The organism is Streptomyces sp. NPDC002577, assembly GCF_053594815.1.
Window position 1 is genome coordinate 1 of record NZ_JBSFWK010000058.1, and the last position, 53,580, is coordinate 53,580.

45 protein-coding genes and 5 tRNA genes are annotated in these 53,580 nt (G+C 70.4%); 17 read left to right on the forward strand and 33 right to left on the reverse strand.

From position 1 onward, the window contains the following. Positions 1-120: 120 nt before the first annotated feature. The 3 genes from ACWD4J_RS39280 to ACWD4J_RS39290 all read right to left on the reverse strand — a co-directional run bounded on the left by ACWD4J_RS39280 (position 121) and on the right by ACWD4J_RS39290 (position 3,303). Positions 121-1,293, reverse strand: coding sequence for a D-alanine--D-alanine ligase family protein (locus ACWD4J_RS39280; RefSeq protein WP_451400349.1), 1,173 nt, complete (start codon positions 1,291-1,293; stop codon positions 121-123). A gap of 160 nt (positions 1,294-1,453) precedes the next feature. Continuing rightward, complete coding sequence (locus tag ACWD4J_RS39285) at positions 1,454-2,464, reverse strand: NAD(P)H-dependent glycerol-3-phosphate dehydrogenase (RefSeq protein ID WP_451400350.1); 1,011 nt, start codon at positions 2,462-2,464, stop codon at positions 1,454-1,456. Continuing rightward, positions 2,461-3,303: a lysophospholipid acyltransferase family protein gene (locus ACWD4J_RS39290; RefSeq protein WP_451400351.1), complete on the reverse strand. Its 843-nt coding sequence runs from the start codon at positions 3,301-3,303 to the stop codon at positions 2,461-2,463. The genes ACWD4J_RS39285 and ACWD4J_RS39290 overlap by 4 nt, the downstream gene beginning before the upstream one ends. Before the next feature lie 300 nt (positions 3,304-3,603). Between ACWD4J_RS39290 and cofC the strand changes: the two genes are divergently transcribed. Both cofC and ACWD4J_RS39300 read left to right on the forward strand, forming a co-directional pair. Then, positions 3,604-4,239: a 2-phospho-L-lactate guanylyltransferase gene (gene cofC, locus ACWD4J_RS39295; protein WP_451400352.1), complete on the forward strand. Its 636-nt coding sequence runs from the start codon at positions 3,604-3,606 to the stop codon at positions 4,237-4,239. 44 nt (positions 4,240-4,283) lie between these two features. Continuing rightward, a complete protein-coding gene (locus ACWD4J_RS39300) occupies positions 4,284-4,487 on the forward strand; it encodes a hypothetical protein (protein ID WP_451400353.1) in 204 nt (67 codons plus the stop codon). A 73-nt stretch (positions 4,488-4,560) separates the two neighbouring features. On the opposite strand, the gene ACWD4J_RS39305 is transcribed toward ACWD4J_RS39300, so the two are convergent. The 4 genes from ACWD4J_RS39305 to leuC form a co-directional block, all read right to left on the reverse strand. Continuing rightward, the gene (locus ACWD4J_RS39305; RefSeq protein ID WP_451400354.1) at positions 4,561-5,190 is read right to left on the reverse strand and encodes an HU family DNA-binding protein; all 630 of its coding nucleotides are present in this window, start codon (positions 5,188-5,190) and stop codon (positions 4,561-4,563) included. Between the two features lie 146 nt (positions 5,191-5,336). Beyond that, positions 5,337-5,564 carry an SCO5555 family protein gene (locus ACWD4J_RS39310; RefSeq protein ID WP_451400355.1) on the reverse strand — a complete coding sequence of 76 codons (228 nt, stop codon included), beginning with the start codon at positions 5,562-5,564 and terminating at the stop codon, positions 5,337-5,339. A 317-nt stretch (positions 5,565-5,881) separates the two neighbouring features. After that, positions 5,882-6,475, reverse strand: a complete 594-nt coding sequence (gene leuD / locus ACWD4J_RS39315) for a 3-isopropylmalate dehydratase small subunit (RefSeq protein ID WP_451400356.1) — start codon at positions 6,473-6,475, stop codon at positions 5,882-5,884. Between the two features lie 6 nt (positions 6,476-6,481). After that, positions 6,482-7,906 (reverse strand): 3-isopropylmalate dehydratase large subunit, encoded by a 1,425-nt coding sequence (gene leuC / locus ACWD4J_RS39320; RefSeq protein WP_451400357.1) that lies wholly within the window; start codon positions 7,904-7,906, stop codon positions 6,482-6,484. A 183-nt stretch (positions 7,907-8,089) separates the two neighbouring features. Here leuC and ndgR point away from each other — a divergent pair, with 183 nt between their 5' ends. Then, on the forward strand, positions 8,090-8,806 hold the full coding sequence (gene ndgR / locus ACWD4J_RS39325) for an IclR family transcriptional regulator NdgR (protein WP_451400358.1): 717 nt from the start codon (positions 8,090-8,092) through the stop codon (positions 8,804-8,806). A 215-nt stretch (positions 8,807-9,021) separates the two neighbouring features. On the opposite strand, the gene ACWD4J_RS39330 is transcribed toward ndgR, so the two are convergent. The 13 genes from ACWD4J_RS39330 to ACWD4J_RS39390 form a co-directional block, all read right to left on the reverse strand. Continuing rightward, positions 9,022-9,094: transfer RNA gene (locus ACWD4J_RS39330), tRNA-Glu, on the reverse strand. A 28-nt stretch (positions 9,095-9,122) separates the two neighbouring features. Further along, positions 9,123-9,194: transfer RNA gene (locus ACWD4J_RS39335), tRNA-Gln, on the reverse strand. 20 nt (positions 9,195-9,214) lie between these two features. Next, positions 9,215-9,287 (reverse strand) — tRNA-Glu (locus ACWD4J_RS39340). Between the two features lie 86 nt (positions 9,288-9,373). Then, positions 9,374-9,446 (reverse strand) — tRNA-Glu (locus ACWD4J_RS39345). 46 nt (positions 9,447-9,492) lie between these two features. Then, positions 9,493-9,564: transfer RNA gene (locus ACWD4J_RS39350), tRNA-Gln, on the reverse strand. Between the two features lie 87 nt (positions 9,565-9,651). Beyond that, positions 9,652-10,395, reverse strand: a complete 744-nt coding sequence (locus ACWD4J_RS39355; protein ID WP_451400359.1) for an HAD family hydrolase — start codon at positions 10,393-10,395, stop codon at positions 9,652-9,654. 30 nt (positions 10,396-10,425) lie between these two features. After that, the gene (locus ACWD4J_RS39360; RefSeq protein WP_451400360.1) at positions 10,426-11,712 is read right to left on the reverse strand and encodes a sugar ABC transporter permease; all 1,287 of its coding nucleotides are present in this window, start codon (positions 11,710-11,712) and stop codon (positions 10,426-10,428) included. Then, entirely contained in the window at positions 11,712-12,500 is a 789-nt protein-coding gene (locus ACWD4J_RS39365; protein WP_451400361.1) for an ATP-binding cassette domain-containing protein, read from the reverse strand. The genes ACWD4J_RS39360 and ACWD4J_RS39365 overlap by 1 nt, the downstream gene beginning before the upstream one ends. A gap of 36 nt (positions 12,501-12,536) precedes the next feature. Further along, on the reverse strand, positions 12,537-13,631 hold the full coding sequence (locus ACWD4J_RS39370; RefSeq protein WP_451400362.1) for a sugar ABC transporter substrate-binding protein: 1,095 nt from the start codon (positions 13,629-13,631) through the stop codon (positions 12,537-12,539). 52 nt (positions 13,632-13,683) lie between these two features. Next, a complete protein-coding gene (locus ACWD4J_RS39375; RefSeq protein ID WP_451400363.1) occupies positions 13,684-16,455 on the reverse strand; it encodes a SpoIIE family protein phosphatase in 2,772 nt (923 codons plus the stop codon). Between the two features lie 250 nt (positions 16,456-16,705). Beyond that, on the reverse strand, positions 16,706-18,178 hold the full coding sequence (gene gltX, locus ACWD4J_RS39380) for a glutamate--tRNA ligase (protein WP_451400364.1): 1,473 nt from the start codon (positions 18,176-18,178) through the stop codon (positions 16,706-16,708). Further along, positions 18,171-18,959, reverse strand: coding sequence for a fumarylacetoacetate hydrolase family protein (locus ACWD4J_RS39385; RefSeq protein ID WP_451400365.1), 789 nt, complete (start codon positions 18,957-18,959; stop codon positions 18,171-18,173). The genes gltX and ACWD4J_RS39385 overlap by 8 nt, the downstream gene beginning before the upstream one ends. A 232-nt stretch (positions 18,960-19,191) precedes the next feature. Then, complete coding sequence (locus ACWD4J_RS39390) at positions 19,192-19,380, reverse strand: hypothetical protein (protein ID WP_451400366.1); 189 nt, start codon at positions 19,378-19,380, stop codon at positions 19,192-19,194. A gap of 568 nt (positions 19,381-19,948) precedes the next feature. Between ACWD4J_RS39390 and ACWD4J_RS39395 the strand changes: the two genes are divergently transcribed. The 8 genes from ACWD4J_RS39395 (at position 19,949) to ACWD4J_RS39430 (ending at position 30,464) form a co-directional block, all read left to right on the forward strand. Next, a complete protein-coding gene (locus ACWD4J_RS39395; protein ID WP_451400367.1) occupies positions 19,949-23,668 on the forward strand; it encodes a nitrate- and nitrite sensing domain-containing protein in 3,720 nt (1,239 codons plus the stop codon). Between the two features lie 9 nt (positions 23,669-23,677). Then, the gene (locus tag ACWD4J_RS39400; protein ID WP_067284344.1) at positions 23,678-24,091 is read left to right on the forward strand and encodes a roadblock/LC7 domain-containing protein; all 414 of its coding nucleotides are present in this window, start codon (positions 23,678-23,680) and stop codon (positions 24,089-24,091) included. A gap of 168 nt (positions 24,092-24,259) precedes the next feature. After that, positions 24,260-24,667: a DUF742 domain-containing protein gene (locus ACWD4J_RS39405; RefSeq protein WP_451400368.1), complete on the forward strand. Its 408-nt coding sequence runs from the start codon at positions 24,260-24,262 to the stop codon at positions 24,665-24,667. After that, complete coding sequence (locus tag ACWD4J_RS39410) at positions 24,648-25,223, forward strand: GTP-binding protein (protein WP_451400369.1); 576 nt, start codon at positions 24,648-24,650, stop codon at positions 25,221-25,223. The genes ACWD4J_RS39405 and ACWD4J_RS39410 overlap by 20 nt, the downstream gene beginning before the upstream one ends. Before the next feature lie 351 nt (positions 25,224-25,574). Next, positions 25,575-28,784 carry a nitrate- and nitrite sensing domain-containing protein gene (locus ACWD4J_RS39415; protein WP_451400370.1) on the forward strand — a complete coding sequence of 1,070 codons (3,210 nt, stop codon included), beginning with the start codon at positions 25,575-25,577 and terminating at the stop codon, positions 28,782-28,784. Positions 28,785-28,794: 10 nt separating this feature from the next. After that, entirely contained in the window at positions 28,795-29,208 is a 414-nt protein-coding gene (locus ACWD4J_RS39420; protein WP_190151225.1) for a roadblock/LC7 domain-containing protein, read from the forward strand. 94 nt (positions 29,209-29,302) lie between these two features. Further along, positions 29,303-29,902, forward strand: a complete 600-nt coding sequence (locus ACWD4J_RS39425) for a DUF742 domain-containing protein (RefSeq protein WP_451400371.1) — start codon at positions 29,303-29,305, stop codon at positions 29,900-29,902. Further along, positions 29,883-30,464: a GTP-binding protein gene (locus ACWD4J_RS39430; RefSeq protein WP_181655657.1), complete on the forward strand. Its 582-nt coding sequence runs from the start codon at positions 29,883-29,885 to the stop codon at positions 30,462-30,464. The genes ACWD4J_RS39425 and ACWD4J_RS39430 overlap by 20 nt, the downstream gene beginning before the upstream one ends. Before the next feature lie 253 nt (positions 30,465-30,717). On the opposite strand, the gene ACWD4J_RS39435 is transcribed toward ACWD4J_RS39430, so the two are convergent. From ACWD4J_RS39435 to ACWD4J_RS39445, 3 genes are all read right to left on the reverse strand, one after another. Then, the gene (locus ACWD4J_RS39435; RefSeq protein WP_451400372.1) at positions 30,718-30,936 is read right to left on the reverse strand and encodes an acyl-CoA carboxylase subunit epsilon; all 219 of its coding nucleotides are present in this window, start codon (positions 30,934-30,936) and stop codon (positions 30,718-30,720) included. Positions 30,937-30,992: 56 nt separating this feature from the next. Then, positions 30,993-32,633 (reverse strand): acyl-CoA carboxylase subunit beta, encoded by a 1,641-nt coding sequence (locus tag ACWD4J_RS39440; protein WP_451400373.1) that lies wholly within the window; start codon positions 32,631-32,633, stop codon positions 30,993-30,995. 287 nt (positions 32,634-32,920) lie between these two features. Continuing rightward, positions 32,921-33,430 (reverse strand): hypothetical protein, encoded by a 510-nt coding sequence (locus ACWD4J_RS39445; RefSeq protein ID WP_451400374.1) that lies wholly within the window; start codon positions 33,428-33,430, stop codon positions 32,921-32,923. A gap of 321 nt (positions 33,431-33,751) precedes the next feature. On the opposite strand from ACWD4J_RS39445, the gene ACWD4J_RS39450 reads away from it, so the two are divergent. Then, the gene (locus ACWD4J_RS39450; protein ID WP_451400375.1) at positions 33,752-34,366 is read left to right on the forward strand and encodes a YceI family protein; all 615 of its coding nucleotides are present in this window, start codon (positions 33,752-33,754) and stop codon (positions 34,364-34,366) included. Between the two features lie 52 nt (positions 34,367-34,418). On the opposite strand, the gene ACWD4J_RS39455 is transcribed toward ACWD4J_RS39450, so the two are convergent. Both ACWD4J_RS39455 and ACWD4J_RS39460 read right to left on the reverse strand, forming a co-directional pair. Further along, complete coding sequence (locus tag ACWD4J_RS39455; RefSeq protein WP_451400376.1) at positions 34,419-34,925, reverse strand: MarR family winged helix-turn-helix transcriptional regulator; 507 nt, start codon at positions 34,923-34,925, stop codon at positions 34,419-34,421. A 125-nt stretch (positions 34,926-35,050) separates the two neighbouring features. Further along, complete coding sequence (locus ACWD4J_RS39460; RefSeq protein WP_451400377.1) at positions 35,051-36,736, reverse strand: FUSC family protein; 1,686 nt, start codon at positions 36,734-36,736, stop codon at positions 35,051-35,053. Between the two features lie 213 nt (positions 36,737-36,949). Between ACWD4J_RS39460 and sigJ the strand changes: the two genes are divergently transcribed. Next, entirely contained in the window at positions 36,950-37,996 is a 1,047-nt protein-coding gene (gene sigJ, locus ACWD4J_RS39465; protein ID WP_451400378.1) for an RNA polymerase sigma factor SigJ, read from the forward strand. 17 nt (positions 37,997-38,013) lie between these two features. Here the strand turns inward: sigJ and ACWD4J_RS39470 are convergent, their stop codons facing one another. Both ACWD4J_RS39470 and cimA read right to left on the reverse strand, forming a co-directional pair. After that, on the reverse strand, positions 38,014-39,363 hold the full coding sequence (locus ACWD4J_RS39470) for a hypothetical protein (protein WP_451400379.1): 1,350 nt from the start codon (positions 39,361-39,363) through the stop codon (positions 38,014-38,016). A 117-nt stretch (positions 39,364-39,480) separates the two neighbouring features. Beyond that, the gene (gene cimA / locus ACWD4J_RS39475) at positions 39,481-41,190 is read right to left on the reverse strand and encodes a citramalate synthase (RefSeq protein WP_451400380.1); all 1,710 of its coding nucleotides are present in this window, start codon (positions 41,188-41,190) and stop codon (positions 39,481-39,483) included. A 440-nt stretch (positions 41,191-41,630) separates the two neighbouring features. Here cimA and ACWD4J_RS39480 point away from each other — a divergent pair, with 440 nt between their 5' ends. After that, complete coding sequence (locus tag ACWD4J_RS39480) at positions 41,631-42,452, forward strand: sensor domain-containing protein (protein ID WP_451400381.1); 822 nt, start codon at positions 41,631-41,633, stop codon at positions 42,450-42,452. A 97-nt stretch (positions 42,453-42,549) separates the two neighbouring features. Here ACWD4J_RS39480 and ACWD4J_RS39485 read toward each other — a convergent pair whose 3' ends face one another. Then, positions 42,550-43,638 carry a branched-chain amino acid aminotransferase gene (locus tag ACWD4J_RS39485; RefSeq protein WP_451400382.1) on the reverse strand — a complete coding sequence of 363 codons (1,089 nt, stop codon included), beginning with the start codon at positions 43,636-43,638 and terminating at the stop codon, positions 42,550-42,552. Between the two features lie 250 nt (positions 43,639-43,888). Next, a complete protein-coding gene (locus ACWD4J_RS39490) occupies positions 43,889-44,929 on the reverse strand; it encodes a 3-isopropylmalate dehydrogenase (RefSeq protein ID WP_451400383.1) in 1,041 nt (346 codons plus the stop codon). 194 nt (positions 44,930-45,123) lie between these two features. Here ACWD4J_RS39490 and ACWD4J_RS39495 point away from each other — a divergent pair, with 194 nt between their 5' ends. Further along, complete coding sequence (locus tag ACWD4J_RS39495) at positions 45,124-46,716, forward strand: purple acid phosphatase family protein (protein WP_451400384.1); 1,593 nt, start codon at positions 45,124-45,126, stop codon at positions 46,714-46,716. A 9-nt stretch (positions 46,717-46,725) separates the two neighbouring features. Here ACWD4J_RS39495 and ACWD4J_RS39500 read toward each other — a convergent pair whose 3' ends face one another. The 3 genes from ACWD4J_RS39500 to ACWD4J_RS39510 form a co-directional block, all read right to left on the reverse strand. Beyond that, complete coding sequence (locus ACWD4J_RS39500) at positions 46,726-46,857, reverse strand: hypothetical protein (RefSeq protein ID WP_451400385.1); 132 nt, start codon at positions 46,855-46,857, stop codon at positions 46,726-46,728. Positions 46,858-47,197: 340 nt separating this feature from the next. After that, a complete protein-coding gene (gene pruA / locus ACWD4J_RS39505) occupies positions 47,198-48,829 on the reverse strand; it encodes an L-glutamate gamma-semialdehyde dehydrogenase (RefSeq protein ID WP_451400386.1) in 1,632 nt (543 codons plus the stop codon). Positions 48,830-48,874: 45 nt separating this feature from the next. Continuing rightward, positions 48,875-49,855: a proline dehydrogenase family protein gene (locus ACWD4J_RS39510; protein ID WP_451400387.1), complete on the reverse strand. Its 981-nt coding sequence runs from the start codon at positions 49,853-49,855 to the stop codon at positions 48,875-48,877. Between the two features lie 187 nt (positions 49,856-50,042). Here ACWD4J_RS39510 and ACWD4J_RS39515 point away from each other — a divergent pair, with 187 nt between their 5' ends. Then, positions 50,043-51,224 (forward strand): PucR family transcriptional regulator, encoded by a 1,182-nt coding sequence (locus ACWD4J_RS39515; protein WP_451400388.1) that lies wholly within the window; start codon positions 50,043-50,045, stop codon positions 51,222-51,224. Positions 51,225-51,272: 48 nt separating this feature from the next. Here ACWD4J_RS39515 and ACWD4J_RS39520 read toward each other — a convergent pair whose 3' ends face one another. Next, entirely contained in the window at positions 51,273-51,866 is a 594-nt protein-coding gene (locus ACWD4J_RS39520; RefSeq protein ID WP_451400389.1) for a TetR/AcrR family transcriptional regulator, read from the reverse strand. A 97-nt stretch (positions 51,867-51,963) separates the two neighbouring features. Between ACWD4J_RS39520 and ACWD4J_RS39525 the strand changes: the two genes are divergently transcribed. Then, on the forward strand, positions 51,964-53,568 hold the full coding sequence (locus tag ACWD4J_RS39525; RefSeq protein WP_451400390.1) for an MFS transporter: 1,605 nt from the start codon (positions 51,964-51,966) through the stop codon (positions 53,566-53,568). Positions 53,569-53,580: the final 12 nt, after the last annotated feature.

Below are 53,580 nucleotides of genomic sequence, written 5' to 3' on the forward strand. Positions count from 1 at the left end.
CCCTCGTGGCGGAGCCACGTGGGCGTTTCGGCAACGCGGCGAGCGTGCGTGCCAGGCGCCGCGAGGCAGGCGGGAATTTGACGACAGGGCCTAGGGGCTCCCGCGGGAGCGCGCGGCTTGTCAGCGCAGTCCGGTGGACCGCCGCAGCGCCGCCTGCACCAGCCGGTCCACGAGCTCCGGGTAGCTGATGCCGCTGGCCTGCCACATCTGCGGGTACATCGAGATGGGCGTGAAGCCGGGCATGGTGTTGATCTCGTTGATGACGAACTCCCCGTCCTCGGCGAGGAAGAAGTCCGCGCGGACGAGCCCCTCGCAGGAGGCCGCCTCGAACGCCTCGACCGCGAGCCGCTGCACCGTGGCGGTCTCCTCGGGCGTCAGCGGGGCGGGCACGATGCCGGGCGTGGAGTCGATGTACTTCGCCTCGAAGTCGTAGTACGCGTGCGCGTCGGGCGGCGGGATCTCGGCGGGGACGGAGGCCCGCGGGCCGTCCTCGAACTCCAGCACCCCGCACTCGATCTCGCGGCCGCGCACGGCGGCCTCCACGAGGATCTTCGGGTCGTGTCGCTGGGCCTCCGCGATCGCGTCGCCGAGGCCTGAGATGTCGTCGACCTTGGTGATGCCGATCGACGAGCCCGCGCGCGCGGGCTTCACGAACAGCGGCCATCCGTGCTCGCCGGCGAAGTCGACGATCTTCTTGCGGGCCGCGGACTCGTCGCGCTCCCACTCGCGCGGCCGGATCACCACGTACGGACCGACCTTGAGCCCGAACGAGGCGAACACCCGCTTCATGTACTCCTTGTCCTGGCCGACGGCCGAGGCGAGCACGCCCGAACCCACGTACGGGACGCCGGAGAGCTCGAGGAGGCCCTGGAGTGTGCCGTCCTCGCCGTACGGGCCGTGCAGCACCGGGAAGACGACATCGACCTCGCCGAGCGCCTTGGGTACCGAACCGGGCTCGCTGTAGACCACTTCGCGGTTCGAGGGGTCGACGGGGAGCACCACGCCGCCCTCGTGCGACTCGGCGAGCTCCTCGACGCTGGGCGTACGGCGGTCGGTGATCGCCATGCGCTCCGGTTCGTCGGCGGTGAGCGCCCAGCGGCCGTCCTGCGTGATGCCGATGGGCAGGACGTCGTACTTCGCACGGTCGATGGCGCGCAGTACGGCACCCGCGGTGACGACCGAGATGCCGTGTTCGGAGCTGCGGCCGCCGAACACGACGGCCACGCGCGGCTTGCGGGACTCCCCTCCGGGCGTGGAGGGAACCGGGCTCTGGGTGGAGTACTCGCTGCTCATATCGCGATGAGCGTACCTGTTGGTAGTCGGCGAGTCAGCGTCCGCCGACCGCTGTCGCTCAGCGTTGCCGCCGCCTGGCGCAGCGCTAGGTACGGCCGTCGGCGGAGCCTTGCGCTGCGCGCGGTCAGGGCGTCGCCACCGCCTCGCGCAGCACCGTGTTTCAGCGCCGCTCGGGCTTGGGGCTGCGCGACATCAGCTCCTTGACGGCCACCTTGGGCGGCTTTCCCTCGTGGACGATGCCGACCACCGTCTCCGTGATGGGCATGTCGACGCCGTGCCGGCGTGCCAGATCCAGCACGGACTCGCAGGACTTGACGCCCTCGGCGGTCTGCCTGGTGACCGCGATGGTCTCCTCCAGGGTCATGCCCTTGCCGAGGTTGGTGCCGAAGGTGTGGTTGCGGGAGAGCGGCGACGAGCAGGTCGCCACCAGGTCGCCCAGGCCCGCGAGTCCGGAGAAGGTCATGGGGTCGGCGCCCATCGCGAGGCCGAGTCGGGTGGTCTCGGCGAGTCCGCGGGTGATGAGCGAGCCCTTGGCGTTGTCGCCGAGGCCCATGCCGTCGGCGATGCCGACGGCGAGTCCGATCACGTTCTTGACGGCACCGCCGAGTTCGCAGCCGATGACGTCGGTGTTGGTGTACGGCCGGAAGTACGGCGTGTGGCAGGCGGCCTGCAGGCGCTGGGCGACCGATTCGTCGCTGCAGGCGACCACGGCGGCGGCGGGCTGGCGGGCGGCTATCTCACGGGCGAGGTTGGGCCCGGTGACGACGGCGATCCGCTCGGCGCCCACCTTCGTGACGTCCTCGACGACCTCGCTCATCCGCATCGCGGAGCCCAGTTCCACCCCCTTCATCAGGGAGACGAGGACGGTGCCGGGGGCCAGCAGGGGCGCCCATTCGGCGAGGTTCCCGCGGAGAGTCTGCGAGGGCACGGCGAGCACCGTGAAGTCGGCGCCGGCCGCGGCCTCGGCCGGGTCGGTGGTGGCCCGGAGGTTGCCGGGGAGTTCGACACCGGGCAGATAGTCCGGGTTGGTGCGTGTGGAGTTGACCGCGTCCGCGAGTTCGGGGCGCCGCCCCCACAGGGTGACGTCGCACCCGGCGTCGGCGAGCACCATGCCGAAGGCCGTGCCCCAGGAGCCGGTCCCGAAGACGGCTGCCTTGAGGGGGTTCGTCACTTGCCGTCCTCCGCATCGCCGTTGCCGCTCGCGCTCGCGGTCCTGCTCTCGCCGCCCTCGTCGGCGGATTCGCCGGTGGCCTGGCTCGGGACCTCGCCTCGTGCGGCGGCCGCGGCCCTGCGCCGCTGCTCGATCCGTACGCTGCGCGGGTCGTAGGGCGTCGCGGGGGCCTTCTCGCCGCGCAGCTCCTCGAGCTGGGCGGTGATCGCGGCCATGATGACCTCGGTGGCCTCCTTGAGGACCTCGGGGGTCATCTCCTTGTCGTAGAAGCGCGAGAGGTCGACCGGCGGTCCGGCGAGCACCTGGTGGGTCTTGCGGGGCAGCAGGTCCGGCTTCTTGGCGTACGGCGGAAGCACCAGATTGGCGCCCCACTGGGCGACGGGGACGACGGGGCACTTCGTCTTCAGGGCGACGCGGGCGGCACCGGTCTTGCCGGTCATCGGCCACAGGTCGGGGTCCCGGGTGAGGGTGCCCTCGGGGTAGAAGGCGACGCACTCGCCCCGTTCGACGGCGTCGATGGCGGCCCGGAAGGCGCTGAGCGCGTCCGTGCTCTCGCGGTAGACGGGGATCTGCCCGGTGCCGCGCATCATGGCGCCCACGAAGCCCTTTTTGAAAAGGCCGTGCTTGGCCAGGAATCGCGGAACACGACCCGTGTTGTACTGGAAATGGGCATACGCGAACGGGTCCACATGGGAATTGTGGTTCACCGCCGTGATAAATCCGCCCTCGGCCGGAATATTCTCCATTCCGCGCCAGTCCCGCTTGATCAGAACCACCAGTGGCGGTTTGCAGATTACCGCTGCCAGGCGGTACCAGAAGCCGATTCTGCGGCGGGACACTCGGACACCTTCCTCTCGGACCTGGTCGGCCGCACAAGTGTCGCTCCAGGCCGCCGGTCTGTCGAGAACACCGTACGCCCAGCATCGCCCGCGTCCGCCGGGGTATGGCATACGTCATCTCCGTGCCGCCGTCGCCTCCGTTCCGCCGCCGTCGCGCGCCGTTCCCGTCCGCCCACCCTCTCGCCGGATACCGATCCGCTGTTCTCCTCCTGCCGGACCGGTGCACCACCCTCATCCCTCGGCGCGGCCGTCACCGCGCCACAGGCCACAATGAGCCCGGAACGAAGGGACGGAACGCTGGTGCAGTGGACCCTGGTGATACCGCTGAAACCCCTGGCGCTGGCCAAGAGCAGGCTCTCGGGCGCGGCCGGCGAGGGCCTGCGGCCGTCCCTCGCCCTCGCCTTCGCCCAGGACACCGTGGCCGCGGCAGTCACCTCTCCCGCGGTGCTGGATGTGGTGGTCGTCACGGACGACGGCCTCGCCGGGCAGGAGCTCGCGGAGCTCGGCGCCCGCATCGTGCCGGACGCTCCCGGTGCAGGCCTCAACGCAGCCCTGGCACACGGAGCCGCGGCGGCGCGCGCCGCCCGCGCATGCGCCCCCGTCGCCGCTCTCAACGCGGACCTCCCCGCGCTGCGCAGCACGGAACTGACCCGGGTCCTGGCGGCCGCCGCACTGTTTCCCCGGGCTTTTCTCCCGGATGCGGCAGGCATCGGCACCACATTGCTGTCGGCACTTCCCGGCACCGAATTGCACCCCGCATTCGGCGGCGAATCCCGCGCCCGGCATGCGGCGTCCGGGGCCGTGGAACTGGGTCTCGGCGGCGTCGATTCGGTGCGCCGGGACGTGGACACCGGCGATGATCTGCGGGCCGCGCTGGCGCTCGGCGTGGGCCCGCGCACAGCCGCGGCCGCAGCCCGGCTGCTGATCGCGGACTGAGCCGGCCCGCGATCGCCCTGTCCCAAGTCGCCTACGCTTCTTTCATGCAGGCGACCTCGTACACGTACGACCCCGAAACGCGCAGCGGCAGTGTGCTGCTGGACGACGGCACCCCGGTGCCCTTCGACGCACCGGCGTTCGACGCGGGCGGCCTCCGGCTGCTGCGGCCGGGACAGCGCGTACGGATCGAGGTGGACGGAGAGGGCGAGGCCCGCCGCATCACACTGATCACACTGGCCACACTCTGACCAGAACACACCGCGGGCCGGGCTCCCTCGGGGAGCTCGGCCCGGTGCGTGGTGCGTGAATACTCAAGTCCCGTCAGCGAGCAGTCGCCTTCTTGGCGGTGGTCTTGCGCGCCGTGGACTTCTTGGCCGGCGCCTTCTTGGCAGGCGCGGTCTTCTTGGCCGCCGCCTTCTTGGCGGTGGTCTTCTTCGCGGTGGTCTTCTTCGCCGCGGCCTTGGCGGGCGCGGCCTTCTTCGCGGTGGTCTTCTTCGCCGCGGCCTTGGCCGGCGCGGCCTTCTTCGCAGGCGTGACCTTCTTCGCCGTGACCTTGCGCGCCGTCGTCTTCTTGGCGGCGGCCTTCTTGGTCGCGGCCTTCTTCGCGGCCGCTCCGACCTGGAGGCTGCCCTTGGGAGCCTTCTTGACGGCCACCTCGCCACCGCGGGGCAGCTTCTTCGTGCCGCTCACCAGGTCCTTGAACCCCTGCCCCGCACGGAAGCGCGGAACGGAGGTCTTCTTGACCCGCACCCGCTCACCGGTCTGCGGGTTGCGGGCGTACCGGGCCGGCCGGTCGACCTTCTCGAACGAGCCGAAGCCGGTGACAGAAATCCGCTCACCGCCGACGACAGCACGGACGATGGCGTCGAGTACCGCGTCGACGGCGTCGGCGGCCTGCTGACGCCCGCCGACCTTGTCGGCAATCGCTTCTACGAGCTGCGCCTTGTTCACGTCTTCCCCTTCGGAGACATCGCCGGAACGAAAGTGTTCAAGCTTTTTCGCACGTTAGGCAGATATATACCGCAAATCAAACACGAAACGGGCTAATCACCCTTGTGCCGCAACGAACTCGGCGTCGTGGAGTTGGGGCTTGATGCTCAGCCGTCTTCGGGGAATCGACCCGCGTCGAGGTCCGCCGTCAATCGCTCCAGACGCCTTGCCGCATCGGCGAGATCGTGCTTGGCCGCGGCCGTAATGACCAGCAGCTTCCGGGTCAGCGCCATCCGTACGCCCTCCGGGACTTGCAGTGCGCGCACCCTTGCGTGCGCTTCCTTCAGCCGGGTCGCGACCGCCTCGTAGAGCTCGAGTTGGCTGTCACGATCCATGCACCGATTGTGCCATCTGGGGCGAGTTGTCGCCTCCGCAGGGGGCAACTACCCTGCCGAGCCCCCTTTCCGGCACCTCCTCACAAGCACCGCCTTTCCCGTGGAAGCGGTCCCTACTCCCCCTTTCTCCACGGGAGTTGACGCCATCCGCACGGTCCCCCGCAGGCCCCGGCGGACTCCGCAGAACCCGCGAAACGCGCATACAGATGTACCCCCAACCGTGAACGGTCGGGGGTACATCGGGGGGCCTGCGGGGGGGCCGGAAGGGGTCCCGGCCGGGGGTAACCGGCCGGTACGGGCCTCGGCCCGGGTGGGTCTCAGACCTGGAGGGTCCGCGGCTTGTAAGAGGGACGCTTCGCCTCGTACGCCGCGATGTCGTCCTCGTTCTGCAGCGTGATGCTGATGTCGTCGAGGCCGTTCAGCAGCCGCCAGCGGGAATTCTCGTCCAGCTCGAAGGCGGCGGTGATGCCCTCGGCGCGCACCTCGCGGGCCTCGAGGTCGACAGTGATCTCCGCCTGCGGGTCCTGCTCGGTCAGCTCCCACAGGGCGTCCACGATCTTCTGCTCCAGAACCACCGTGAGCAGGCCGTTCTTGAGCGAATTGCCGCGGAAGATGTCGGCGAAACGCGAGGAGATGACGGCCTTGAAGCCGTAGTTCTGCAGGGCCCAGACGGCGTGCTCGCGCGAGGATCCGGTACCGAAGTCGGGGCCGGCGACCAGCACCGTGGCGCCCTGCCGCTCGGGGCGGTTCAGCACGAACTCGGAGTCCTTGCGCCAGGCCTCGAAGAGCCCGTCCTCGAACCCGTCCCGGGTGACCTTCTTCAGCCAGTGGGCGGGGATGATCTGGTCGGTGTCGACGTTGCTGCGGCGCAGCGGGACGGCCCGGCCGGTGTGCGTGGTGAAAGCTTCCATGACAGATCAGACTCCGGCGGTGGCGGGGGCGTCGGACAGGTCGGCGGGCGAGGCCAGGTGGCCGGTGACCGCGGTGGCGGCGGCGACCTGGGGCGAGACCAGGTGCGTACGCCCGCCCTTGCCCTGCCGGCCCTCGAAGTTGCGGTTGGAGGTGGACGCGGAGCGCTCACCCGGCGCGAGTTGGTCGGGGTTCATGCCCAGGCACATCGAGCAGCCCGCGTGCCGCCATTCGGCGCCGGCCTCCTTGAAGACCACGTCCAGGCCCTCGGAGACGGCCTGCAGACCGACCCGCGCGGAGCCCGGGACGACCAGCATCCGTACGCCGTCGGCGACTTTGCGGCCCCGCAGGATGTCGGCGGCCGAGCGCAGGTCCTCGATACGGCCGTTGGTGCACGAGCCTACGAAGACGGTGTCCACCTTGATGTCGCGCAGCGCCTGTCCGGCGGTCAACCCCATGTACTCCAGGGCCTTTTCGGCCGCCAGGCGCTCCGAAGCATCCTCGTACGAAGCAGGGTCGGGGACGCTCGCCGACAGGGGCGCACCCTGACCGGGATTGGTACCCCAGGTGACGAACGGCGACAGAGAGTCGGCGTCGATGAAGACCTCGGCATCGAAGACCGCGTCGTCGTCCGTCTTCAGCGTCTTCCAGTACGCCACGGCGGCGTCCCAGTCCTCGCCCTGCGGGGCGTGGACGCGGCCCTTGAGGTACTCGAAGGTGGTCTCGTCGGGCGCGATCATGCCCGCGCGGGCGCCGGCCTCGATCGACATGTTGCAGATGGTCATCCGGGCCTCCATCGAGAGCTTCTCGATGGCGGAGCCGCGGTACTCCAGGATGTAGCCCTGGCCGCCGCCCGTACCGATCTTGGCGATGATCGCCAGGATCAGGTCCTTGGCGGTCACGCCCTCGGGCAGCTCGCCCTCGACCGTGATCGCCATGGTCTTCGGGCGGGCCAGCGGCAGCGTCTGGGTGGCCAGCACGTGCTCGACCTGCGAGGTGCCGATACCGAACGCCAGACCGCCGAAGGCGCCGTGCGTCGAGGTGTGCGAGTCGCCACAGACGACGGTCATGCCGGGCTGGGTCAGACCCAGCTGCGGGCCGACCACGTGGACGACGCCCTGCTCGACGTCGCCGAGCGGGTGCAGCCGGACGCCGAACTCGGCGCAGTTCTTGCGCAGCGTCTCCAGCTGAGCGCGCGAGACCGGGTCCGCGATCGGCTTGTCGATGTCGAGGGTCGGGGTGTTGTGATCCTCGGTGGCGATGGTCAGGTCGAGCCTGCGCACCTGGCGACCGCTCTTGCGCAGGCCGTCGAAGGCCTGGGGGCTGGTCACCTCGTGCAGCAGGTGCAGATCGATGAAGAGGAGGTCGGGCTCGCCCTCGGCGCGCCGGACGACATGGTCGTCCCAGACCTTCTCCGCGAGTGTCCTACCCATCGCTTTCCCTCCGGCCGGCGTTTCTGCCCGGCCCAACTAGAGATGTGAGCGCCTCCGCCCTTACCGCTCGGGCTGACGTCGGCCATGGGGCCCGTCGGTGACCGGGCCGCTGCCCCTCCAGAGTCGCAAGTTCCTCGGAAAATTGAACTTGCGTTTCACAGAGTGAGACGCGAATATCGTTGCATGGACAACTCTAGCGGCGTCGGCGTTCTCGACAAGGCTGCTCTTGTTTTGAGCGCCCTGGAGTCCGGTCCGGCCACCCTCGCCGGGCTGGTCGCGGCGACAGGGCTCGCACGACCCACGGCCCACCGGCTGGCCGTGGCACTGGAACACCACCGGATGGTGGCGAGGGACATGCAGGGCAGGTTCATCCTCGGCCCGCGGCTGGCCGAGCTGGCCGCCGCGGCGGGCGAGGACCGCCTCCTTGCGACGGCGGGACCGGTACTGACACACCTCCGTGACGTGACGGGCGAGAGCGCGCAGCTCTACCGTCGCCAGGGCGACATGCGTATCTGCGTCGCCGCCGCGGAGCGCCTCTCGGGCCTCAGGGACACGGTCCCGGTCGGCTCGACCATGACGATGAAGGCCGGCTCGTCGGCCCAGATCCTGATGGCCTGGGAGGAGCCGGAGCGCCTGCACCGCGGCCTCCAGGGCGCCCGCTTCACGGCCACGGCCCTCTCGGGCGTACGCCGCCGGGGCTGGGCCCAGTCGATCGGCGAGCGCGAGCCGGGCGTGGCCTCGGTGTCGGCGCCCGTCCGCGGGCCGTCCAACCGCGTGGTCGCCGCCGTCTCGGTATCCGGACCGATCGAGCGCCTGACCCGCCACCCGGGCCGTATGCACGCCCAGGCGGTCATCGATGCGGCCGGTCGTCTTTCCGAGGCCCTGCGCCGCTCCGGCTGACCCTGCACCAACACCAGTAACACCCGTCTCACCCGCACAGATCGACGGGCCGCCTCAGCGCCGCGGCAGCCCGCGATCACCACGCCGGAACCCGTCACCCCTCGCCCGCCGCCACCAAGTCGCCCGGCCGCCAAGGGATGCGGGACAGTACGGGATGCCGAAGGCCGTGAACGCCGATGGGCCCTCCGCCGAAGCGGAGGGCCCATCGCCCTGTGTACCCCCGACCGGATTCGAACCGGCGCTACCGCCTTGAGAGGGCGGCGTGCTAGGCCGCTACACAACGGGGGCGTGGACTCTGCGTTTCCGCAGGCCCGAGCTGGTCTACCTGGACTCGAACCAAGACTAACTGAACCAGAATCAGTCGTGCTGCCAATTACACCATAGACCAATGTGGTTTAGACCAGTCAGTACCCCCGACCGGATTCGAACCGGCGCTACCGCCTTGAGAGGGCGGCGTGCTAGGCCGCTACACAACGGGGGCTTTTGGCGATCCCACCCGACTCCCACCGGGTGATGTCACCACTTGACCAACGGGAGCGACCCGGCTGGTCAAGCGGGATGGATCAGTACCCCCGACCGGATTCGAACCGGCGCTACTGCCTTGAGAGGGCAGCGTGCTAGGCCGCTACACAACGGGGGCTTTGCAGAAGGAATCTCAGCGAGAGTGCGGAGACGGGCTCTGCGAGCTGGGGTACCAGGACTCGAACCTAGACTAACTGAACCAGAATCAGTCGTGCTGCCAATTACACCATACCCCACCAAAATTCAACCCCCGCCCGGGGGGTTCATTCGGTGTGCGCTTCCCGGCCGGCCTCTCGGCCCGCTCGGGCGGCGCAGGAAGAACATTACCCGAAGGTGGACGGCGCTCCAAAACGGGTATCGGCCAGCAGTGCGGGGAGCTCCGCCAGGCTCGTGATCCGGTGGACTCCGGCGGGCACCGGCAGGTCGACGCCGGTCCGGTCGAGCCAGATGCCGAGCAGTCCGGCGTCGCGGGCGCCCCGGGCGTCGATCTCCGGCTGATCCCCGACATAGGCGATCTCCTCCGGCTCCAGCGCGAGTGTCGCGCACGCGGCGTGGAAGGCCTCCGCGGCCGGCTTGGAGACGCCGAGCTCCACGGCGCAGAGCAGGGCCTCGAAGCGATCGCGCACGCCGAGGACGCGGAGCTTGCGTTCCTGGTGGGCGGTGGCGGAGTTGGACAGCACGGCGTGCCGGTAGCGGCCGGCGAGGGCGTCCAGAGCGGGCAGGGTGTCGGGGAAGAGCGACCAGGCGGCCTCGTAGTGGGCCAGGTAGCGCTCGAACCAGGCGTCCGCCTCCGCGTCGTCCAGGTCCGCCTCGAAGAAGTCCCGGACGCGGTCGCGGCGCTGGGTGGGGAAGTCGACCTCGCCCGCGCCGAACCGCGCCCAGTGGCGTTCGGTGATCTGCTTCCACAGGCCGAGGGCGCGCTCCGCCGTTCCGTACCGGGCCAGCGCGCCCTCGGCAAGCAGGTGTGCGTGCATGCCGGCGGTGTCCGCGCCCGCGTAGTCGAAGATCGTGTCGTCGATGTCCCAGAGCACGGCTTTGACGGGGGTCGACCCGGCGTTGATCGGCATGAGACGACCGTACCCATGCGAGGCCCCCCGTCACGCCCGGCCGTGCGCCTCCTGAGAGCGTCGGGACAGCGAGTCGATGACCACGGCCACGAGCAGGACGCCGCCCGTGATCATGAACTGGACCGCGGCCGGGACGCCCATGAGCGCCATGGCGGAGGCGATCGACTGGATGACCAGCATGCCGAGCAGCGCGGACCAGGTCGTGCCGCGTCCGCCGAAGAGGCTGGTGCCACCGATGACGGCCGCAGCGATGGCGTTCATCAGCAGGATGCCGGAACCCGATGTCTGGCTCGCCGAGGTGATCCGGGAGGCCAGGAACAGGCCGCCGATCGCGGCCATCGTCCCCGACACCATGAACACCGAGATCCGTACGCCCACGACGCTGATGCCGGCTCGGCGGGCCGCCTCGACGCCGCCGCCGAGCGCGAACACCTGTCGCCCGTACCGCGTCCGGCGCAGGAGGTAGTCCAGACCGACGACGACGAGGAGGAAGATCAGGAGGGCGAGCGGCAGGCCCTGGAACTGGTTGAGGACGTAGGCCGCGGCGAGGGCGATCACCGCCAGGACGCCGGTGCGGAAGCCGAGCTGGCCGAGCGAGCGGGACGCCATTCCGCCGGCCCTGCGGCGCCGGTTTTCGCGGTAGGAGGCGAGGAAGAACGCGGCCGTGCCGAGCACCACCAGGCCGTATGCGACGGCCGCGTCGGCGAAGTAGAAGCTGGTCAGCTCGGCGACCAGGCCCTCGTCGTCGAGGCTGATGGTGCCGCTCTCGCCGAGGACGTAGAGCATCAGCCCGTTCCAGCCCAGCAGTCCCGCGAGGGTGACGACGAACGAGGGCACACCGATCTTGGCGAAGAAGAACCCGGCGATGGCTCCGGCCGCCGCGCCGGAGGCCACCGCGACGATGAGGGCGAGCCACTCGGGCATGCCACGGTGCACGTTGAGTACGGCGAACAGGGCCGCGGCGAGACCGCTGACCGAGCCGACCGACAGGTCGATCTCGCCGATCAGCAGCACGAACACGATGCCGACCGCGATCAGGCCGGTGCCGACGATGTCCACGCTGAGGTTGGACAGGTTGCGGGGTGAGAGGAAGTTCTCGTTCAGGCTCTGGAAGATGATCCAGATCAGTACGAGTCCGAGCACGACGGGGAGCGACCCCAGTTCTCCGTCGCGGAGCCTGCGCCTGAAGTCGCCGACGACGCGCCGGACGTCCTCTCGGCGCACGAGCGGGCGCCGGGCCCCGGCGGCGGGCTTCGGGGCCTCGGCGCCGTCGACCGCCCTGCCGGGCTCGGCGTTCCGGAATGTCTCTCTCCGCATCACAGCCATGCCTCCCCCGCGCGCCCGGGACGGACCTTCCCGGCGTTGTCCGTGGCACCGGTGATCGAGGAGATGACCTGTTCCTGGGATGTGGTGTTCACGTCGAAGAAGCCGTTGTTGCGGCCGAGGCGCAGCACCGCGACCCGGTCGGCGACGGCCTTGACGTCGCCCATGTTGTGGCTGATGAGGAGGACGCCGAGCCCGCGGTCGCGCAGCTGGTCGATGAGGTCGAGGACCTGCGATGTCTGTTCGATGCCGAGGGCGGCCGTGGGCTCGTCGAGGAGCAGGAGCTTGGGTACGCCGAGCAGCGAGCGGGAGATCGCGACGGCCTGACGCTGGCCTCCGGAGAGCGAGGCGACGGGAAGCCGGAGACTGTGGATCCTGATCGACAGGGTGTGCAGCAGCTCGCCGGCGCGGCGCTCCATCTCCACCTCGTCGAGCACTCCGACCCGGTGGATCTCGCGTCCGAGGAAGAGGTTGCCGACGACGTCGAGGTTGTCGCACAGCGCGAGGTCCTGGTACACGGTCGCGATGCCGAGTTCCTGGGCGTCGTGGGGACGCCTGACCTGGACCACCCGGCCCTGCCACTCGATGATGCCCTGGTCGGCGGGGCTGACGCCCGCGATGACCTTGACGAGCGTCGACTTGCCTGCGCCGTTGTCGCCCACCAGGGCGATGACCTCACCGCCGTGGATCTCCAGTTCGACGTCGCTGAGCGCCTGGATGGCACCGAAGCGCTTGGTGACGCCGCGCAATGCCAGCAGGGGTGGAGCCGGCACGGAAACCATCTCCTTCTTCCGGGCCCGGCACCGCGGAGGCCGGTCCTATGCGGTCAGTCCGGCCCCGTCGCAGGCGGCCTTGAACTTCGGGGTGCAGATCTGGTCGATCGTGTAGACACCGTCCTTGACCACGGTGTCCTTGATGTTGTCGACGGTCAGGGAGACCGGGGTGAGCAGGACGGCTGGAACCTCGTGCGCGCTGGGGCTGCTGACCGTGTGCCGGGCGATGCCGTCGAGACTTTCGCCACGGGCCAGCGCGACAGCCATCTCGGCACCGGCGGCGGCCTCGGGCCCGAACGGCTTGTAGACGCTCATGTACTGGTCTCCGACGACGATGCGCTGCACGCCCCCGAGTTCCGCGTCCTGACCGGTCACCGGCGGCTGGGGGCTGATCTTGTCGGCCTTCAGGGCGGAGACGACGCCGGCGGCGAGGCCGTCGTTGGCGGCGTAGACGCCGTCGATGTTGCCGGCACCGAGGCTGGCAATGGCCCCGGCCATGTTGGTGTTGGCGTCCTCGGACCGCCAACCGGGAGTGTCGTACATCTTGGCGATCTCCACCCGGCCCTGGAGCACGGACATCGCGCCCTTCTTGAACGCGGCCGCGTTGGGGTCGGTCGGGTCGCCGTTCATCATGACGATCCGGCCGCCGTTCGCCTTGTCGCCCATCGCGTCGAGGAGTGCGCGGCCCTGGAGCCTGCCGACCTCGGCGCCGTCGAAGGAGACGTATCCCGAGATCGGGCCCTCGGCGAGGCGGTCGTAGGCGACGACCTTGACGTGCGCGGCGTCCGCCTTCTGCACGGCGGGGTGCAGCGCCTTGGCGTCGACGGCGGCGAGGACCAGCACGTCGACATCCTTGATGATCATGGAGTCGACCTGCTGCTGCTGGGTGGCCACATCGCCCTTGGCGTTGGCGTGCTCCACCGTGCACTCGGCGCAGAGTTCCCTGATCTTCTTCTCCAGCAGCGGTCTGTCGTCCGTCTCCCAGCGGGCGGTCGTGGCGTCCGGCAGCAGCAGGCCGATCTTCGGGGCCCGGTGCGACCCGTCGGCGGAACCGCCGTCGCCGTCTCCGCAGGCGGCAAGGGCCACGGCCATCGACAGGCAGGCGATGGCGGCGGCGGCTTCCCGCACGTAGGTCTTCATGAAAGAGACCTCCTTGTCCTCCGGGAGACGGCTCCTCCGGTAGACGGCGCGCTCAGGGTCCTCGGGACGGCCGCAGGCCGAGGGGTTCCCCAGCCGGTCCGTCGTCCGCGCACGGGTCCGCGCCCGGCGCCAGAACGATCTCGCTCCACACCTGCTTGCCGCCGCTGACCGGCACCGACCCCCAGCACGCGGACATCGCCTCGACGAGGAGCAGTCCGCGACCGCCGGTCGCCTCCCAGTCCACGATCACCGGCTTGGCCGGCGCGCGCGGGGACGTGTCGCTGACGGCGACCCGCAGCCGGTCCCCGGCGAGCGTGAGGTCGAGACGCACCGCGCCGTGGGTGTGCACCAGCGCGTTGGTGACCAGTTCGGAGACGACCAGCAGCACTACGTCGGCCTCCTCGGCGAGGTGCCAGGAGCGCATGGTGCGGGCGGTGAACCGCCGTGCGTGCATGACGGCGTCGGGGAGCCGCCATACGGTCCAGCCGACCCGGATCGGGCGGACCTTCAGGCCGTCGTAGCGCATCAGCAGCAGCGCCACGTCGTCCTCTCGCCGGCTGCGGTCGCCGAGGAGTTCGTCGGCCACCCGCCCGACGTCGGAGGGGTCGGTGGTGGAGAGCACCTGGTGCATCCGGAGCAGGCCCTCGTCCAGCGGCAGGCTCGAGGACTCGACCAGGCCGTCCGTCGCCAGGACGAGGAGCGTGCCCGGGGTCAGTCCGGCCGCGGTCATGGGGTACTCGGCGTCGGCGAGCACGCCCAGCGGGAGTCCGCCCTCGACGGCCATCTCCTCGGTGCTGCCGTCCGGGTTGCGCAGCAGCGGCGGCAGATGGCCCGCCCGGACGAACCAGGCGTTGCCCTCCTCGATGTCCAGGTCGACGTAGCAGCAGGTGGCGAACAGATCGGTCTCCATGCCGACGAGCAGCCGGTTGGCGTGCGAGACGACGACGTCGGGCGGGTGGCCCTCGACGGCGTAGGCCCTGATCGCCGTGCGGATCTGGCCCATGATCGTCGCGGCGGCGGCGCTGTGTCCCTGCACGTCCCCGATGACCAGTGCCACATGGCGGTCGGAGAGCGATATGACGTCGTACCAGTCGCCGCCCACCTGCAGCCCCCTCCTGGCGGGCAGATAGCGGGCGACGGCGACCCCGCCGGGCAGCTCCGGGAGCCTGCGGGGCAGCAGGCTGCGCTGGAGCGTCGTGGCGAGCTCCTGCTCGGCGTCGTACGTCTGCGCGCGCATCAGAGCCTGTCCGACCAGCCCCGCGGTGGCGGTGAGCAGGGACCGCTGCTCGGGGACGAACTCGTGCGGCTCGTCCCAGCCGACCAGGCAGACGCCGGCGACCCGGCCCTCGGCCATGAGGGGCAGTACGGCGAGTCCGCCGGGGCCGACGCCCGCGAGGCCCGGTTCGATTTCGGCGCCCGCGGGCCAGAGGCTGGTACGGCCGTCTCGCAGTGCGGTCTGCAGCGTGGGCAGGGCCTGCAGCGGTGCGTCGGGCCACTCGGAACGCCATTCGGAACGCCAGATGTCGGGCCAGGCGCGGGGCTCCGGCGGGTCGAGGACGGTGACCACCAGTCGGTCGGCCTCGAGCCCGGCGAGTGCCACCCGGTCGGCTCCCAGCGGCTCGCGCAGGGCGACGGTCACCACGCGACTGACGTCCCGGACGGACATCGCGTCGGCGAGCGAGGCGGCCAGGCGCTGCACCCGGGAGACCTCGTCGGCGACGGGACGCAGCGAGGCGGCGTCGGCCACGACGCCCAGGATCTGCTCCGGCACCCGGCCCGGCCCCCGGTCGCCGCCGGCCGGGACCCGGCAGCTCAGCCGCAGCCAGCGCAGTTCGCCGCTGGGGCGGCGGATGCGGAAGTCCAGTTCCCGGCCGCCGGCGGCCTGCCGCGGCTCGACGACGGACATGAGCGCGGGCAGGTCCTCCGGGACGGTCTGCTCGAGCAGGGTCTCCACCCTGCCGTCGAAGTCGTCGGGGGCGACGCCGACCAACTCCAGGACGCGTGCGTCCGCGTCGATGCGGCCCGAGGCCGGCACCAGGGTGAACGAGCCGACGCCCAGTCGGTCCAGGGCGGGGCCCAGCAGCGGCCGCCGTGTGACAGGGCTGCCGGCCGGGGTGCCGCCCGGGCCTTGCCCGCCGGTGTCCGTGACGCTCGGGTCCGCTCGCTCCGGGCCTCCGCGGCCCGGGCCCCCGCCCTCGGGGTCTTCGCCGCCAGGAGCCCGGCCACCCGGGCCCTGCCCTGACATGCCCTGTCGGCCCGAGCCCCGATCGATCGATTCCACGGCCGCGGCGAGACCGGCGGCGATCTCCTCGGCGTACAGCTCCAGGAAGTTGCGCTGCTCGGGGGCGAAGCCGTCCGCCGCGTCGCCGACGACGAGCAGACAGCCGAGCCGTCTGCCGTTCGTCGCCAGGGGCAGCACGCCCAGTGATGCGCCGGACGGAGCCGCCTGCGTCTCCGAGATCCCCGAGCCGTTCTCCGGCTCGCGGTACGTGTCGAGTTCGGCGGCGTCCCACCACATGGGGCGGCCCGAGCGGAAGGCCTCGGCGGCGGGAGAGCGACCGGAGAGGGCGTAACTCTCGGGCGGGCCGTACCGACCCGGGGTGCTCGCGCCGCCCCCGCTCCTTTCGGCGAGGTCGAGCAGCCGCAGCCTGTCGTCCTTGCCGGCCAGTGCGTAGACAGCGCTCAGCAGGACCCCGGCGAAGACCAGGACCTGGTCCTTCATGCCCGGCTGCGACTCCGGAGGGCGCGGGCCGTCCTGGACCGCCCCGGCCAGGTCCGCCCTCGGCCTGGGGAGCCCGGCACCGGCACCGCCGTCATCGCGCATGTCGTCACCCGACCTCCCCTCCACACCCAGCGCACTGGCAGGCAGAGGCCCGGAAGAAAGCAGACGGGCGTGATGCAGGCTTCGGACGGAGCCATGCCTGAATCCCGCCGCCTCGAGGCAAGGCGCCCACACCATCAGAATGGCACCCAGCGGAGCGGGCTGCGAGGGCTGGCGGGGGCCTGGGCCGGGTCTCTGCCCGGCCCAGGCCCCCGCCTGTCGGCGCGCCCTCAGCGCCTACAACGGTGCTGCGCTACGCGGTGAGCTTCTCCAGAGCCCGGTCCACGCGTGCCAGGGTCTTCTCGCGGCCCAGTACCTCGAGCGACTCGAAGAGGGGGAGGCCCACCGTGCGGCCCGTGACGGCGACGCGCACCGGGGCCTGGGCCTTGCCGAGCTTCAGGCCGTGCTCCTCGCCGGCGGCGAGGACGGCGTCCTTGAGGGCCTCGGCGTTCCAGTCGGCGGCGGCCAGCTTCTCGCGGGCCGTCTTCAGGAGCGCGTCGGAGCCGTCCTTCATCGCCTTGGTCCAGGACGCCTCGTCCCGGGCCGGCTCCGGCAGGAAGAGGAAGTCGACGTTCTGCGTGATGTCCGACAGGACGGTCAGGCGTGTCTGGGCGTGCGGCGCGATGGCCTCCCACTTGGCCTGGTCGAAGTCCTCCGGCGCCCAGGGCGCGTGCGGGGCCTTCAGCCACGGGCCGCAGGCCTCGATGAAGGACTTCGGGTCCAGCAGCCGGATGTGGTCGGCGTTGATCGACTCGGCCTTCTTCAGGTCGAAGCGGGCCGGGTTCGGGTTCACGTCCGCGACGTCGAAGGCCGCCACCATCTCGTCCAGCGAGAAGATGTCGCGGTCGGCGGCGAGGGACCAGCCCAGCAGGGACAGGTAGTTGAGCAGGCCCTCGGGCAGGAAACCGCGCTCGCGGTAGAGGTTCAGGGACGACTGCGGGTCGCGCTTGGAGAGCTTCTTGTTGCCCTCGCCCATCACGTACGGCAGGTGGCCGAAGGACGGGATCTCCTTGGCGATGCCCAGCTCGATCAGCGCCTTGTAGAGGGCGATCTGGCGGGGTGTGGAGGAGAGCAGGTCCTCGCCGCGCAGGACGTGGGTGATCTCCATCAGGGCGTCGTCGACCGGGTTGACCAGCGTGTACAGCGGTGCGCCGTTGGCGCGGACGATGCCGTAGTCCGGAACGTTCTCCGGGGTGAAGGTCAGCTCGCCGCGGACCAGGTCCGTGAAGGTGATCGGCTCGTCGGGCATACGGAAGCGCACGATCGGCTCCCGGCCCTCGGCCCGGTACGCCTCGGCCTGCTCGGCGCTCAGCACACGGCAGTGACCGTCGTAGCCGGACGGCTTCCCGGCGGCGCGGGCGGCCTCGCGGCGGGCGTCGAGCTCCTCCGTCGAGCAGTAGCAGTAGTACGCGTGTCCGCCGTCCAGGAGCTTCTGCGCGACGTCCTTGTAGAGGTCCATGCGCTGCGACTGGCGGTACGGCGCGTGGGGGCCGCCCACCTCGGGGCCCTCGTCCCAGTCGAGGCCGAGCCAGCGCAGCGAGTCGAGCAGCTGGACGTACGACTCCTCGGAATCGCGGGCCGCGTCGGTGTCCTCGATGCGGAAGACCATGGTGCCGCCGGTGTGCCGGGCGTACGCCCAGTTGAACAGGGCGGTGCGGACCAGGCCCACATGGGGGTTGCCGGTCGGAGAGGGACAGAAACGTACGCGGACGGATCCGTTAGCCACGCTTGATCACCTTGTTGGTGAGAGTGCCGATGCCTTCGATGGTGACGGCGACCTCGTCGCCGACACTGAGGGGGCCGACCCCTGCGGGGGTGCCCGTGAGGATCACGTCGCCGGGGAGCAGCGTCATGGCCTCGGAGATGTTGACGATCAGATCCTCGATGGGGTGGATCATCTCGCTGGTGCGCCCGAGCTGGCGTTGCTGCCCGTTGACGGTGCACTGGATGGTCAGATCGGAGGGGTCCAGGTCGGTCTCCACCCAGGGGCCGAGCGGGCAGGAGGTGTCGAAGCCCTTGGCCCGCGCCCACTGCTTCTCGCGCTTCTGGACGTCGCGGGCGGTGACGTCGTTGGCGCAGGTGTAGCCGAGGATGACGTCCTTGACGCGCTCCCGCGGGACCTCGCGGCACATCCGGCCGATGACCACGGCCAGTTCGGCCTCGTGGTGCAGGTCCTGCGAGAAGGAGGGGTAGGCGATCTCGTCGCCGGGGCCGATCACCGAGGTGGACGGCTTGAAGAAGGCGAACGGGGCCTCGGGGACCTCGTTGCCGAGCTCCCTGGCGTGTTCCGCGTAGTTGCGGCCGAAGGCCACGACCTTGTTCGGGAGCACAGGCGGCAGCAGGCGGACCTTGCTCAGCGGGACCTTCGTACCGGACAGCTCGAAGTCCGCGAACGGGATGCCCTTGATGATGTCGAGGACAAGCCCATCAGTCGTGCCGGGGGCACTGCTGCCCTCGACCGCGCCGAAGGCGACATTGCCGTCGATGGAGAATCTGGCGATGCGCACGGGATGCCTTACGCCCCTCTGCTTCCGCTTGCTGGAGTTTTCTGACGCTCCAGGCTAACGCGGCGGGGACGCGCCGCTCGCGCCGATACGGCGCGCCGGGTTGTGGGCAGGCGTTCCGCAGGGCTGGGGGCACCTCCCAGCGGTAGCTGGGGGAGGGTGGGCACAACAGCACGTCGTACGGCACGCCCCCAGTGAGACCCGTACGCCTCGGAACCGGCCCACCCCTGGACGGCTACGCGGCGGAGGACCGCCCCGGAACCTCCATCAGAATCGTGCGCCGCGGGTTGGCGGTCTGTGTCGGCAGCTCGACGGGGTGCTCCGGCAGCTCGACCGCGTTCGTCAGCTCGTCGGCGTCCTCGAGGTGCGCCAGAGTCGTCCGCCGCGGATTGGCTATGTTGCGGAACATCATCGTCGTCTTCATCTGTCGATCGTGACCTTGTCCATACGGGCGCCGGCGGCGCCGGTTGTCGGATTCGCCATCCCTGTAAAGCGCAAGGTTAAACGTGCAATTCCCAACCAACGCCGGGAACACCCCTTGATGCGCATGTGAGTTTGCTCACGAGCGAGCGCCCAAATGGGTCAATTCAGGCCGTCAACTCACCCCGAAAAAACGGACATTGCACCACTGAAGACATCATTCCGCTCCCGATCATGTCGACTGGGACAGTCCATGACGGCCGAGATCTCGTAGCTAAACGTCCGTTATGTACCGGAACCCCTTCTACGCCTCGTAACCCATCCCTCACGGGAGGTGACAGGGGCCGTCCCTCGACCCTCGGGCCTTGTTGGAGATCCGGCACTGTGCTGAAATTCGCGGGACCGCCGCAGACTCAAACCGGCGCGCAGGGGCGCAACGCAGCGCCGAGCGGCGGAGGAAAGGGGAAGCAGCGCCGGTCACTCACGACCGCCACGGGGACTCAAGCGCCCCACGACGCCGACACCGTCCCACCGTGCCCGGGGGGACGCCTGGTCCAGAGGTTGCGACGCTAGTGCAGGGACGTTTCAAGAGGGACAGCAGTGCTGCGGCTGAGCAGGAGCCGCACGGCGGGACCGACCGCGGCTCCTCGCCCCAGCACGCCCAGAGCCCCGGCCCAGGGGCGTCCGGCGACGGTGGTGAGCGCGGAGCCCGCACCATTGCGCCGGGCGCGAGCCTGCCCCCGGCGCAGCCCAAGCCGAAGGCCCCGACCGGCCCGGGCACACGCCTGGCCCTGCGCAACTGGCGCATCTCCACGCGTCTGGTCGCACTCATGACCCTTCCGGTGGTCGCCGCGACCTCGCTGGGCGCGCTGCGCATCAGCGAGTCCATGGACGACATCCAGCAGCTCGACAACATGAAGCTGCTGACGGAGATGACGAAGCAGGCGACCAGTCTGGCAGCCGCACTCCAGGAGGAGCGCGACCAGTCGGCGGGCCCGCTCAGCCACAATGGCGACCCCAACGAGTTCACGATCAAGGGTCCGCGGGAGACGACGGACGACCGGATCATCGCCTTCCGCGAGGGCACCCGCGAGATCCAGGACGCCGACGACGGTCAGAGCCTCGACGGCGTACGCGACCACGTCGTGCAGATCCAGCGCGAGCTGGCCACGCTCAAGAGCATCCGCAAGGACGCCTACTCCGACCGGGAGAACTCCTCCCAGACGGTCGACGCCTACAGCCGCCTCATCCAGGAGTTGCTGTCGCTGTCCACGGACATGGCGCAGGCGACCAGCAACCCGGAGATGATCCAGCGCACGCGCGCTCTGGCGGCCTTCTCCACCGCCAAGGAGTACGCGTCCGTTCAGCGCGCCGTCATCGCCGCGGCACTGCCGGCGAACGCCAGCCAGGTGGGCGAGCTCTCCGAGAACGACCGGCGTTACGCGGCCTCCGCGGCCGACAAGGAAGACTCCGAGCTCACGGCCTTCACCAACATCTACAACGGCTACGGCGGCAACGCCGCGGAGCTGACGAAGCCCATCGACAAGGGCAACGCCACCATCACGGCCGCCGACGACTACGCCGAGGGCGCGCTGCGCGTGGGCGGTCTGCGGCTGCAGGAGAAGCGCTCCTACAAGGACTGGGTCGACGCGGACTCCACCAAGATCGACCAGATGCAGAAGATCGAGACCACCCTGCTCGACGAGATGGAGCAGAAGGCTCGTGAGCTGCGCCAGGCGTCCGAGCGCGAGGCCTACATCAGCGGTGCGCTGATCCTGCTCGTGCTGGGCATCTCGCTGGTCGGCGCCTTCGTCGTGGCGCGGTCCATGATCCGCTCGCTGCGGCGGCTGCAGGACACCGCGACCAGGGTCGCCCAGGACCGCCTGCCCGAGCTGGTCAAGCAGCTGTCGGAGTCCGACCCGCAGGACGTCGACACCTCCGTCGAGTCGGTCGGTGTGCACTCGCGGGACGAGATCGGCCAGGTGGCCGCGGCCTTCGACGACGTGCACCGCGAAGCAGTCCGTCTCGCCGCCGAGCAGGCGCTGCTGCGGGGCAACGTCAACGCGATGTTCACCAACCTCTCGCGCCGCTCGCAGGGTCTGATCCAGCGTCAGCTCTCGCTCATATCCGAGCTGGAGTCGCGCGAGGCCGACCCGGACCAGCTGTCCTCGCTGTTCAAGCTCGACCACCTCGCGACCCGTATGCGCCGTAACGGTGAGAACCTGCTCGTTCTCGCCGGTGAGGAGCCCGGTCGCCGCTGGACGCGCCCCGTTCCGCTCGTCGACGTGCTGCGCGCCGCGGCCTCCGAGGTGGAGCAGTACGAGCGCATCGAGCTGGCCGCGGTCCCGGCCACCGAGGTCGCCGGACGCGTCGTCAACGACCTCGTACACCTGCTCGCCGAGCTGCTCGAGAACGCGACGTCGTTCTCCTCGCCGCAGACCAAGGTCAAGGTCACCGGTCACGCGCTGCCCGACGGCCGCGTACTGATCGAGATCCACGACACCGGCATCGGCCTCTCCCCCGAGGACCTCGCCGCGATCAACGAGCGGCTCGCCTCGCCGCCCACCGTGGACGTCTCGGTCTCCCGCCGCATGGGTCTGTTCGTGGTCGGCCGTCTGTCGCAGCGGCACGGTATCCGCATCCAGCTGCGCCCCTCCGACTCCGGTGGTACGACCGCGCTGGTCATGCTGCCCGTCGACGTCGCCCAGGGCGGCAAGAAGGCTCCCGGCAAGCCGGGCCCCGGCGCAACCGGTGGTCCGGCGGCGGCTCAGGCCGCCGCGGGTGTCGCGGCCGCGCGCCGTGGAGTCGCCGCTGGTGCGAACGCGGGCCGGCTGGGTGCCGGTCCTGCGCCGCGCGGGCAGGTCGGCGCCGGTGCGGGTCCGCGGGCGGCGCTGCCGTCGCGTGACTCGGAGCCGGGACGTCCCGGCCCGCAGTCGGGCCCCGGCGGCGGACTGTTCGGCGGCCCGCAGGACGGCCCGTCGACCCCCCAGCAGGGCCAGGGCAGGCCCACCCCCGCCGGTGCGGGCGCGCTGCGCCAGGCTCCGCCGCACGGCGGTTCTCGGGCGGCCCAGGCGCGTACCGGCGACTCCGCCGACGACGGGCGCATGCCCCAGCTGCCGCCGCGCGGCGGCCCGCGCGCCGAGCTGCCCGGCGGCAACCCCCAGCCCCGGGTCCCGAGCGTGCCGAGCTGGAGCAACGAGACCGGTCAGCCGCCGGTGTCCCGCGCCTCGCTCGACACCCCCCGCGGGCACGAGGAGCCGGATTCCACGGCGCCGATGCCGCGCCTGGACGGCCGTCAGGGCCCCGGCCCCGGCGCGCGCTACCCGAGCCCGGTACCCGACGACCGCCACGGCCCCGGCTCCACCGCGGAGTTCGCGCGCCCCGACTTCGACGCCCCGCGCCCGGACTTCGACACTCCGCGGCCGGACTTCGACGCCCCGCGCCCCGGCAGCCAGACCCCTCAGGGCCCCGGCGCGCGTCCTGGCGCCAACGAGCCTGGAAACACGGGCCAGTTCGTCCGTGCGGACGTCTTCGGCGGGCCGAACCCGGCCGGCGACACCGGTCAGTTCCCGGCGCCGGGCTACCCGACCCCGCATCAGATGCCTCAGGACAGCGCCTCCACCGGGCAGTTCGAGCGTCCCGGCGTGGGCGGCCTCCAGCCGCGCGACCGGGACGGCTACGACAACCGGGACGGCTACGACAACCGGGGCAGCGCCCCGCGGCCGCCGGCCCCCCGTGCGGACCGCATCCCGCAGCAGCCCCAGGGCCCGGTGCGCGAGCCCGAGGCCCTGCCGCCGGCGCCCGGCGCCGGTGACGGCCGGACGCCGCTGTACGACACGCTCGAGACCAACTGGTTCCGCGGCCAGCAGGGCGGCGGCGACCGGTCCCCCGACCCGCAGCAGCGGCCGCCACAGCCGCAGGCGCCCGCTGCTCCGGTCCCGCCCCGTCCGGCGCCCGCGACCGCCGCTCCCCAGGCGACCCCGGGCGGCCCCGCGAACGCCGCCTGGCGCAGCTCGCCGAACGACGAGCTCGTCCGCCAGGCCGAGCGGGTCCGCAAGCCCTCCGCGGGCGGTGTCACCACCTCAGGACTGCCTCGCCGCGTGCCTCGCGCGAACCTCGTCGCGGGCACGGCGCAGCAGCAACAGCACCAGACCGGTCCGCAGGTGTCGCGTGCGCCCGATGACGTACGCGGCCGGCTGACCAATCTCCGCCGGGGCATCCAGCAGGGTCGGCAGGCCGGCAGCGGCCAGACCGGCAGCTTCCCCAGCCCCACTCACCAGCAGGAGCGTTAGTTGAGTCAGATGAGCCAGGCGGCACAGAACCTGAACTGGTTGATCACCAACTTCGTGGACAACACCCCCGGGGTGTCCCACACCGTCGTCGTATCCGCCGACGGACTCCTTCTGGCGATGTCCGAAGGCTTCCCGCGCGACCGCGCCGACCAGCTGGCGGCCGTCGCCTCCGGCCTCACCTCGCTGACCGCGGGCGCGTCCCGCATCTTCGAGGGCGGCACCGTCAACCAGACGGTGGTGGAGATGGAGCGCGGTTTCCTGTTCCTCATGTCCATCTCCGACGGCTCGTCGCTGGCGTGCCTGGCGCACCCCGAGTGCGACATCGGCCTCGTCGGCTACGAGATGGCTCTGCTGGTCGACCGCGCCGGTGCCGTGCTCACGCCGGACCTCCGCGCCGAACTGCAGGGCAGTCTGCTCCACTGACACCCGGATTCCCCCAACAACCGGATTCAGCCCACCGCTCGGCCCCATCGAACGTACGATCAAACCCCCACGAACGTACGAACACACCGTCCGGCCGCCAAACCCGCATTTCCCCCCACCGGCTCTGTCAGACGGCACGCAAACCCCTTGCTGTCACCCGGAGGATCCATGACCCCGCCCACCGCCTCTCACGACCCGTACGGAGCTCAGCACGCGCCGTACGGCGACGAAGGCGAACAGCCGCTGGTCCGCCCCTACGCGATGACCGGCGGGCGGACCAGGCCGCGGTACCAGCTCGCCATCGAGGCGCTGATCAGCACCACGGCCGACCCGGCCCAGCTGATGGGGCTGCTGCCCGAGCACCAGCGGATCTGCCACCTGTGCCGCGAGGTCAAGTCGGTGGCGGAGGTGTCGGCGCTCCTTTCGATGCCGCTCGGCGTCGCCCGTATCCTCGTCGCCGACCTGGCCGAGGCCGGACTCGTCGCCATCCACCAGCCCGGCGGCGACGAGAACAACGGCGGCGCCCCGGACGTGACGCTGCTCGAGAGGGTGCTCAGTGGACTTCGCAAGCTCTGACGGAGCGCGGGCGACGACCTCCGCGAAGATCGTGGTGGCGGGCGGCTTCGGCGTCGGCAAGACCACGTTCGTCGGCGCCGTGTCGGAGATCAACCCGCTGCGCACCGAGGCCATGATGACGACCGCGTCCGCGGGCATCGACGACCTCACGCACACCGGGGACAAGACGACGACCACGGTGGCCATGGACTTCGGCCGTATCACCCTGGACCAGGACCTGATCCTGTACCTGTTCGGTACGCCGGGTCAGGACCGCTTCTGGTTCATGTGGGACGACCTGGTACGCGGCGCCATCGGCGCGGTCGTCCTCGTCGACACCCGCCGCCTCGCCGACTGCTTCCCGGCCGTCGACTACTTCGAGAACAGCGGCCTGCCGTTCGTCGTCGCGCTCAACGGTTTCGACGGGCACCAGCCCTACGCGCCCGACGAGGTGCGGGAAGCGCTGCAGATCGGCCCCGACGCCCCGATCATCACGACGGACGCCCGCCACCGTGCGGACGCAAAGAGTGCGCTGATCACGCTGGTCGAGCACGCGCTCATGGCACGCTTGAAGTAGCACGTCAAGTGGGCCTCTCCATACGGTAGTTGCCGTAGTCGCCCTGGAGCCGCTTGTGTCGTTTGACACGGTCAGCCTCGGTGTTCATAACGTTTCGACAGAGAATTTCGGTGGCACCGACACGCGTCGCGGTCGCCTGGTGTCACTGTGCTCATGTGGGCCCCGCCTTTTGGCGGGGCTCGCTCTTTATGACCGTTTTATCTGGGGCGCATCGCCCTTGGAACTTCCGCTTCCCACTGTTTGGCTGAGCAGCCCCTGACGTGCTGGAATGCGGCTGAACTGCCCAGTAGACGGGCCTGAGGACACACAGCGGCACAACGTACGTGCCGACGCCGAGAGGTTGTTGGTCGAGTGAGGCGAAGCAAGAGCAGTCCCGAGCCGTCGGCACGGGGCAACTTCACCCCGCCGCCGCGCGGAGCGGCGCCGCCTGCGTATGCATCCGGTGTCGAGCCGCCGGCCCCGAGCGGCGGCCGGCTCTCGCCCCGCAACTGGCGGGTGCCGACCCGGCTGAACGCGATCCTGCTCATCCCCGTGCTGGTCGGCCTCGTCATGGGCGGCTTCCAGGTGAAGGGCTCGATCGACACCTGGCGGGACGCCCAGGACGCCGAGAACACCGCGCGCCTGGTGCGTGCCGCCCTGACGTACTCGAACCGCCTCATCGAAGAGCGCGACATCTCCGCCCAACCGATGCTGCTGGGCGACCGCAACAACCAGGCCGTCACCAAGGCGCAGGCGGCGACCGACGAGGCGGCCGACCAGTTCGACGCCGCCGCCGAGAACATGCCGCAGCGGGCCGGCCTGCTGCGCCGCCTCGCCGCGTTCCGGAAGGTCGAACCCGGCCTGGACAAGCTGCGCACCGACGCCTACACGAGCAAGCTTCCCGGCGTGCAGACCGAAGAGGGCTACGTCGCGATCCAGCACCCGCTGATGGAGTTCGCCAACGAACTCGGTCTGGGCACCGGCAACATCACCAGCTACGGCCGCACGGTCTACGCCATCTCGCTGACCAAGGCCGCGCTGTCCCTCGAGCGCTCCATCGGCATGCACCTGCTGGTCAAGCCCGGCCCCACCGCCACGAGCCTGGCCAAGCAGCGCGTCGCTCTCTCCTCGTACACCTACCTCGAGGGCATCGCCGTCGAGGAGTACAAGGGCGGTGGCACCGAGGCCGACGCCACCAAGCTGGCAGACGCGAAGAAGCAGCTGCAGGCGGACGGCGAGAAGCAGGCCAAGGAGGCCGCCGCGGCCGCCAAGGCGAAGGGCCTGCGGTACGTCCCGATGCCGGACGTCGAGCAGACGGTCGGGGCTCTCTCCCAGCTGTCCACCACGCAGCAGAGCGCCCGGGACGCCCTGGCCCTGCAGGGCATCACCTCCCAGAACTGGTGGGCGGTCAACACGGCCAAGTTCAACGCGTACCGCACCATCGAGTCGGACCTCGCCGACAAGGCCGTGAACGAGGCCTCGGACATCGCGGACAACGCCAAGCGCGACGCGATCATCACCGGTGCGGTCGTCGTGGTCGCCCTGCTCACCGCCTTCATCCTCGCCGCCATGGTCGCGCGCCAGATGAGCCGCTCCATGCGCCGTCTGCGCAACGCCGCCTTCGGCATCGCCGAGCAGCGCCTGCCGATGCTGGTCGACCAGCTCTCGCGTACGGACCCGGGCCGTGTGGACACGCGCGTCGAACCCGTCCCGATCACCAGCACGGACGAGATCGGCGAGGTCGCGCGCGCCTTCGACCAGGTGCACCGCGAGGCCGTCCGGCTCGCCTCCGAGCAGGCCCTGCTGCGGGGCAACATCAACGCGATCTTCACCAACCTCTCGCGCCGCAACCAGTCGCTGATCGAGGGCCAGCTGACCCTGATCACGGACCTGGAGAACAACGAGGCCGACCCGGACCAGCTGGAGAACCTCTTCCGCCTGGACCACCTCGCGACCCGTATGCGCCGCAACGGCGAGAACCTCCTCGTCCTCGCCGGCGAGGAGCCGGGCCGCCGCTGGGACCAGCCGGTGCCGCTCGTCGACGTGCTGCGCGCCGCCTCCTCCGAGGTGGAGCAGTACGAGCGCGTCGAGCTGTCCGGTGTCCCGGAGGCCGAGATCCACGGCCGCGCCGTGACCGACCTCGTGCACCTGCTGGCCGAGCTGCTGGAGAACGCCACCACGTTCTCGTCCCCGCAGACCAAGGTCCGCGTCACCGCGACCCGTCTCCCCGACGGCCGCGTCATGATCGAGATTCACGACAAGGGCATCGGCCTGACCGCCGAGGACTTCGCGGACATCAACCACAAGCTGGCCAACCCGCCGACCGTGGACGCCGCGATCTCGCAGCGCATGGGCCTGTTCGTGGTCGGCCGGCTGTCCGACCGGCACGGCATCCGGGTCCAGCTGCGCCCCTCGGGCGAGCAGGCCGGTACGACCTCGCTGGTCATGCTGCCGGACGCGATCACCCACGGCGGCGGCGGCCAGCACCACGTGGACGACTCGGAGTTCACGGTCTCGTCGATGATCCCGCGGCAGGATGCCTTCGAGCCCGCACCGCTGCGCACGGCGGCGGAGCTCGGCTTCGACGACACCCGCTACGACGAAGTGCCGGACGACATACGTGAGTTGGACCCCGTCGGCCGTTCGCTGATGCGCGAGGAGCGCCGCGCGGCCCTGGAGGCCCAGTCGGGGCCCCAGCGGGGCGCCGCGGATCCCTCCGCGTTCGACGACGAGACCGGCCCGCAGCAGCCGTCGTACGCCGAGCCCGCGTACGACCAGCAGCAGCCGTACGACGACCCGCAGGTGGCGTACGGCAACCAGCAGAGCGCGTACGACGAGCAGCCGCAGGATGCGTACCGCGACTCGTACTTCCAGGGCACCGGCGGCTACCCGGAACCGTCCTATGCGGAGGCGGCCCAGCCGGACCAGCAGGGTCCGGGGCAGGAGTCCTTCAACGGCTTCGCCACCCGTCCCAGCCAGGGCGACTGGCAGCAGCAGACGGTGTACCAGGGCGGGTACCGGGCCGATTACGCTCCGGAAACGGAATCTACTCAGGCCGCTGACGGAAACCCGCAGGACCGCGTAGGCTTCGACCGTCCGGCACCGGCACCGACTCCGGGCGGCGGCCATCGGCTGACCGACGCCGGCCTTCCGCGCCGCGGCTCCACCGCGGGCAGCGACGGAGGCTCCCCCATCGGCACCCAGCACTGGCAGCCGGGGACCGGTCAGGACAGCCTGCAGCAGGACCAGGATCAGGATCTGCCCGCGGGCAACGGCGGCGACGACGGCAGCGAGTGGCGCTCGGCCAACGACGAGCGGTGGCAGCGCGCCGGGTCGCTCCGCAAGCCGAAGGCGGGCGGGGTCACCCCCTCAGGCCTGCCGCGGCGGGTCCCCCGGGCCAATCTGGTCGAGGGCACCGCCGAACAGACCCCGCAGGGCGGCCCCCAGGTCTCCCGCGCTCCCGAGGACGTCCGGGGCAGGCTGAGCAACCTGCGCCGGGGCGTCGAACGGGGACGCAATGCAGGTAGTGACACGAACGGCCAGGGCTTCGGTCCTGACAGCACCTACAACCAGGAGCGTTAGTGTGAGCCCGATGAGCCAGGCGGCACAGAACCTGAACTGGTTGATCACCAACTTCGTGGACAACACCCCCGGGGTGTCCCACACCGTGGTGGTCTCCGCCGACGGACTCCTTCTGGCGATGTCCGAAGGCTTCCCGCGCGACCGCGCCGACCAGCTGGCGGCCGTCGCCTCCGGCCTCACCTCCCTCACGGCCGGTGCCTCCCGCATCTTCGAGGGCGGCAGCGTGAACCAGACAGTTGTGGAGATGGAGCGAGGATTCCTCTTCCTTATGTCCATCTCCGACGGCTCGTCACTCGCGGTCCTTGCACACCCCGAAGCGGACATCGGCCTCATCGGGTATGAGATGGCACTTCTCGTCGACCGTGCGGGCTCGGTCCTCACGCCTGATCTGCGCGCCGAGCTCCAGGGCAGCCTTCTCAACTAACAGACAGACAGTGCGTATTCGCGCCCCGTGGCTTTAAAGTTTCGGGACGCGACCCCACCGTAACGGGTGCCCGGCGCAGTCGGAGGAGGAGAAAGTGGCAACACCCCCAGACGGTTCGTCCTCGGCCAATTGGCCTTACGGCCATGGCCAGGGCGAGGGTGACGGTTCGGCGAACCGGTACAACTTCCCCTCTGCGCCGAGTCAGCAGCGTCTGCCGTACGTCCCGCATCAGCCGCAGCAGCCGGCTCCTGGGCCGTCTCCGTACGACCCCTACAGCCAGCCGCAGGCGCCCCGCATCCAGCCTGTACAGCCTCAGCGGCGCGCCCCCGAGCCGGCGCCCGCCGGGGCGTCGAACAACCCTCTGGTGCGCCCGTACGCCATGACGGGCGGGCGCACCAGGCCGCGGTACCAGCTCGCCATCGAGGCGCTGGTGCACACCACGGCGCAGCCGCACCAGATGCAGGGCCAGCTGCCCGAGCATCAGCGGATCTGCAACCTGTGCCGGGAGATCAAGTCAGTCGCTGAGATCTCGGCACTTCTCTCCATCCCCCTCGGCGTTGCCCGGATCCTCGTCGCCGACCTGGCGGAGGCCGGACTTGTCGCCATCCATCAGCCCGGCGGCGACGAGAACGCCGGCGGCCAGCCTGACGTGACACTGCTCGAAAGGGTGCTCAGTGGACTTCGCAAGCTCTAGCGGCGATGTAGCCCGCTCCACTACCTCCGCGAAGATCGTGGTGGCGGGCGGCTTCGGCGTGGGCAAGACCACGTTCGTCGGCGCGGTCTCGGAGATCAACCCGCTGCGTACCGAAGCCGTGATGACCTCGGCTTCCGCGGGCATCGACGACCTGACGCACACCGGGGACAAGACCACCACCACGGTGGCCATGGACTTCGGCCGTATCACCCTGGACCAGGACCTGATCCTGTACCTGTTCGGTACGCCGGGTCAGGACCGCTTCTGGTTCATGTGGGACGACCTGGTACGCGGCGCCATCGGCGCGGTCGTCCTCGTCGACACCCGCCGCCTCGCCGACTGCTTCCCGGCCGTCGACTACTTCGAGAACAGCGGCCTGCCCTTCGTCATCGCCCTCAACGGCTTCGACGGGCACCAGCCCTACAACCCGGACGAGGTCCGCGAGGCGCTCCAGATCGGCCCCGACACCCCGATCATCACGACGGACGCCCGCCACCGCGCAGACGCCAAGAGCGCCCTGATCACGCTGGTGGAACACGCCCTGATGGCCCGCCTGCGCTAAGCGCTCCGCTGGAAGTGCCGGGATGTCCCGTCGGTTCGCTGCGGCGCCGTCGTGGCTGGTCGCGCAGTTCCCCGCGCCCCTTCGGGACGCTGCCGCTGTGGGCAGTCGTGCCGCTGGGGCGGCGCGGGTGGCACACCGGCACCCCCGACGGCGGGCAACCTGACTCGCTACGGCGCCCACGACGCACGTACAGCACAAGGCCCGGCACCCCATCGGGGTGCCGGGCCTTGACGCTTAAACCAAGCCAGAGGCCTCAGTGCCAGCTGTGCGGCGCCCGAAACCCGGGCTCCCGCTCCAGCCGCCGCCACCCGGCCTTGCTACGGCCCCGGTGGACAGAGGACGCATCGGACCGCGCGGCGGCACGGGCCATGAGAATCGCCGTGATGGCCGCGAGCTCCTCGGGCTCGGCGTGCCCCTTCTCGACGCGCAGGAAGTTGCTCGGGTCGACAGGTGCAGCAGCAGGAACGGTCATGGGTTCAGTCTCCGTGAGAGAGGGTTCCGCAGGGTTACCGCGGAGGATCCGCGGGGTTACTGCGGGGGGTTGCCGTGCTTGCGCGAGGGCAGGTCGGCGTGCTTGGTGCGGAGCATCGCGAGGGAGCGGATGAGCACCTCGCGGGTCTCTGCCGGGTCGATGACGTCGTCGACCAGACCACGCTCAGCTGCGTAGTACGGATGCATCAGCTCGGCCTTGTACTCCTTGACCATGCGCGCGCGCATCGCCTCGGGGTCGGCCGCGGCGGCGATCTGCCGGCGGAAGATGACGTTGGCGGCACCTTCGGCGCCCATCACCGCGATCTCGTTGGTCGGCCAGGCGTAGGTGAGGTCCGCACCGATGGACTGGGAGTCCATGACGATGTAGGCACCTCCGTACGCCTTGCGCAGGATCAGCGAGATCCTCGGCACCGTCGCGTTGCAGTACGCGTACAGCAGCTTCGCGCCGTGCCGGATGATCCCGCCGTGCTCCTGGTCGACACCGGGGAGGAACCCCGGAACGTCCAGGAACGTGACGATCGGAATATTGAAAGCGTCACACATCTGGACAAAGCGCGCAGCTTTTTCACTCGCCTCGATGTCCAGCACACCCGCCAGCGTCTGCGGCTGGTTGGCGACGATGCCGACCACCTGGCCGTCGAGACGGGCCAGCGCGCAGATGATGTTGCGGGCCCAGCGCTCGTGGACCTCGAGGTAGTCGCCGTCGTCGACCAGCTCCTCGATGACCTTCGCCATGTCGTACGGGCGGTTGCCGTCAGCCGGGACCAGGTCGAGCAGCACGTCGCTGCGGCGGTCGGCCGGGTCCTCGCTCGCGACGGTCGGCGGGTTCTCGCGGTTGTTGGACGGCAGCAGCGACAGCAGGTACCGCACCTCGGCGATGCAGGTCTCCTCGTCGTCGTACGCGAAGTGGCAGACGCCGGAGGTCTCGGCGTGCACATCCGCGCCACCGAGGCCGTTCTGGGTGATCTCCTCGCCGGTGACGGCCTTGACCACGTCCGGACCGGTGATGAACATCTGCGAGGTCTCGCGGACCATGAACACGAAGTCCGTGAGGGCGGGGCTGTAGGCCGCGCCGCCCGCGCACGGGCCGAGCATCACCGAGATCTGCGGGATGACACCCGAGGCCTTGGTGTTGCGCTGGAAGATGCCGCCGTAGCCCGCGAGCGCGCTGACGCCCTCCTGGATGCGGGCGCCGGCGCCGTCGTTGAGCGACACCAGCGGCGCACCGGCCGCGATGGCCATGTCCATGATCTTGTGGATCTTCGTGGCGTGGGCCTCGCCCAGCGCCCCGCCGAAGATCCGGAAGTCGTGCGCGTACACGAAGACCGTCCGGCCCTCGACCGTGCCCCAACCGGTGATGACACCGTCGGTGTGCGGCTTCTTGGCCTCCAGGCCGAAGCCGGTCGCCCGGTGCCGGCGCAACTGCTCGACCTCGCGGAACGAACCCGGGTCGAGCAGCAGCTCGATCCGCTCACGCGCCGTCAGCTTGCCCTTGGCGCGCTGCGCCTCGGTCGCCTTGTCGCTCGGTCCGCGCAGTGCCTGCGCACGGATCGCGTGCAGCTCGGCCACGCGGCCGCGGGAGTCGGTCGGCTCAGCCGTCTCACCCGTCGTGTCACTCGCCGTGCCACCCTCTGTGGCACTCGTCGTGTCACCCGGCGTCTCGTCCAAAACGGTCATGTAGCGACCTTACGAAGCCCGCCGAGCAAAACGGGCCGTCGACTCCGTACAGTCTCCGACCCGTTTTCCTGGTGCCCCTAAACAGAACGCACGGTGGATGCAGCCGAACTGACTGCTCAGAGCCCCGTCCCGTTGTAGGGACTACACAAAGCCGTCACCCGAGAGCCACCTCACATTTATGCGGGCCGCATGCCGTCGCTCAGGTGATTCTCGGCCGGAGCCTACGCCGTTCGTGGCACCTGGACGGACGCGGCTCCGGCCGTCGGGCTCCAGCCCGCGGTAGAGGGTCAGCAGCCGCCGCAGTTGTAGTACGTGACGTCCCAGTGGCTGCCCTCGTCCGCGTAGATGTTGCCGGCGCCGGACTTGTACTGGGCGGCGCCGTCACTGCGCAGGCCTATGTACGTGAACGAGTTCTTGATGTAGCTGCCGATGCAGGTGTACTTGCTGAAGTCGAGCTTGTAGCCGTTCCAGTGCGAGTACGTGCCGCTCGCGTGCCCGGTCTCGGTGCCGCCGGTGATGTTGAGCGCGCAGCCGCTGGCCGACTTCAGGGTCTGGGCGCCCTGCGCGGTCGCGAGGTTGAGCTGCTCGAAGGACGTACAGGTGGCGTTGTTGCGGTCCGAGCAGCCGCCGGACGACGACCAGGTGATGCCGGACGAGCTGAACATCGAGGTCGCGGTGGCGTGACTGATCTTCGTCACGGCGAAGGCGTCGCCGGCACCGGTGAGGACGCCGAAGCCCGGTGCGAAGAGTGCTCCCAGGACGAGAGCGAGTGCGCTGATGACCGAGCGGAGTTTCATCGGGTTCCTTCCTGCTGATGACCGTTTCTGATGACGTGCGTACGGGTGTCGCGTGCGTGCTGTGACGTGCGTTTCGTACTGCCGACGTGCGTTCAGTGCGGCGGATGTGCAGGCAGAGCAGGGAGATCCTGCCCGAGGTCTACGCGCGTCCGCCAGTACTCCTCCGAAACAGCTCGCGAGGTTGCCGGAAAGACCCGGGAACCGGCGGAAATCGTCCGCACGGAAAAGTTGAACGTTGAACGGAATAGGTCTATGGTCGATCTCATTGAAGGTTCAACAGCCTCGACACAAGGCCGAGGCTCGTCCCCAAAGGAGCCAGTCATGGGTCTCTTCGGCCGCAAGAACAGCACCACCGCCACCGCCACGACCGCCGCGCCCGCGGTCGACCCGGAGCTCGCCGCTCTGACCGGCGACTACACGATCGACCCGTCGCACAGCACGCTGGGCTTCGTCGCCCGCCACGCCATGGTCACCAACGTCAAGGGTTCCTTCCTCGACTTCACCGGCTCCCTGAACCTGGACGGCTCGGACCCGGCCCGGTCCACCGCTTCCCTCGACGTCACGATGGACAGCATCGACACGGGCTCCGCGGACCGGGACGGCCACCTGAAGAGCGCGGACTTCTTCAAGACGGAGGAGTTCCCGACGATGACGTTCCGCTCGACCAAGGCCGAGGCGCTGGGCGGCGCCGACTACCGCATCACCGGCGACCTGACGATCCTGGGCACCACCAAGCCGCTCGCCATCGACCTGGAGTTCAACGGCTCCGCGAAGGACCCGTTCGGCAACGAGCGCGTCGGCTTCGAGGGCAAGGCGGAGATCCTGCGCTCGGAGTGGGGCCTGACGTGGAACGCCGCGCTGGAGACGGGCGGCGTGCTGGTCTCCGACAAGATCAAGCTGAACTTCGACATCTCGGCGATCAAGAACGCCGAGTGATCCCGGCGACCGGCCGGCCGGAGTCGGCCGGTAGCCGTCGATGCGGCCGGGGTCAGTGCCGCAGCGCTCCCCCGAGCCGTCCCTCCAGTACCAGCAGCAGCTCGCCGAGTTCCGACGCGAGCCCGTGGCGGCGCTCCTCGCTGAGGCCGGCCAGCAGCGTCGCCTCGTAGGCGAGCTGCTCCGGCAGCAGCTCGTCGATGAGTTCGCGGCCCTGCTCGGTGAGCGTGAGGTGGCTGACCCGGCGGTCGCGTTCGTCAGGGCGGCGCCCGACGAGGCCGCGCTCCTCGAGGGTCCGTACCCGCTTGGTGATCGCCGCCCCGGAGGCGAACGTCTCCCGCGCGAGCTGCTTCGGCGTCAGCGAACGGTCCACGCGGCGCAGCGTCCCCAGGATGTCGAACTCGGGGCGGGTGAGGCCCGCTCGGGTCAGCGGGGCGTCCGCGGCCTGCTGGAGCAGGGCGGAACAGCGGTTGAGCCGCCCGATGAGCGCCATCGGGGCGGTGTCGAGGTCGGGGCGGACCTGCTGCCACTGCCGCAGCACCGTTGCCACGACGTCTTCCAACGGTCTTTCCTTCCATTGCCGGGCCGGTTTCCGGCGCTGTACGCGTCGGCACCCGGCCTGACTCTACGCCGCCGGGTCCCAACCTCCCGCCCGGCCCTCGGCCGCCATCGCCGCAGGCCGGGGGCTCACGCCGGGAGTGCGTGGGTGGCGGTGCCCGGCGAGTGGGCCACCTGCACGTGAACGGGGTCGAGGCGTCGCGCCAGTTCGGCCAGGAGCTGATGCCCCTCGCGTTCGGCGGTTGCGATCTGTTCCTCGGGGAGGGCGGGTTGCCACCACTCGCCTGCCACGGTGTCCGCTGCCTCCCGCAACTCGAGAAGGGCGCCGGCCAAACGGTCACGGGCCCAGGCCAGTTCATGGGCCTGCGGCGCGGCCTTGTCCTGGGCGACGAGCCGTTCGGCGGCCTCGTGGGCGGCCGCGGTGGATTCCAGCGCCTGCTCGGTGCGTCCGGCGGCACGCCGGTTGGTGACCAGGGCGCAGCACAGCAGTCCGATCACCACGCCGACCACGGTGTCCAGCGCACGGTCGGTGAACAGCTCGCGAGCCGGCTGCTGCTGGACGAACTCCGTCATCAGCAGGGAGAGGTTGGTGACGCTGATGGCGCCCAACCAGTACCCGCGGCTGATCGTCGCCTCCGCGCCGAACTGGAAGAACAGGGCGACCAGGACGACGGCCAGCGCCCCGGTCCGGGTGACCGGCAGCAGGGCCGCGAAGACGGCCAGGCCGAGGAAGTTGCCGAGTGCGCGATGCACGGCCCGTCCCCAGCTCAGGGCCATGTTGGCCTGGAAGACCGCGGCCGCGGTGACGACGGCCCAGTACGGGCGGCCGACGCCGAGCGCCATCGAGGCCCAGCCGGCCAGGGCGCAGCCGATCGCGACCCGGGCACCGATCGGCAACAGCGGCGAACCGGGGCGCAGGGCGTGCAGGAACGAGACGTGCGGCCGGTCCGGGGCGTGCCGGCGCAGCATCGCGGTGACGGCGGCCTGCTCGACGGCGACACCGGCCACCTGGTCGGCTTCCCGGCCGGGCGGGAAGAGGTCGGGCAGAGGGATGTTCCGCCGCAGCGCCCGGGCCCAGACGGCGAGCTGCCGCGGGGCGGCGGTCCCGGACTCGGCGCGGGCCAGGAGCAGTTCCAGGCGGTAGCGGTCGGCAGCGCGCTCCGGTGTGGGCACGGGCACCAGCAGAACGGTGTGCCACGCGGCGTTGACGGCCGCCGCGGCGGCGTGCCGGGCGCGGGCGTGGCCGGGTTCGCCCTCGGCGGTGCCGACGAGGCGGGCCGCGGCTTCCAGGGCGCGCGCGACGGCGGTCCGCTCCGGTCCCCGCGGCCGGACCAGTGCCGGCGCCATGCAGACGACCCAGGCGAGCAGGCCTCCGGCCAGGGTGAGGTCCAGGTGGAGCGGGATGGCGACGAACTGCTGCGGGAAGAACAGGCAGCTGGCGCCGATGAAGGTGAAGATCAGGTTGCCGGGCATGCCGATCCGGGTGGCGTCGCACACGACCTTGTGCACGGCGGCGAGCAGCGCGGCCACTGCCACACGTACGGCGGTGGAGTCGGTGGCCGCGGCGGTGAGCAGCCCGGCTCCGGTGGTGGCGGTCATCCCGAGGATCACCCAGATGAGGGTGCGCGCACGGGCCGCGTAGGGCAGGCCATGGGCGTACAGCACGCACATCGCTCCGGCGGCGGTGTACATGGCCAGGTCCAGCCGCCCCAGGCCGAGCAGCAGCAGATTGGGGATGCCCATCGCGACCACCGCGCTGAGTGCCGGCTTGTGCCAGATGTCACTGCCCCGGCCCAGCCCCACCAGGCCCCGCAACGGAAGTGGACGTACCCATGCATGCGCGCCCGATGAAATGGCTGCCTCCTCCTCGTCCTGCCCCGGCTCCCGGCGACAGAGAAACAACTTAACGGTTAATTTACTCGTGAATCATACCGGAGGGGGTCCGTGAGATGCGGGTCACACTGCGGCTGGGATGTCACATCCCGGGGGCCGACGCCCTCTGGGATATGAGCGTCCAGGGAGGGGCGAATGTCCAAGAGTCGTCCGGCACGAGCGACGGGTCCGGCACAGCCGGCGGCGGAGAGCGGCCCGCTGCACACCGCCACGCAGCTCTTCGTCGACCACCGCGAGCTGCTGTTCTCGATCGTCTACAACATGCTCGGCAGCGTCGCCGACACGGAGGACGTCCTCCAGGACACCTGGCTTTCACTGACCGTCAGAGGGCGCACGTCCCCGCTCGAGGAGATCGCGAACCCGCGCGCGTATCTCGTACGCATCGCGGTGAACCATGCCCTCGCCCGGCAGGCGGTCATCCGCCGCCGCCGGGAGACATACGTCGGGCCCTGGCTCCCTGAGCCCCTGGTCGCCGGGGACAGCGCCGCGGTCACTACCGACGCCCAGGCGGAGAGCGCCGATGCCGCGGACCAGGCACTGCGCAACGAGACCGTCTCGATCGCGATGCTGGTGGTCCTGGAGACGCTCACCCCGCTGGAACGGGCCGTGTTCGTCCTGCACGAGGTCTTCGGCTACGCCCACACCGAGATCGCCGCGATCCTCGACCGCTCCCCCGCGGCCGTACGCCAGCTCGCTCACCGCGCGCGTGAGCACGTGCACGCCCGCCGTCCGCGCTTCGCGACGCACCCGCGGGTTCAGCAGGAGGCCACGGAGCGGTTCGTGGCGGCCGCGCTCGGGGGTGACATGGCGGCGCTCATGGAGATCCTGGCGCCGGACGTGACGCTGTGGTCCGACGGCGGGGGCAAGATGCGGTCCTCCGCGCTGCGTCCGGTCCGCGGCCGCGAGAAGGTGGCCCGCCTGCTGACCGCCTACAGCTCGCGCCGCCGCCCGGAGGGCATGGCCGTCGAGTACCGGCGCGTCAACGGCGACCCCTCGGCCGTGGTGTTCGACGGCGAGTCCCCGTACGCCGTGATGGTCATGGATCTGACTCCGGAGGGGGACCAGGTGTCCGACGTCTATCTCGTCACCAACCCGGACAAGCTCTCCCGCGTCCCGAAGCAGGGGGAGGGACTGGAAGGACAAGAAGGACAGGAAGAACAGGAGGAAGAAGGGGAGCCCTAGGGCCTGCCCCAGCGGTCCTAGAAGCCGCCCCCGAAGTCCCCTCCGCCGAAGCCTCCGCCGTCTCCGAAGCCGCCGAAGCCCCCGCCGAAGTCACCGGGGTCGAAGTCGGCGCCCGAGACGTCGCCGCCGCCGTAGCCGGCGCCCACGCCGAAGTCTCCGTAGCCGTAGCCGTAGTCGGAGGCGTACCCGGGGCTGGACATCAGGCTGCCCAGGAGGGTGCCGACCAGCAGGCCCGGCAGCAGGCCGCCGCCGAAGTAGCCGCCCGCCCAGGGGCCGTAGGCCGGTCCGGCCTCCCAGTACGGGCGGCGGCCGGTCTCGGTCTCGACCGTGCGGACCATCGGCTCGGCGCCGTCCTGCAGGCGCGCCGCGTCCGCGGCGCAGACCGGCACCTCGCGCGCGGCACCCTGCCGCGGAGCCCACAGCATCTCCGTCACCGACGGGCCGTGGCGCGGGTCGAAGAAGCACGGCGCCCGCCGCTCCGGCAGCGGCCGGCCCTCGCGCCGGGCGGCCAGCTGGGCGAGCACGAAGCGGCCGTCCTCCAGCGCCTGGGTGACTCCGCGCACCTCCTCGGGCTGCTGGGCGGCGGCCATCAGGGACTTCGCCTTGTCGTACGAGTCGAGGGCGCGTTCGTAGTCGGCGCGCATCGCGTCGTTCGCGCCGGCCTCGGCCGGGTGGAAGTCGAGCCGGTCGAGCTCCTCGCCGAAGGCGGTGATGTCCTCGTCGACGACGACGCGGAGCTTGTCGAGGGCCGCGCGCTGCTCCTCCTCGCGCCTGCGGCGGTTGCGGCGCGCGAGCACGTACGCACCGGTGCCGCCCGCGACGATCGCGGCGCCGACGCCGATCAGCGCACCGGGCGAGACACCCTCACCGGTGTCGCCCCAGGAGGCCGGCGCCGTGCCGCCCATGTTCCGCACGGCGCGGTCGACGAAGTGGTTGAGCTGGGTCGTGGCGTCCTCGCCCTGGACGCTCGTCACGAGGTTCTGGACGGCATCGCGGGACAGGACCCTGCTGTCCGCGCGGGCGTCGAACCGGTCACCGAGCCGGATCCCGTACAGGCCGGTGATGCCCGTGTCGGTACGGAGGTTCTGGAAGAGGTTCGCCGTGGGGAAGCCCTCGGGCAGCACGGCGATGAAGACGGGCTTGTCGGCGTCCTTGATCTTCTTCGCCAGATCGTCCGCGGCACCGGACGGCAGTACGTCGGCGACGTCCGGGTCGACGTAGACGGGATCGGTGCGCAGGGCCTCCGCGACCGTGCTGACGTCCGTGGCCGCCTGGGCGGACGGTGCGGCTACGGACAGCACCGCCAGGACAGCGGCCGCAAGGACGAGTGCCGGGGCCCGGAGTCCTCGTATCAGTGCGGCCTTCATGCCTACGAAGCTACCGGAAATCCGGTAATCACGGACATTTCACCGGACCTGGGCCCCCGCCGCGAGCAACGCGGCGGGGCGGGGCGGGGACCGCACGGCAGCCCGGGAGGCGGCCTACTACTCCGAGGGCTCGACGCCGGCCCGCAGCAGGCCGTACGTGTACGCGTCCTCCAGGGCCTGCCAGGACGCCGCGATGACGTTCTCCGCGACGCCGACCGTCGACCACTCGCTCTCGCCGTCGGACGTCGAGATCAGTACGCGCGTCGTCGACTGGGTGCCGTGCTTGCCCTCCAGGATGCGGACCTTGTAGTCGACGAGCTCCATCTTGGCGAGCTGCGGGTGGATCCTCTCCAGGGCCACGCGCAGGGCGCGGTCGAGGGCGTTGACCGGGCCGTTGCCCTCGGCCGTGGCGACGATGCGCTCGCCCTTGGCCCACAGCTTCACGGTGGCCTCGTTGGCGTGGGTGCCGTCGGGGCGGTCCTCGACGATGGCGCGCCAGGACTCGGTGCGGAAGTAGCGGCGGGCGCGGCCCTCGGCCTCCTCCCGCAGCAGCAGCTCGAAGGAGGCGTCGGCCGCCTCGTACGTGTAGCCCTGCAGCTCACGTTCCTTGACCCGCTCGACGACGCGGCCCACGAGCTCGCGGTCGCCGCCCAGGTCGATGCCGAGCTCCTTGCCCTTGAGCTCGATGGAGGCGCGCCCTGCCATGTCGGAGACGAGCATCCTCATGGTGTTGCCGACCAGCTCGGGGTCGATGTGCTGGTAGAGGTCCGGGTCGACCTTGATCGCGGAGGCGTGGAGCCCGGCCTTGTGGGCGAAGGCGGAGACACCGACGTACGGCTGGTGCGTGGAGGGGGTCAGGTTGACGACCTCGGCGATGGCGTGCGAGACGCGGGTCATCTCGGCGAGGGCGCCCTCGGGCAGAACCTTTTTGCCGTACTTGAGCTCGAGGGCGGCGACGACCGGGAAGAGGTTGGCGTTGCCGACCCGCTCGCCGTAGCCGTTGGCGGTGCACTGCACGTGCGTGGCGCCGGCGTCCACGGCTGCCAGGCTGTTGGCGACCGCGCAGCCGGTGTCGTCCTGGGCGTGGATGCCGAGCCGGGCACCGGTGTCGGCCAGCACCGTGGCGACGACGGCGTGGACCTGGGCAGGCAGCATGCCGCCGTTGGTGTCGCACAGTACGACGACGTCGGCGCCGGCCTCGGAGGCGGCCCGGACGACGGCCTTCGCGTACTCGGGGTTGGCCTTGTAGCCGTCGAAGAAGTGCTCGCAGTCGACGAAGACGCGGCGGCCCTGCTCGCGCAGGTAGGAGACGGTGTCGCGGACCATCTCGAGGTTCTCGTCGAGGGTGGTGCGCAGGGCCAGCTCCACATGCCGGTCGTGCGACTTGGCGACCAGCGTGATCACCGGGGCGCCGGAGTCGAGGAGCGCCTTGACCTGGGGGTCCTCGGCCGCCTTACCGCCTGCCCGGCGGGTGGAGCCGAACGCGACGAGCTGGGCGTTCTTGAAGCCGATCTCCTGCTGGGCGCGGGCGAAGAACTCGGTGTCCCGGGGGTTCGCCCCCGGCCAGCCGCCCTCGATGAAGCCGACGCCGAAGTTGTCCAGGTGCCGGGCGATGGCCAGCTTGTCCGCGACCGTGAGGTTGATGCCCTCGCGCTGGGCGCCGTCGCGCAGCGTCGTGTCGAAGACGTGGAAGCTGTCGTCGAGACGGGGCGCGGAAGCGGACGGCTTGTCGTCGGCGGACGCGGTGCCCTGCGGGGGCACGCTGCCGTGCGCCGACGTGGCGGCGGACGCGGCGTGCGAACTGTCGTCGGTGGCCTGACTGGTCATGGCTGACTGACTCCTGTCGATGAGTGGCTCCGGTATTTCTGGATCCACTTGCCCCCATCATCGCGCGCTGCTCGCCTCCGGCCGGGATGGGGTCCGGGAAACGAAAAAACCTCTCGCGGGTGCGAGAGGTCTGCGCGCGGGTCTGAGGCACGGTGTCCGCTGCCGCGAGGGTGTGTCACGGGATCAGCGGTCACTGCGGACCGGCGCGCTGATGCCAATAATCATGGCGAAAGCGAGCATGGTCGGCAGTCTGCCATACACGCTGCACCGCGGGGCCCGGGATCTCACGATGTGGGCGTCCTTTTTGCACGGGTTACCCGCCGCCGTGAGCACAACACTTCGGCCGGCGGTGTGCGGCGTGCGGTATCCGGCCGCCCGCCCGGCTTGTGTACACGTTCGGCGGGCGGGTCCGGTAAGCGGGCGGTGGTAGGGGAAGCAGCATGAGTTCACAGCCGCCGTCCGGACCGCCGCGGGGTCCGTTGCCTCCTCGGCCCGGACCGCCAGGACCGGAGAAGGGGCCCGAGCCCGGCGGGGCCCCGGCCGGCGGGCCGCCTCGCCGGCTGCTCACCCTGGTCGTCGGCGGGGCGGTCGTGGTGCTGGGGCTCGTGGTGCTGCTGATCACCCTGCTGCGGGGTGGCGGGGAAGGGGGTGGTCCCCCGAAAGCCTCTGCTTCGCCCACGAGTACCGATACGGCGGCAGCCCGGGAACTCGCGAAACGTGCGGCCCTCACCCCCGGGGACTGGGGACCCGGCTTCGAGAAGGACGATCCGTATGAGATCGACCCCGCGGACGAGTTCGCGCTCAAGGCCGACTGTGAGGCCTACGCTCGTACCCCGAGAACCGGAACACTGGCCTCTGTGAACCGCGCCGCGCGAACGTCCAGCAGGCACCTGGCCGTGGAGTCCGCGGTGTGGGTGTTCGCCGACCAGCCGACGGCCGAGAAGTTCATCGCGGACACCCGGACCGACTTGCATCGCTGTCCCACGCAGACCAGCGGAAAGGGGCGCTGGACCGGCATTCACGAGGGCAACCCGCCTCAGCTGACCGGCTTCGACGACGTCGTGTCCGAGGAAGGCACAGTGGCCTCGCACACAGACGGCACCAAGGCGCACGATCCCTACATCATCCTGACCGGACGGGCCGGAGAGACCGTGCTGATCGCAAAGGTCTACGCGACACCCGACTCGGCGACGGAGATCCGCAAGCAGGCCGCAAACGGGCTGCAACTCATGGAGCAGCTGAGGCAGGGCGCGGGGGGCTGACCCGGCCGTTCGGTGGCCGCCGTAGAACCACGGCACAGCGCCCGGGCCGCCACGGACGCGTTGTCCGGGGCGGCCCGGGCGGAGGGGCCCGGAGGGGTCAGCCGAGGCGGTGCATCCAGCCGTGCTGGTCCTCGGCGACGCCCCGCTGGATGTCCAGCAGGGCCCCGCGGAGCTTGAGGGTGACATCGCCCGGCTCGCCGTTGCCCTGGGTCCACTCGCCGCCCGTGGACTTGACCGTGCCGACCGGCGTGATGACGGCGGCGGTGCCGCAGGCGAAGACCTCGGTCAGCGTGCCGTTCGCGGTGTCCTCGCGCCACTGGTCGATGGAGACGCGGCCCTCCTCGGACTCGTAGCCGAGGTCACGGGCGACGGAGAGGAGCGAGTCACGGGTGACGCCGGCCAGGAGGGAGCCGGTGAGGGCGGGAGTGATGATCTTGTTCCCATACACGAAGTACAGGTTCATGCCGCCGAGTTCCTCGACCCACTTGTGCTCCACGGCGTCCAGGTACGCGACCTGGTCGCAGCCCTTCTCGGCGGCCTCGGCCTGCGCGAGCAGCGACGCGGCGTAGTTGCCGCCGGTCTTGGCGTCGCCCATGCCGCCGGGGACGGCGCGCACGCGGTCCTCGGACAGCCAGATGGAGACCGGCTTGACGCCGCCGGGGAAGTACGCGCCGGCGGGCGAGGCGATGACGAGGAACAGGTACTCGTTGGCGGGCCGCACACCCAGGCCGACCTCGGTCGCGATCATGAACGGGCGCAGGTAGAGCGACTCCTCGCCGCCGTGCGCGGGCACCCACGCCTTGTCCTGCTGGACCAGGACGTCGCACGCCTCGATGAACGTCTCGACGGGCAGCTCGGGCATCGCGAGACGGCGGGCGGAGGCCTGGAAGCGCTTGGCGTTCATCTCCGGGCGGAAGGTGGCGACCGAGCCGTCGGGCTGCCGGTACGCCTTGAGGCCCTCGAAGATCTCCTGGGCGTAGTGCAGGGTCATGTTCGCCGGATCGATCGACAGCGGCGCGTACGGCACGAGCTGCCCGTCGTGCCAGCCGCGGCCCTCCGTCCACTTGATCGTCACCATGTGATCGGTGAAGTAGCGGCCGAACCCGGGGTTGGCCAGGATCGCCTCGCGCTCGGCAGCGGAGAGGGGGTGGGCAGAGGGCTTGAGCTCGATCGTGGGCGTCGTCATGAGTGGTTGTCCTTCACCGTTGGTTGTGACGGACCGCGCTCACGCCTGCACTGGCAGTACTAGGACGTCCGAGCTTCCCTGCACACCGCGGTCCCGCCGTCTCGATTATCTCGCGAGGGGGAAGGTGGTCGTGCCGGGCGTGAATGCGGCCCAGGGGTCGATGGTGGCACCCGGAGACCGCATACGAGAAGCCGCCGGGCGCCCTGTGGCTCCGGCGGCTTCTCGGTGTTCGAGAGGTGAGTCCGCCGGATCAGCCGGCTACTCGTGCGGCGAGCGCGTCGCCGATCTCTGCGGTCGTACGAGCGGCGTCGCCGCGCTCCGCGAGGTCGACGGAGACGGCCTCCTCGATGCGCGCCGCCTCGGCCTCGTAGCCGAGGTGGCGCAGCAGGAGGGCGACGGACAGGACCGTGGCGGACGGGTCCGCCTTGCCCTGGCCCGCGATGTCGGGCGCCGAGCCGTGCACGGGCTCGAACATCGACGGGAACTCGCCGGAGGGGTTGATGTTGCCGGACGCCGCGACACCGATGCCGCCGGAGATCGCCGCGGCGAGGTCGGTGATGATGTCGCCGAAGAGGTTGTCGGTGACGATCACGTCGAAGCGCTCGGGCTGCGTGACGAGGTAGATCGTCGCCGCGTCCACGTGCATGTACTCGGTGGTGACGTCAGGGAACTCCTCGCCCACCTTGTTGAAGATGTCCGTCCACAGGTGACCGGCGTGCACGAGCACGTTGTTCTTGTGGACGAGGGCCAGCTTCTTGCGGGGGCGCGCCTGGGCACGGGCGTAGGCGTCGCGGACGACGCGCTCGATGCCGAAGGCGGTGTTGAGGGAGACCTCGGTGGCGACCGCGTGCGGGGTGCCCTTGCGGATGGTTCCGCCGTTGCCCGTGTACGGGCCCTCGGTGCCCTCGCGGACCACGACGAAGTCGATCTCCGGCTGACCCGCCAGCGGTGTGGCGACACCCGGAAGGAGCTTCGAGGGGCGCAGGTTGACGTGGTGGTCGAAGGCGAAGCGGAGCTTCAGCAGGAAGCCGCGCTCCAGGACACCGGACGGGACCGAGGGGTCGCCGATCGCGCCGAGCAGGATCGCGTCGTGCTGCTTCAGGGCTTCGAGGTCGGCGTCCGTGAGGGTCTCGCCCGTGGCGTGGTAGCGCCGGGCGCCGAAGTCGTACTCCTTGGTCTCGAGCTTCACGTCCTGCGGGAGCGCGGCGCTGAGGACCTTCAGGCCCTGGGCCACGACCTCCTGGCCGATGCCGTCACCGGGAATCACTGCGAGATTGATGCTTCGAGACATGCCGGTACCGTACTCCTCGTCCCATGCTTTGACACGTAGCGTCCAGCATCCGGACCGGCCACTGGGGGCTTGGCCCCCAGATCCCCTTATCGGCCTTGACGGCCTCGTCCTCAATCGCCGGGCGGGCTTTTCTGTCGGTTTCCGTTCACCCGGATGACTGGCCCCTGTTGGCCATTGCTGGGAAGTTGTCCGGCATGGACACTCCCAACGTCGGCATCCCCGAGCAGCTCGTGCGGCGCATGAGCATGGCCGAGCAGCACGAGTATCTGCGGGCGAAACTGACGCGGCGCAGGGTTCTGGCGGGGGCGGTCGGCACCGCCGGGGCGGCGGGTGGGATCGGGCTGCTGACCGGATGCTCCTCCGGTACGGCACACGGCAGTGGCCCCTCGGCCGCGCCGCTGACGCGGTCCGCGACGGCCACGGTGGACGGCTCGCTGGTGGCGCCGTTCGGGCGGCATCTCGCGTTCGGCGCGGACCCGAAGACGCAGATGCGGATCTCCTGGCAGGTGCCGTTCGCGGTCAAGAACCCGTACGTACGCGTGGGGTTGAGGCCGTGGGAGCTCGACCGGAAGATCGAGGCCGAGGTACGCGATCTGCACACCCCGGCGCTGACCTCGCAGCTGCCCGCCGTCGACCAGTACTACCTGCACGTCGCCCTGGACGGCCTGAAGCCGGGCACGACGTACTTCTACGGTGTCGGCCACGACGGCTTCGACCCCGCGAGCACCGATCGGCTGTCCACCGTCGGCACCTTTCGCACCGCGCCCGCGACGCCCGAGACATTCGTGTTCACGGCCTTCGGCGACCAGGGCGTGAGCTATGACGCGCTCGCCAACGACCAGCTGATCCTGGGCCAGAACCCGTCGTTCCATCTGCACGCGGGCGACATCTGCTACGCGGACGGCACCGGGCACGGCGAGCACTCGGACGTGTACGACGCGCGCGTGTGGGACCAGTTCCTCGCGCAGACGGAGTCGGTCGCGAGGTCGGTGCCGTGGATGGTGACCACCGGCAACCACGACATGGAGGCCTGGTACTCCCCGGACGGCTACGGCGGCCAGTCCGCCCGCTGGTCACTCCCGGAGAACGGCTTCGACGCGAAGAACGCGCCGGGCGTGTACTCGTTCATCTACGGCAACGTCGGCGTCGTCGCCCTCGACGCGAACGACGTCTCGTACGAGATCCCCGCCAACAGGGGCTACACGGACGGAAAGCAGACCACCTGGCTGGACCGGCGCCTCGGGGAGCTGCGCGCGTCCTCGTCCGTCGACTTCATCGTCGTGTTCTTCCACCACTGCATGTACTCGACGTCCACGCACGCCTCGGACGGCGGGGTGCGGGACGCGTGGCTGCCGCTGTTCACCAAGCACCAGGTGGATCTGGTGATCAATGGCCACAACCATGTGTACGAGCGGACCGACGCGATCAAGAACGGGAAGGTCGGCCGGCACGTGCCCGTCGGCGCCTCGACCGATCCGACGCGCGACGGCATCGTGTACGTCACCGCGGGCGGCGCCGGCAGGCAGCTCTACGAATTCCCGGCCGGAGTCGAGGACAGCTACGAGGGCGCGGTGAAGGACCACGAGTCGATCCTCACCTTCCGCTGGCTGAAGTCGCAGCTGCCCGACGCGGAGAGTGTCGAGTGGTCCCGGGTGCGGTACACCGGCTTCTCGTTCCTCGCGGTGGAGGCGGAGGCCGGTGCGGCCCCGAAGCTCAAGGTCTCCGCGCTCGCCGAGAGCGGCAAGCGCATCGACTACTTCGAGGTCGCGCGCGGCAAGGGTCGGTAACCGCGAAGGTCAGTGACCGGTCTCGCCGCCGTTGTCCCTGCGGTCGAGGGCTCGCTGCAGGGCGGCGGCGGCGTTCTTGCGCTCGATTTCGCTGGTACGGGAGATACGGCGGACTCGGCGGACGGGCGTCGCAGTGGCCATGGTGATCGACTCCTTGAGATCACACAGCTCCGGAAGCAGCGTCAGGGGCTTCGCGGCTCTGGAGAGCGGGGGGATTTCGAGGTGCCGGAAAGGGCGGGGAACCAGAAGCGGCAGGGGTTGCCTGCCCGGTGCTCCGGCTCACGACCGCCATTCGCTGGATCGAGCGAGACGTTCGGCTCCTACAAAACTACGGGAGTACGGAGCGCCTGTCTCTACAATTACTCGGACTTCCTACTATCTGAGACGCGCACCCTGAACAGGCCCGCTGAACGCGCGCGCCCCGCCCCCGATCGGCCGGGGGCGGGGCGGAACGCAGGAGGACGGCCGGCCGAGAGGACGGTCAGCCCATGTGCGGGTAGCCGTACTCCGTCGGCGGGACCAGCGTCTCCTTGATCGCGCGGGTCAGCGTCCAGCGCATCAGGTTCTGCGGGGCGCCCGCCTTGTCGTTCGTGCCGGACGCGCGGCCACCGCCGAAGGGCTGCTGGCCGACGACGGCGCCGGTCGACTTGTCGTTGATGTAGAAGTTGCCCGCGGCGTAGCGGAGCTTGTCCATCGTGTACGCGACGGCGGCGCGGTCGCCTGCGATGACCGAGCCCGTGAGCGCGTAGGCGGACACCGACTCCATCTGGGTCAGCATCTCCTCGTACTTGTCGTCCTCGTAGACGTGGACGGCGAGGAACGGACCGAAGTACTCGGTCGTGAAGACCTCGTTCTCCGGGTCGCTGCACTCCACGACGGTCGGGCGGACGAAGTAGCCGACCGAGTCGTCGTACGTGCCGCCGGCCACGATCGTGCAGGTGTCGTCGGCCTTGGCGCGGTCGATCGCCGCCTTGTTCTTGGCGAAGGCCCGCTCGTCGATGACGGCGCCGATGAAGTGGGACAGGTCGGTGACGTCGCCCATGGTGAGGCCGTCCACCTCGGCCGCGAACTCCTCCTTGAAGCCGGAGTTCCAGATCGAGGCCGGGATGTACGCGCGCGAGGTCGCGGAGCACTTCTGCCCCTGGTACTCGAAGGCACCCCGGGTAAGGGCCGTCTTCAGGACCGCGCGGTCGGCGCTCGGGTGGGCGACGACGAAGTCCTTGCCGCCGGTCTCGCCGACGATGCGCGGGTAGGAACGGTACTTCTCGATGTTGTTGCCGACCGTCTTCCACAGGTACTGGAACGTCTTGGTCGAACCCGTGAAGTGGATGCCCGCGAGGTCCCGGTGCTCGAGCGCCACCTTGGACACCTCGATGCCGTCACCGGTGACGAGGTTGATCACGCCCTTGGGCAGGCCCGCCTCCTCGAGGAGCTGCATCAGCAGCACGGCGGCGTGGGTCTGCGTCGGGGACGGCTTCCAGACCACCACGTTGCCCATCAGGGCCGGGGCGGTGGGCAGGTTGCCCGCGATGGCCGAGAAGTTGAAGGGCGTGATCGCGTAGACGAAGCCCTCCAGCGGGCGGTGGTCCAGACGGTTCCACACGCCCGGCGAGTTGGCCGGCGGCTGCTCGGCGAGCAGATCGCGGGCGTACTTGACGTTGAAGCGCCAGAAGTCGATCAGCTCGCACGGAGTGTCGATCTCGGCCTGCTGGGCGGTCTTCGACTGGCCGAGCATCGTGGAGGCGGCCAGCGTCTCGCGCCAGGGGCCGGACAGCAGGTCGGCGGCGCGCAGGATGATCGCGGCACGGTCGTCGAAGGACATCGCGCGCCAGGCCGGGGCCGCGGCCAGCGCGGCGTCGATCGCGTCCTGCGCGTCCGCCTGCGTGGCGTTGCGGTAGGTGCCGATGACGGCCTTGTGGTTGTGCGGCTGCACGACCTGGAACGGCTCGCCGCCGCCCATCCGCTGCTTGCCGCCGATGGTGCAGGGCAGGTCGATCGGGTTCTCGGCGAGCTCCTTGAGCTTCGCCTCGAGCCGGGCGCGCTCGGGTGAACCGGGGGCGTAGCCGTGCACCGGCTCGTTGACGGGAGCGGGGACCTGGGTCACAGCGTCCATGAGTTCCTTGACTCCTTTTGAGTGGCGGGTGGGATCTGCCCTGGATCAGTTCTTGGTGATCATCGAGCGGACGAAGAAGAGCAGGTTGGCCGGCTTCTCGGCGAGGCGGCGCATGAAGTAGCCGTACCAGTCGGTGCCGTAGGCGGTGTAGACGCGCATCCGGTGGCCCTCGGCGGCGAGCCGGAGGTGCTCGTCGCTGCGGATCCCGTACAGCATCTGGAACTCGTACTCGTCCAGCTTGCGCCCGGCGCGGCGGGCGAGCTCCTGTGCGATGGAGATGATGCGCGGGTCGTGGCTCCCGATCATCGGATAGCCCTGGCCCTCCATGAGGATCTTCAGGATCCGGATGTACGCCTTGTCGATCTCCGCCTTGTTCTGGAAGGCGACGGAGGCGGGCTCCTTGTACGCGCCCTTCACCAGCCGGACGCGGCTGCCGGACGCGGCGAGGCGGCGGGCGTCGTCCTCGGTGCGGAACAGGTAGGCCTGGATCACGCAGCCCGTGCCGGGGAAGTCCTGGCGCAGCACCTCGTGGATGGCGAACATCGAGTCGAGGGTGGTGTGGTCCTCGGCGTCCAGGGTGACGGTGGTGCCGATCGCTGCGGCGGCCTCGACGACCGGGCGGACGTTGGCGAGGGCCAGCTCGTGCCCGCCCTGGAATGTAGGGGCGGGCCCGGAGGGCCCACCTTTGAGGGCGGTGGTGGGCGACGGGAGGGACTGGCCGAACATGGACAGCTTCACCGACATCTCGGCCTTGGTGCCGAGGCCGAGCTCCTTGAGGCGCTCGATCAGCTCGAGGTAGGCGTCGCGGGCGGCGGCGGCCTGCTCGCGGGTCGTGATGTCCTCGCCGACGACGTCCAGCGTGACCTCGAGGCCCTTGGCGGTGGCGTCCTGGACGATCGGGAGTACGTCGTCGACGCTCTCGCCCGCGATGAACCGGTCGACGACCTGTTTGGTGCCCGGCGCCGTCGATACGAAGCGGCGCATCTTGTCGCTGCGCGAGGCGGCGAGGATCACGGGACCCAGCACGGGGCACCTCCACACGGAAAGTATTGAGACAGGCCGCATACCGGAGGGAGGGGCGACAAACCCCAACGTTCCAGGTGCGGCACGGAGAACCACCGTGAAACCTAAGGATCCCTCCGATCGTGATCCATCGACAGCTGTCACGCATCCGTGGCCGAGATCTCAGACAGATGTCTGAAGGGCACGCGATATGCGGGAGAATGCCCGGGTGAAGGGCGACTACCAGGAACTTGTCGACGAGATCTCCGCGCTGCTCGGCGCCCCCGCGACCCTCGAGAACCGCGACTTCGCCCTGATCGCCTTCGGCGCCCACGACAGCGACAGCGACTTCGACGAATCCACGCTGGACCCCGTCCGGACCCGCTCGATCCTCACGCGCCGCTCCACCCCGGCGGTCCGCGCCTGGTTCGAGGGCTTCGGGATCGCACGGGCCACGGGCCCGGTGCGCATTCCGCCCGCCCCGGACGCCGGCGTGAACCGGGGCCGCATCTGCCTTCCGGTACGCCATCGGGGGGTCGTACTGGGATACGTATGGCTGCTGGACGCCGAACCGGGCCCCGGTGAGGAGCAGTTGGCCGCCGCGATGGAGGTGGCGGCGCGGATCGGCACGCTGCTCGCGGACGAGGAGCAGGCCGGCGCGGATCTGACCCGGGAGTTCCGTGCGGTGCTGACGGCCGAGCGCGGCTGGCAGCGCGACATGGCGGTGGCGGAGCTGCGTACGGCACTGGGGGAACGGGCCGGCGGCCTGCACGCGGTGGTGTGCGTGGCACCCTGGCCCTCCGCCGATCCGGCCGATGCGCCGTCGGTCCGCTCGGTGCCGGGGGCGACGGCCGTGTGCACGGTGCCGTGGGGTGCGGCCGGCCAGTGCCTCGCCCTGTTGATGCGCCTGCGTTCGCCGGACGTGCTCACCCCGGCGATGACGGCCGCGTCCGGAATGCTGAGCAGGGGCGGCGCGGGAGCCGGTGCCGCGGCCGGTGTGGCCCGTGCCCGGCGCGGTCTCGGCGAGTTGGGCGCCGCCTGGCGGGAGGCGTCGGCGGCAGCGCGGGCCGCCCTGGCCGAGCCGCGGCTCGGGCCGGTCGCCGCGTGGGCGTCCATCGGCCCGTACCGGCTGTTGACCGCGCTGTCACCGGAGGCGGTGCAGGACCCCGCCGTGGGCCTTCTGCTGGAGCCGTCCCACCGGGAACTGGCGCGCACCGCCGAGGTGTTCCTGGACTGCGCGGGCCAGGCCGGCCGCACGGCGGCCGAGCTGGGCATCCACCGGCAGACGCTGTACTACCGCCTCTCGCGGGTCGAGCAGCTCACCGGCCTCGACCTGGACGACGGCGAGGACCGGCTGCTGCTGCACATGGCGCTGAAGGCTTCGCGGCTGTGAGCAGCCCGAAAGGCAGAAGGATCGATACGGGCGACGCTCACCCGCCCCTCAGAATCCCTGCTTCCTGGACGCCGCCTTGATCACGCGCCTCAGCCCCTCGGTGAGTTCGTCGGCGGTGGGCGCGCTCGCGGGGTCGAAGTTCCACTGGGCGATAAGCCCCGTCATCAGGGTCATGTAGAACTTGCCGAGCGTGTCCACGGCCTCCTCCGGGACGTCCTCCTCGCGGCCCCCCATGAACATCGGGATGGTTCCGCGGCCGCCCTCGCGCTGCGCCCGCGCGAGGTGGTCGCGCACCTCGGGCAACTGGTCGCCCATCACCACGATCTCCATGCTGAGGCGCCACATGGAGCCGGGCCCCTGCATCGTGCCGATGATGTTCGACCAGACCTCCCTGAACCGCTCGACAGAGCCCGGCTCGGTGCCGGTCGTAGCCGGCTCACCGGCATCGAAGGCATCGGAGACGCCCTCGACCAGCGCGACGTACGCCTCCGCGAGCAGCTTGTCCTTCGAACCGTAGTGGTAGCCGATCGACCCCAGGTTGGTCCCCGACTCCTTGACGATGTCGCGCGCAGTCGTGCGCGCGAAGCCCTTCTCCAGCAGGCATCGCTTCGCGCCTTCGAGCAGATCCTCGCGGTGTCCCATGCGGTCCACCCTAGCGCCGATCAATACAAGCGTCCCATACCGGCGTTTTACACGAGCGTCCTAGACAGTCGTTTAAGACGTGCGTACAGTCCTGCTCATGACGAACACGACGGGCACCGCCCCGACCACCAACTCCCGTGCAGGGCACCGCGAATGGACCGCTCTCGGCGTCCTGATGCTTCCGCTGCTGCTGGTCTCCATGGACGTCTCCGTCCTCTACTTCGCCATCCCGGCGATCAGCGCCGACCTCGAACCCAGCGGCACCCAGCAGCTGTGGATCTTCGACATCTACGGCTTCGTGCTCGCCGGACTGCTCATGACGATGGGCTCGCTCGGCGACCGCATCGGCCGGCGCAAGCTGTTACTGCTGGGCGCCGCCGCCTTCGGCGCGGCCTCACTCGTCGCCGCGTACGCGAACAGCGCCGAGACACTGATCGCGGCCCGCGCGGTCCTCGGCATCGGCGGCGCGACGCTCATGCCGTCCACGATGGCCCTCGTCCGCACGATGTTCACCGACCCGGCCCAGCGCACGAAGGCGATCGGCATCTGGTCCGGCGTGATGACCGGAGGTGTCGCGCTGGGTTCGGTGATGAGCGGCGTCCTCGTCGAGCACTTCTGGTGGGGCTCGGTCTTCCTGGTCAACCTGCCCGCGATGGCGCTCCTGCTGGCCGTCGGACCCGTCCTGCTCCCGGAGTCCAAGAACCCCGAACCGGGCCGCTTCGACCTGCTGAGCGTGCCGCTGTCGATGGCCGCCGTACTGCCGGTGATCTATGGCCTGAAGGAGATCCCGTCCGAGGGCTTCGAGCCCCTCTACGTCGCGTCCCTCGCCGTGGGACTCCTCTTCGCCGCCCTCTTCGTGCGCCGCCAGCGCACCGCCGCGTCGCCGATGATCTCCCCCTCGCTGTTCGGCGGGCAGGGCTTCGGCTCCGCGATCGTCCTCAACCTGATCGCCGCCTTCGGGATGATGGGCTCGGCGTACTTCACCACGCAGTACCTGCAGTCGGTGCTCGGCAAGAGCGCGCTGGAGGCCGCGCTGTGGGCGCTGCTTCCCTCGGTCCTCATCGGCTTCGCCGCACCCGTGGCCGCACAGCTGGTGCAGCGCGGCGTGCACCGCGCCCACGTCGTCGCCGCCGGCTTCGTGACGGCCGCGGCCGGATACGGCCTGCTGGCCCTCGCCGGCCCGGACTCGATGTGGCTGGTGCTCGCCGGGGCCGGCGTCCTCGCCTGCGGCATCGTCACCGTGATGTCCCAGCTGACGGACCTGGCGCTGGGCGCCGCCCCCGTCGAGAAGGCCGGCGCCGCCTCCTCGCTCCTCGAGACCGGGCAGGAGTTCGGCGGTGCCCTGGGGATGGCCCTGCTGGGCTCCATCGGCACCGCGGTCTACCGACACGGCATTCCCGACGACGCGCCCGGGGCGGCCCACGAGACACTCGGCGGCGCCCTGGCCGTCGCCGGGCAGCTGCCCTCCCGGGCCGCCGACGCCCTGGTCTCCGCGGCCCGGGAGGCGTTCACCAGCGGGATGCAGGCGGCGGCGGTTGCGGCGACCGTGCTTTTGCTTGGTGCGGCGGCCTTGGCGGCAGGTGTGCTTCGCCGGGTGACGGTGCGGGATGCCGGAGGAGGCGCGCCCTTCCGCACCTCACCGTCGACCGCCACGGCAACAACGTCGTGGCGCGTACGCATCTGGGGCGCCCGGAGCGCGTGATCCTGGCCGGGC

Excerpts from the sequence above, each read along its gene's own strand:
- ACWD4J_RS39485 (WP_451400382.1), bottom strand. The coding sequence starts at position 43,638 with ATGACGACGCCCACGATCGAGCTCAAGCCCTCTGCCCACCCCCTCTCC.
- ACWD4J_RS39525 (WP_451400390.1), top strand. The coding sequence starts at position 51,964 with ATGACGAACACGACGGGCACCGCCCCGACCACCAACTCCCGTGCAGGG.
- ACWD4J_RS39355 (WP_451400359.1), bottom strand. The coding sequence starts at position 10,395 with ATGCCGATCAACGCCGGGTCGACCCCCGTCAAAGCCGTGCTCTGGGAC.
- ACWD4J_RS39370 (WP_451400362.1), bottom strand. The coding sequence starts at position 13,631 with ATGAAGACCTACGTGCGGGAAGCCGCCGCCGCCATCGCCTGCCTGTCG.
- ACWD4J_RS39445 (WP_451400374.1), bottom strand. The coding sequence starts at position 33,430 with ATGAAACTCCGCTCGGTCATCAGCGCACTCGCTCTCGTCCTGGGAGCA.
- ACWD4J_RS39375 (WP_451400363.1), bottom strand. The coding sequence starts at position 16,455 with ATGCGCGATGACGGCGGTGCCGGTGCCGGGCTCCCCAGGCCGAGGGCG.
- leuC (WP_451400357.1), bottom strand. The coding sequence starts at position 7,906 with ATGGGTAGGACACTCGCGGAGAAGGTCTGGGACGACCATGTCGTCCGG.
- ACWD4J_RS39280 (WP_451400349.1), bottom strand. The coding sequence starts at position 1,293 with ATGAGCAGCGAGTACTCCACCCAGAGCCCGGTTCCCTCCACGCCCGGA.
- ACWD4J_RS39310 (WP_451400355.1), bottom strand. The coding sequence starts at position 5,564 with ATGGATCGTGACAGCCAACTCGAGCTCTACGAGGCGGTCGCGACCCGG.
- leuD (WP_451400356.1), bottom strand. The coding sequence starts at position 6,475 with ATGGAAGCTTTCACCACGCACACCGGCCGGGCCGTCCCGCTGCGCCGC.
- cimA (WP_451400380.1), bottom strand. The coding sequence starts at position 41,190 with ATGACCAGTCAGGCCACCGACGACAGTTCGCACGCCGCGTCCGCCGCC.
- ACWD4J_RS39515 (WP_451400388.1), top strand. The coding sequence starts at position 50,043 with ATGCGGGAGAATGCCCGGGTGAAGGGCGACTACCAGGAACTTGTCGAC.
- ACWD4J_RS39365 (WP_451400361.1), bottom strand. The coding sequence starts at position 12,500 with ATGGTTTCCGTGCCGGCTCCACCCCTGCTGGCATTGCGCGGCGTCACC.
- ACWD4J_RS39500 (WP_451400385.1), bottom strand. The coding sequence starts at position 46,857 with ATGGCCACTGCGACGCCCGTCCGCCGAGTCCGCCGTATCTCCCGTACC.
- ACWD4J_RS39360 (WP_451400360.1), bottom strand. The coding sequence starts at position 11,712 with ATGCGGAGAGAGACATTCCGGAACGCCGAGCCCGGCAGGGCGGTCGAC.
- ACWD4J_RS39470 (WP_451400379.1), bottom strand. The coding sequence starts at position 39,363 with ATGAAGGCCGCACTGATACGAGGACTCCGGGCCCCGGCACTCGTCCTT.
- pruA (WP_451400386.1), bottom strand. The coding sequence starts at position 48,829 with ATGGACGCTGTGACCCAGGTCCCCGCTCCCGTCAACGAGCCGGTGCAC.
- ACWD4J_RS39495 (WP_451400384.1), top strand. The coding sequence starts at position 45,124 with ATGGACACTCCCAACGTCGGCATCCCCGAGCAGCTCGTGCGGCGCATG.
- ACWD4J_RS39435 (WP_451400372.1), bottom strand. The coding sequence starts at position 30,936 with ATGACCGTTCCTGCTGCTGCACCTGTCGACCCGAGCAACTTCCTGCGC.
- ACWD4J_RS39300 (WP_451400353.1), top strand. The coding sequence starts at position 4,284 with ATGCAGGCGACCTCGTACACGTACGACCCCGAAACGCGCAGCGGCAGT.
- ACWD4J_RS39520 (WP_451400389.1), bottom strand. The coding sequence starts at position 51,866 with ATGGGACACCGCGAGGATCTGCTCGAAGGCGCGAAGCGATGCCTGCTG.
- sigJ (WP_451400378.1), top strand. The coding sequence starts at position 36,950 with ATGTCCAAGAGTCGTCCGGCACGAGCGACGGGTCCGGCACAGCCGGCG.
- ACWD4J_RS39450 (WP_451400375.1), top strand. The coding sequence starts at position 33,752 with ATGGGTCTCTTCGGCCGCAAGAACAGCACCACCGCCACCGCCACGACC.
- ACWD4J_RS39440 (WP_451400373.1), bottom strand. The coding sequence starts at position 32,633 with ATGACCGTTTTGGACGAGACGCCGGGTGACACGACGAGTGCCACAGAG.
- ACWD4J_RS39400 (WP_067284344.1), top strand. The coding sequence starts at position 23,678 with ATGAGCCAGGCGGCACAGAACCTGAACTGGTTGATCACCAACTTCGTG.
- ndgR (WP_451400358.1), top strand. The coding sequence starts at position 8,090 with ATGGACAACTCTAGCGGCGTCGGCGTTCTCGACAAGGCTGCTCTTGTT.
- ACWD4J_RS39480 (WP_451400381.1), top strand. The coding sequence starts at position 41,631 with ATGAGTTCACAGCCGCCGTCCGGACCGCCGCGGGGTCCGTTGCCTCCT.
- ACWD4J_RS39490 (WP_451400383.1), bottom strand. The coding sequence starts at position 44,929 with ATGTCTCGAAGCATCAATCTCGCAGTGATTCCCGGTGACGGCATCGGC.
- ACWD4J_RS39405 (WP_451400368.1), top strand. The coding sequence starts at position 24,260 with ATGACCCCGCCCACCGCCTCTCACGACCCGTACGGAGCTCAGCACGCG.
- ACWD4J_RS39420 (WP_190151225.1), top strand. The coding sequence starts at position 28,795 with ATGAGCCAGGCGGCACAGAACCTGAACTGGTTGATCACCAACTTCGTG.
- ACWD4J_RS39390 (WP_451400366.1), bottom strand. The coding sequence starts at position 19,380 with ATGAAGACGACGATGATGTTCCGCAACATAGCCAATCCGCGGCGGACG.